This is a genomic window from Campylobacter sp. GB48 (assembly GCF_049221845.1).
In the GTDB taxonomy this organism is placed as follows: Bacteria; Campylobacterota; Campylobacteria; order Campylobacterales; family Campylobacteraceae; genus Campylobacter_D; species Campylobacter_D lari_C.
The window spans coordinates 1-57055 of the sequence record NZ_JBMJAR010000005.1; the positions used below are offsets into that span (position 1 = coordinate 1).

The window sequence follows — 57055 nt, forward strand, 5'->3', positions numbered from 1 at the left end:
TCATGTAACCCAAGAGAACTTAAAAATAGCAAAAGATAGTGCAGCTATATCTGATAATGTAAATAAAATAGCTAATGATATCTTAGAAGATGCTAGGAAGAAGAAGTTTTAAATGATAACCAAACCTTAGGGTTTGGTTTGATTACTATTCCTTTTGTTATGTTTTTAATTACTTTTTTAATTTTTATATATTTTTCATTATTACAAAAAATTTCTTATAAAAATATCTATAAACTAAAAGTATAAAAAATTAAACAAGAATATTAATTATAAATAATATAAATAAATATTTAAGACTATTAAAAATTTTAGAAAATGAATATCAACATCTTATATTATTTATATATTTTTATTGAAATTTGAAAATTTTAGAAATTTTTATGATACTTTTGTAAGAAATTGTTATATAATACGAATAAGTTTATAAATGAAACTTAAATAAAACCCACAAGGAGTACATCATGGGAACAAGAAAAGAACACGACTTTATTGGTGAGTTAGAAATTTCTGATGAAGTTTATTATGGGGTGCAAACTTTTAGAGCACTAGAAAACTTCCATATGAGCGGTAGAAGATTGCAAGATTATCCTTATTTTGTAAAAGCTTTCGCTCAAGTTAAAAAAGCAGCTGCTCTTGCTAACAAAGAAGTTGGGGTTCTTGATGCTGACAAAGCTGATGCTATTGCTAAAGCTTGCGATAGATTGATTGCTGGTGAATTTTTAGATCAATTTGTAGTAGATATGATCCAAGGTGGTGCTGGTACTAGTACAAATATGAATACTAATGAAGTTATCACTAACATTGCTCTTGAAAGCATGGGGCACAAAAAAGGTGAATACCAATACCTTCATCCAAATGATCATACAAACTTAGGTCAATCTACAAATGACACTTATCCAAGCTCAATCAAAGTAGCAACCTATACAAAACTTACTGATCTTTTAAAAGCTATGGAACTTTTAAAAACCGAATTAGAAGCTAAAGCTAAAGAATACAAAGATATCATCAAAATGGGTAGAACAGAGCTTGAAGATGCAGTTCCTACAACTTTAGGAAACACTTTCAACGCTTTTGCTAGCTATATTAAAAGCGATATTGAAAAAATCACAGCAGCTCGTGAATCAATGACTTATTTAAATCTTGGTGCAACAGCTATTGGTACAGGAATCAACTGTCATCCTGATTATAAATTTGTGGTTGAGAAAAAATTAAAAGAAATTACTGGTGTTGAATTTAAACCAGCTGAAGACTTTATCGCTGCTACTCAAGATACAGCTGATTTTGTACATGTAAGTGGTGCACTAAAAACTGCAGCTGTAAGACTATCAAAAATTGCAAACGATTTAAGATTAATGAATTCAGGTCCAAGATGTGGTTTAGCTGAAATTAGCTTGCCTGCTATGCAACCAGGTAGTTCTATTATGCCAGGTAAAGTAAATCCTGTAATTTGCGAAGCTGTAGGTGAAGCTTGCTATGAAGTTATAGGCAACGATGTTACCATTATGCTTTGCTCTGAAAGAGGAGAATTTGAACTTAATGCATTTGAACCAGGTATTGCTTATGGATTATTCAATTCTATAGTGTTGCTTGAAAATGCTATGAAAACTTTAGCTGAAAAAGCTATTAAGGGATTAAAAGCAAATCCTGAAAACTGTAAAAAACTTGTACTAAATTCAATTGGAATTGTAACTGCATTTAACCCGGTTCTAGGTTATGAAAAATCTGCAAGTATTGCTAAAGAGGCTTTAGAAACAGGTAAGGCAGTTGGCGATATTTGTCTTGAAAGAGGTTATTTACCAAAAGAAAAAATTGATGAGATTTTAACACCAGAAAATATGTTAAATCCTCATATGACAGAAAAAAGAAAAGCTTAATAACTTAGGAGTTTAATCATGGATATTATGATTATTTTACAACTTGTCGTCTTCCTTGGGGCAATATTCATAGGCATCCGCCTTGGTGGTATAGCAATAGGCTATGCTGGAGGGCTAGGTGTTGTTGTTTTAGGTCTTGTTTTGGGTATGAAACCAGGTAATATTCCTTGGGATGTTATCTTAATCATTGCTGCAGCTATTGCTGCAATTTCTGCTATGCAACAAGCAGGTGGCTTGGATTATATGGTAAAAGTTACCGAGAGAATTTTACGTAAACATCCAAGATTTATCAACTACCTTGCGCCAGCTTGCGGTTGGTTACTTACTATTTTAGCAGGTACTGGTAATGCAGTATTTTCGTTAATGCCTGTTGTTATTGATGTTGCAAAATCTCAAAATATTAAGCCATCAGCTCCGCTTTCATTAATGGTTGTTGCTTCGCAAATTGGTATTACAGCTTCTCCGGTTAGCGCTGCTGTTGTTTATATGACTGGTGTATTAGAGCCACTTGGCTGGAACTATCCCGCATTAATTGGAATTTGGATTGCAACTACTTTTGCTGCTTGTATGATTACAGCTTTTATTGTAAGTTTAATTACTCCAATGGATCTTAGCAAAGATCCTATATATCAAGAACGTTTAAAAGCTGGTCTTGTAAAAAATGCCTCTGATGTTTTACAAAGCGAAGATAAACCGGGTGCAAAACTTTCAGTTGCTATTTTCTTATTCACAGTATTAGCAGTTGTTCTTTATGCTACAGCAATTTCCAACAATATCAAATGGATTGATCCAGTGGTTATCCCAAGAGATGCTGCAATCATGAGTTTCTTGTTAACCGCTGCAACCTTAATTACATTCTTATGTAAAGTTGAACCTGCAAAAATTTTAGATACAAGTGTATTTAAATCAGGTATGACAGCTTGTGTATGTGTATTTGGTGTTGCTTGGCTTGGGAATACTTTCGTTGCAGGTCATGAAGCAGGTATTAAAGAAGTAGCAGGTGAATGGGTTAAACAAACTCCAGCTATGCTTGCAGTTGCTTTCTTCTTTGCTAGTATGCTTTTGTATTCTCAAGCAGCTACTGCAAAAGCTATTGTTCCAGTTATCATCGCTGCATTAGGAATTTCAACTACAAATCCTAGCGACTCTTATATGTTAGTTGCTTGTTTTGCTGCTGTTTCAGCACTTTTCGTTCTTCCAACCTACCCTACTTTATTAGGTGCGGTTCAAATGGATGATACAGGTACAACAAGAATTGGAAAATTCATATTTAATCATGCATTCTTTATTCCTGGTGTATTAGCTATAGCTATAGCTGTTGCTCTAGGTTTCCTAGCAGTAGGAATGCTTTAATGCTCTAACTTTCCACTTTTTAAGTGGAAAGCTCTTTTTTTTATTAACTAATTTTAAGTAGAATGTTTCTTTAATTTTAAAGAAACAAAATGACAAAATTATCCTTAGATAGAAAAAATATAAGAATTTTATTCATAGGTTATATCCTAGTTGCACTTTTTGGAACCTTTATTCTTATGCTTCCTATTATGCACACTAAACCCATATCTTTTTTAGATGCATTTTTCACCAGCGCTTCAGCTGTAAGTATGACAGGTCTTATTGTGCTAAATACCTCGCTAGATTTTAGCTTTTATGGGCAATTTGTTATCTTATTACTTATTCAAATAGGCGGCTTGGGTTATATGAGCATAGCTATGGCATTATATATTTTAGTACGTAAAAAAATGAGTTTTGGAGAGAAAAATCTTTTAAGAGAATCCCTGATTTATCCTGAAGCTGACGGCCTTGTAGGATTTTTAAAAAAGGTTTTGTTTTTTGTATTTGCTATTGAATTTATAGGTGCGATATTATTATTTTTAAGATTTAAACTTGATATGAATTTAAATGAGGCTCTATGGGCTAGTGTTTTTCATTCTATTTCTGCTTTTAATAATGCGGGATTTAGTATATTTGAAAGCGGTCTAATGTCTTATAGAGATGATTTTTGGATTAATTTTGTTATCACCTCTTTGATTATCATTGGAGGTTTGGGGTATTTTGTATTATTAGAATTATACTTTTTTTCTAAAAAACGTTTTGCAAGCCTAAGCTTACACACAAAACTTGTTTTAATCTCTACTATTATACTGATTGTTTTTGCAAGCTTAGTGGTTTTTTTATTTGAATACCATAATCCAAAAAGTATAGGAGAATTTTCACTTTTTGATAAAATTATGAGTGTATATTTTACAGCTGTAAACTACAGAACTGCAGGATTTAACACTCTTGATCTTAGCACCTTTAAAGATGCAAGTTTATTTTTTGGATCTTTATTTATGATTATAGGTGGTGCACCTGGTGGGACAGCTGGAGGCATTAAAGTAACTACTATTGCTGTATTGTTAATCTATGCTTATTGGAGTATCAAAGATAGTAATCCAAGAATTTTTAACTTTGAAATTCCTGCAGAAACTATCAATAAAGCTTTTATTATAGCAGTAAGTTCTATTGTATATATCATCACTTGCGTATTGCTTTTATCTTTAATCGAGGATGATAAAAATTTTTTACCTTTGCTTTTTGAAACAAGTTCAGCTTTTGCTACAGTAGGAGTTTCAGTGGGCGATGGTGGGACTTTATCACTTAGTGCGCTTTTTAATTCTGAAAGTAAGTTAATTATCATTTTACTTATGCTTAGTGGTAGAGTGGGTGTGCTTGCATTTTTATTTAGTATATTTTTTAAAGAAAAAGAAAAATATTTAAATTATCCAAAAGGAAAAATCATATTATGAAAAAAGAAACTTATGGTATTATAGGACTTGGAAGATTTGGCTCTGTTTTAGCAAAAGAACTTATTGATCAGGGTAAAAGAGTTATTGTTTCTGATATTAACGAAGAAGCTGTTAAGGAATTACAAGATCTTGCAGATTTTGCTTATATTTTGGATTCTACTCATACTATAGCCTTAAAAGAAGCAGGCTATGCAAATGCCGATGTTGTCATACTTAGCATAGGTGAAAATTTAGAATCAAGTATACTCACTTTCATGGCCTTAAAAGAGATAGGGGTAAAAAATATCATTGCTAAAGCAAATTCTTCTACACATGGACAAATTCTTTCAAAACTCGGGGTTAATAAAGTCATCTATCCTGAAAAAGAATCTGCAAAGCGTTTGGCCAAAATTCTTATTACTAATCCTAATTTTGAAATCATAGATCTTTCAGCTAATACCATCAAAGTAGCAAAACTTTTAGTGGATGAAAATTTAGCAGGAAAAACTTTACAATCTATCGGGCAAAATTTAAAAGTTATTGCGCATAAACAGCACGATACTTGGAGTATTATGCCAGATTTAGAAGCTACAGCCTATTTAAATGATATATTAATGCTACTTGGAACTCAAGAAGAATTAAACCGATATGAATACTGATGGTGTCAAGGGGGAGACTTGAACTCCCGACCTCCGGCTTATGAGACCAGCGCTCTAGCCAGCTGAGCTACCCTGACATAAGAAAGAAGTTAAAATTATACTTTATTTTGCTTAACATTTCATAAAATACTTATTTTGTAATTTTTTATATATTTTTTAACTTTTTTGTGCTACAAATATAAAACTATATCAAAAAAGGATTTTAATGCAAATTAACTCAAGTTATAGCAATACCTTTTACACGCAAAATCCTTATCAAAACGAAGACAAAAAACAAACTAAAGAAAACATTTCAGAAAAAGAAAATCCACAACAAGTAAAAGAAAATGATAACGATCAAGAAAAAGATGAAAAAACTCAAAAAGTCAACGGTAAAGACTTAAGCAATGAGGAAGTAAAACAAGTACGAGAACTTGAAAAAATCGATAGAGAAGTAAGAGCTCATGAGGCAGCCCATCAAGCAGCAGGTGGAGCTTTAGCAGGGGCTGCAAGTTTTGGCTATACAAGAGGCCCTGATAATAAAATGTATGCAATTGAAGGAGAAGTGCCCATAAGAATGCAAAAAAGCAATACTCCTGAAGAAACTATAGCAAATGCTATGCAAGTAATTGCTTCAGCTATGGCACCAGCTGATCCTAGTCCGCAAGATTATAAAGTAGCAGCTAATGCTATGCAAATGCAAAATGATGCGCGCACCGAACAAGCTAAAATAAAAGCAGAAGAGCTAAAAGCACAAAATGAAAAAAGCGAAAACGAGAATGAAGAAAAAACAAATTCAAAATCCAAAGCTATAAAATCATACACACAAAATACATCACAAGATTACATAGGAAGTCAGTATAACAAAAGCGCATAGTGGCAGAGAGGAAGGGATTCGAACCCTCGGTGAGTTGCCCCACACACGCGTTCCAGGCGTGCTCCTTCGACCGCTCGGACACCTCTCTAAAAACGAAAATTATAACTTATTTTTTTAAATTTACACTAAAAAAGGGAATTTATGAAGCTTTTTTACTCTTGTTTTTATCTTTTTGTTTTACTTTTTTTAAGCGCTTGTTCAAATCATGCTAATATTAATTTATCTTATAAAAAAGCCTTTATAAATAAACAATGTGATGAAAATATCCTAGCTTTAAAAAACGCAGATAAAGACACCATATACACAGGGTTAAATTTAGCCTCTTTAGCAAGAGTTTGTAAAGATTATGAAAAAAGTAATGCATTTTTTGATAAAGCAGAAGAAGCTTATAAATATGATGTAGATTTACAAAACGAGCTTCAAAAAGTCACTAAAAATTTTAGTGAGATTTTACTTAATGATACCATCAATGACTATCAAGGTTATTTTTATGAAAGGATTATGCTAAATACTTACAAAGGTTTAAATTATATGAGCTTGGGTGATTTTGAAAACGCAAGAGTGGAATTTAACCGAGCTTTATACAGACAAGATAGAATGAAAGAATATTTTTATGATTATATACAAAAAGCTCAAGAAGAATACCAAAAAGAACTTCAAAAAGATAAAAAAACATATGCGAGTTTTCAGCAAAATTTAAACCCTATCTATAAACAATATGACAATCTTCTTAGTACATTTAACGCAAATAAAAACTATACTAATGTCTATGCTAGCTATCTTAGTGCTTTATTTTTCTTTTTTGATAAAGATTATATTAAAGCCTATGAGTTTTTAAAAGAAGTAGCTTTAAGCGATGTGAAAAACAAACAACTTCAAAAACAATTTCAAGTATTTGAAAAATTCACTCATTTAAAAACATCCTTCCCTCAACAAAAATATATTTTTATTATCTATGAAGATGGTTTTAGTGCTACAAAAGAAGAATTTAATCTCACTTTACCATTTGTTTTTAATGATAATCTTGCAAATATTAGCGTGGCTTTTGCTTATTTAAAATCAAGAAATGCTTCTTATAAATTCTTGCAAAGTCAAGATGAAAAAACCCAAAATTTAATTTATTTTGATGATATTATAGCAAGTGAATTTAAAACTCTTTTACCTTCTATGGTGATGAAAACCCTAGCCTCAAGCGCACTTAAAACTTCAATTAATTTAGCCATAGCCAATAATGATTCTAGTGGTTTTTTATCATTTATTAGCACTGTTAGCACTGCTTTAATTAACAAAGCCGATCTTAGAATGTGGCAAGCTTTACCAAAAAGTGCTAGTATTTTAATGCTAAAAAATGAAGGTTTAGTTAAAATTTATGATGATAAAGAAAAAATAATCTTTGAAGATGCGTTGGAAAAAGATAAAAATTATATTGTACTTATAAGATCTTTTGTGCCAAATTCAAATATTATTTATAAAATTAAAGAACAATAAGGGGATAAAATGAAAAAAAGTTTATTTTTTATGATTTTTGCACTTTTAGTTTTCAGTGCTTGCTCTTCACAGCCAAAGTATACCGATGGTAAAGCTTCTCAAAAAGTGCAAGGCGATGCACTTACTTTGGGACTTGATAGAGAAGACTTTGAAAAAACTGCTGAAGATATGATACAAAGCTTACTTAGTGATCCTGCTTTTGCAAATTTAAATAGCTCTAATAGAAAAGTTGTTGCCATAGGAAAAATTATCAATGACACCCCACAAAGAATAGACACAGACAAACTCACTTCAAAAATTACCATAGCATTAAGAAAATCTGGAAAATTTATACTAACAACCGCTGTAGCAGCAGGCGGAGCAAAAGATAGCTTATCTCATAATGTAAGAGACTTAAGAGACAATGAAGAATTTAATCAAAACTCCATTGCCAAAAAAGGCACACTTTTAGCTCCAAATTTCTCACTTTCAGGTAAAATCAGACAAGATACTGTCAAACTTTACAATGGCAAAATTCAAACGGAATATTTTTTTCATTTAATTCTTACGGATTTAACTAGTGGCTTAGCCTTTTGGGAAGATGAAAAAACCATCAATAAAACAGGTAAAGGCAAAAGTGTAACATGGTAAAAAAACTACTAATTCTTTTTTTAACCCTAGTTTGTCTTTGTCAAGCACAAAGTGCTTTAAACAAAGAAAGTTATGGCGAGGGTTTTGGAAGCACAAGAAGCGAAGCAATAAAAAATGCTATCAATGAAGCTCTGGGAAAAATGGAAGGTTTAAAACAAGTCAAGCTTAAAAAATTTGAGTTTAATTTTAATGGAAATTTCAATATAGGCTATGATGAGGAAATAGACTTAGTTAGCAATGGGGTTTTTAATAGCTATGATATTAAATCTTTAACTCAAACAAATCAAAACGAATTTCACGCAAAAGTTGTAATTTATAAAAAACTCTATAGTGAAAAAAACCTTGAGGATAAAAGTTCGCTAATTATCATCAACAAAGTTAAAGATAAACTCTCAGCTAAATTTGAACAAGAACTTTTAAGCATTTTACTCCAAAGTAAAAAATTTAGAATTTTAGATAGAGCAAATCTTGATCTTTATAATCAAGAAAAATCTTTACTTATAAAAAATGCAAGCGATGATGAACTTATTAAGCTTTATAATGTCTTAGGGGCTGATTTTTTACTCATTTTAAATCCTAAAATAGAACAAATACAAAATGAAATTAGCACTCAAACTTATAATATTAACATTGATTATAGTTTGATAGAATTTGCTACAACTCAAATCAAAGCCTCTAATACCTTAGAGTTTAAAATGAGCTCTACAAGCAATTCAAGCAAACAAAAAGCCCTTAGAGGTATTGCCACAAAAATTACCGAAGATATTTTTAAACATTCTAAAGATAATCAAGAAGAAGAAATAGAGCAAGGTTTAGACGCAAATTACCAAATCAATAATGAAGGTGGGGTTAATTTAGGTTTTTAGTCTCCAAAAACTCACACCTTTTACAAAGCTCAGCTTTTAAAATTCCTTGTTTAAAATCTTCTTTTAGTTCTATATATAAAAAAGAATTTAAAAGCTCATTAAAATCTTTTTCAAAGCAATTTCCTAGTTTTATATCCCCTTTAGTATCCAAACAACAAGGCACTAAAGTTCCATCACTTAAAATAGCAATTTGCCCATTTAAAGCATGACAACACCCACTCTCCCTAATAACCTCATCTTTCAAAGAAGGCCATTTAAAAAGTTTAGCTTGATGTAAGATAATATGCCTTTCTAAGCGATTTTTAGCTTTTTGCTTTTGGATTTTTACTTTAAAAATTTGCTCTAAAAAATCATAAATTTTTTCATTTTCAAAAGGTGGATTGAAATTTTTATCTAAATTCCATAGCCTTAGATTGATAAAAGAATTATTTTTATTTTCTAAGTGCAAAAAAATAAGTTTTAAAATAGGTTCAAAATATTCTTTTAAACTCATTTTGCTTTGGGATAAAAAAGCACCTAAGGAAATATTGATTTGTCGGATATTTTTAGAGTCTAAAATGAGTTTTATCTTCTCATCATTAAAATAAAACCCACTTGTAGTAAGCTCTATTTGCATATCATATTTTAAAGCTATTTCTAAATACTCTTTTAAATTTAAAATTCTTAAAGGATCTCCAAGCACATGAAAAGTAAAAAGCTTGGCGTGATTATGCACGCTTTTGCAAATTTTTTCAAAGTTTTCAAGACTCATTTGTTTTCTTTGTGCTTTTTGGCTAGGACAAAAATCACATTTTAATCCACAAATATCACTTAATTCTATATAAATTTTCTCAAATCGCATAATTACTCTTTTTAAAAAGTTCAAGTACTTTTAGAGAAAGTTTTGAAAGAGCAAGATGTTCTAAGTCTTTATAAGAAAATGCTTTTGCTTTTAAATCTTCAAAATCATCGTCTTTTAAAAAATATATCTTAGCATTGATTTTGTATTTAGTGTAAGAATGTTTAAATTCTCCTATAAATTTTGCATTTTTTTGGTTTTTATATTCTAAAAAATTATACATATTAAAATACAATTTTTCTTCACTTTTAACAAGCAAGAATTGCTCATTTTTTTGTACTATAAGTATATTTAAAATGGTATTTTCGTATTGATGTTTTTTAGTTGGGTTGAATTTTTCATATTCATTTTTTCCACTACAAAAGCTTGCTAAAGGACAAATTTCACATTTTGCATTTTTAGGTAAACAAATCAAAGCCCCTATATCTAATAAAGCTTGATTATGATCAAATGCATTATCATGGTTTAAAAACTCTTTTGCTTTTTGTGTTAAAAGTTTAGAGCTTGGATTTTGCAAACTGTAAAATCTACTCAAAACTCTTTTAATATTTGAATCCACAAATGACTTAGCTTGCAAAAAGCCAAAACAAGCTATAGCTCCGGCTGTATACTCCCCAATACCAGGAAGCCTTTGAAGCTCTTTGATATCAAATGGTAATTTTGCATTAAATTTTTGCACACATATTTTTGCACATTTGTGCATATTTCTAGCTCTAGTATAATACCCAAGCCCTTGCCAAGCTTTTAAAACCTCATCTTCACTTGCCATAGAAAGTACTTTTAAAGAAGGGAATTTAGCTAAAAATTGAAAATAATAATTTTGCAAAACACTTTTTACCTGAGTTTGTTGAAGCATAATCTCACTGACATAAACCGCATAAGCAATATCAATATTTTTTAATTTTTCCAAATCATCTGCTTTAGCGTATTTTTTATATTCATCATGCAAAATACGCCAAGGAAGATTTTTTCTACCGTTTTCGTTATACCAATTTAAAATATTTTCATGAATTTTTTGCATTAAGACTTTCTTTATTTTTAAAAAAATTATACAATCTATTCTTAAAGGCTTTATGTTAAAATAAAAAAATATTTTAAAAAGGAGCAAAAATGAAAAGTTTTTTAAAAGGCTTAGGTTTAGGATTACTTTGTTTAATATTATTTGTACTAGGAGTAGTTTTTAACACTGAATTTTTAGGATTAAAAAATCACAATAAACAAAATATAGAATTTTCAAGAAATATAGAAGTATCTAATGAAATTATGCCAAATATCTTTAATGCTACTTTAAATTTTAGTGCTAGCGAGGAACTTAGTAAAAAAACCATTGTTTCTAGTGATGAAAAAGATCATATTGCCAAGACATTTAAAGAAATCTCAGATCGTATTGCCAAAGAAAATTATTGCAAAGGTGGAAGCTATACTTTAGAACCAAGTTATAATTATTATCAAGAGGCAAAAACACTAAATGGATATAAATTATATTCTAATTTCACTTGTCAAATTCCACAAAACAAAAGCAAAGACTATGAAAATCTTATAAAAGATATAGAAGGTATTAGCAATACTAATGTTTTAATTTCTTTTAATACCAAAGCCTTGCAAGCTGGTTTTGATGAGACTATTTTAGAAGCAAATAAAGAAGATTTATATGATCTTGCATTAAAAAAAGCTTTTGAAAAGGCTCAATATTATTCTAAGACTTTAGCAAAGACTTGCCTAGTAAAAAATATTCATTTTGATAATAACAATATCAAATATTATGCTCCAAACCTAACAGCGAGTGCAGATAGCGTTGTGCTACCTATTGTTAAAAGCGAAAAACAAAGCCTAAAAGCCAATGTGCTTTTTGTTTGTCAATAAATTTCATTTTGACTTTATTTTGAGTTTTTATAATTTCTCATCATTAATTTAAAGGAGAAACAATGAAAAAAATTATAAGTTTATTTATCACAAGTTCTTTAATGGCTTCATTTGCACTAGGAGCTGATTTTTCCAAAAAAAGCAATGATGAGATTTTAAATCTTGCAAAAACCGTTAACGCTCAAGATCAAGCCGATTTGATGATAGAAATGAAAAAAAGAATGAATGAAATGAAATATAAAGATGCAAAAGATTTTCATCAACAATTTAGAACCAATTTACGCGAAAATATCTCTAAGCTTTCTGCACAAGAAAGAAACCAAAGAAGAGCTATCGTTCAAGAAGATATGCAAAAACTAACTGATAATATGAGTGGCAAAGAAATAAGGGAATTAAATTTACATCAGCATGGTAAAAATCCACATAAAACGCACAAAATGGATCATCAAAATCATACAAATTGTCCGATGAGATAAAATGGCAGCAAAAATTTTACTTCTCGAAGATGACTTAAGTTTAAATGAAATTATTAGTGATGCCTTAAGTGATGAGGGCTTTAAAGTCTCTTGTGTATATGATGCACAAGAGGCTCTAGAAAAAGCTTATGAAGAAAATTTTGATCTTTGGATTTTTGACGTTAAAGTCCCAAAAGGTAATGGTTTTGAAATCTTAAAGGAATTAAGAGAAAGCGCCAAGAACACTCCTGCTATATTTTTAACTTCCTTATCTATGCTTGATGATGTAAAACAAGGTTTTTCATCAGGTTGTGATGATTATATTAAAAAACCTTTTGATGTAGATGAGTTAATCATCCGAGTAAAAAACATCATTAAAAGAAATTTTAGCCATCAAAAAGAAGATTTAATCTTGCTTAGCACCTCAAAAAATATTTCTTTTGATCCACTCAATAAAACTCTTTATCAAGATAAAGAAATTATTGCTCTTACCAACAAAGAAAAAGAGCTTTTATCTTTACTTTTAAAAAAACGCCCACATTTTGTAAGTATAGAGACAATTTTTAATGAAATTTGGAGTTTAGATGAAGAGCCTGTAATCATGAGTCTTCGAGTGTATGTTAAAAACTTAAGAAAAATTCTTGGTAAAGATCTTATCATCAATCAAAGAAACATAGGTTATGCCATTAGGCTAGAAAATGAAAAGTGAAAATTTTAATAATACTATTTTTAAAATCTTAATCCTTTATATTATCACAAGTGGTGCTTTTCTTGCGATTTTTTTTATCACTTTCTATCAAAAAGAAGCTAGCTATATACGCTTAAACCAACTAACACATGTTTATACACACCACAATTATATTCTACAAAATATTATAGAGTCAAATCACAATCAAATTGCTTTAGAAAAAATTGATTTCGCAGAAATTTCTGATAAATTTAATACCTCTTTTGCTCTTATCTTAGATCAAAAGGTAATTTTTAGTAATCTTTCTTTTGACGCCATGAGTATCTTAAGACATTTAGAGCAAAACAATTTTATTTACAGCAGAGATAAGAAATTATTTATAGATTTTTTAAGAATTCGTAATCTTGATGCTTATATAGACAGAACCGATGTAAAAAAACCTAGACATTATTTTAAATTTTTAAAACATAAAAATATCCACATCATCATGGAAACAGATGATCTTGGTTTTAAAAAAGAACAATACCGCAAGGATAATTATAATAATTTAGACATTAATGATTTTTCTCATGAACTTTGGAAATTAAAATTAAAAACCATTTTTTATACTCTTATATGTATTATACTACTTGCTATAATTGCTTATGTGCTTATCATGCTTGTTTTTAAAAACATCAAAGAACAATTTAAGACACTAAATGATTTTATTAAAGACACTACACACGAAATTAATACGCCTTTAAGTGTGATTTTAGCTAGTATTAAAAAATTTGACGATGCAAATTTAAATCCAAATAATGCAAAAAAACTAAATCACATTAAACTAGCAAGTAAAAATTTAAACCATATCTACCAAAACCTCATAGCCTTAAATTTTTTCATACAAAAAGAAAACACCAAAGAAGATATAAATTTAAAAGGACTTTTAGAGCAAAGATTAGAATACTTTGAAACTTTAATCGCCCAAAAAAATCTCATCATTGAAAAAAATCTTTTAGAGCAAAACTTTTATGCTAATAAAGAAGAAATGCAAATTTTAATTGATAACCTTTTAAGCAATGCCATAAAATACACCAATCCTCATAAAAAAATCTATATTTACTTAAAAGAGAAAACACTTAGCATTAAAGACGAAGGCCAAGGTATGAGTACTAAAGAAATAGCTCAAATTTTTACACGCTATAAACGCTTTAATCAAGATCAAGGTGGATTTGGCATAGGTTTAAACCTAGTCAAACAAATAGCCGATAAAAACAATATCAACATTAAAGTTTTAAGTAAAGAAAATGAAGGAAGTGATTTTATACTTTCTTGGTAAGGATAAAAATGAATATTTGTTTAGAAAAAATAAAAATGGAACAAACTTGGAAAGAATTTCTAAAAGATGAGTTTTTAAAACCTTATTTTTTAGAGATAAAAGCTCATTATATCAATGTCTTAAACGAAGGAAAAACCATATATCCACCAGCAAATTTAATCTTTAATGCATTTAACCTAGCTCCTTTGCAGGATTTAAAAATCATACTTTTAGGACAAGATCCCTACCACAATCCTCATCAAGCTATGGGTTTAAGCTTTAGCGTACCGATGGGAGTTAAAATTCCTCCATCTTTACTTAATATCTACAAAGAATTGCAAGATGATTTAAACATTCCTATAGCAAGACATGGGGATCTTAGCAAATGGGCCAAACAAGGAATTTTGCTTTTGAACTCTATCTTAAGCGTAGAAGCAAATAAACCTGCTTCACACGCACATTTTGGCTGGCAAAAATTTACCGATGCTGTTATATCAAAACTTAGCAACGAAAAAGAGGGTTTGGTATTTTTACTTTGGGGAAATTATGCTAAAAACAAAAAAGTTTTAATCAACACCCAAAAACATTTCATCTTAGAGGCGGCACATCCCTCGCCTTTAGCAAGAAATGCTTTTTTAGGCTGTAAGCATTTTTCAAAAAGCAACGAAATTTTATTAAAACTTGGTAAAAGTACTATTGATTGGGATTTAAACTCATAATTTACCTTAAACCTATATACTTTAATGAAATTTTTTATAAAGGATAAATATGAATTGCCCAGTTTGTGTGAATACTGATTTATTAATGAGTGAAAGAAATGGAGTTGAGATTGATTATTGTCCAAAATGCCGTGGTGTTTGGCTTGATCGTGGTGAACTTGATAAAATCATAGAAAGAAGTTCTTCTCAAAGCGCAACACAACCATCTCATCAACAAAATTACAACCAACAAGCAAACTATCATCACAATAGTGGCTATAAATATAAGAAAAAAGAAAGTTGGCTTGGAGAATTATTTGACTTTTAAGCCAAAAGGCTTAAAAGTTTTATAATTTTACTTTAATCAAGGTATTCTCTACCATTTTTGACACCCATAAATACTCACCATCAAAAAACATATCCGCAGGGCCTTTTGTAAAGTAATATTTTAACCTTTTTATAGGTTTTTTGATTATTGTATTTTATAAAAAACAACAAAAACAATTTTTTATTAATAATATATGCTACAATAAAATAATTTTTAACAAAAGGAGAGAGAATGAAAAAAATTATACTAAGTTCTTTACTAGCATCAAGTTTTTTAATTGGAGCAAATTTAGAGAATTTTGATCCAAAAGCACAAAAAGATCATTTAGTTATCAAAATGGAAATTCTTGATAAAAATGCCAACAAAAATGCAGGTGAAGTAGTAGCAGTACAAACTCCTTATGGAGTAGCATTTTACCCAAATCTTCAAGGTTTAGAAAGTGGAATTCATGGTTTTCATGTACATGCAAATGCTGATTGTGGAGCAACTGATAAGGGTTTAGGTATGAAAGCTGGTGGTCATTGGGATCCTGAAAAAACTGACGCACATTCAAGCCCATGGGATGATAAAGGCCACAGAGGTGATTTACCACCACTTTATGTAGAAAAAGACGGTAAAGCAACCAATCCTGTATTAGCACCAAAAATTAAAACTCTTGATGAGCTTAAAAACCATGCTCTAATGATACATTTTGGAGGAGATAATCATAGCGATCATCCTGCAGCACTTGGCGGTGGTGGCGCTAGAATGGCTTGTGGAGTTATTCAATAATACACATACTAAAGGCTTTTTGCCTTTAGTATTATTTAAAAAGCTTAGTAAAATCAAAATCATTCATAAAATCATGGTTTGATCCGCCAAAACTTTGGCTAGGACTATAAGTAGCAATAGCCACTGCAAGCTCACTAAGCATAGAAGCTATTTCTTCTCTTTTATCGACTATATAAGCTTTCATGCCTTCATAATCACTAGTTTCTAAAATTTTTAAAGGGTTACAAATTTCAAAAGCAAAAGCCTTGGAGCCTACATTTATATTATAATTATTATCAAATAAAGCATTGCCTAAAAACGAGCAATTATCTACTATTTTTAAACTTTCACTTGCAATTAATACCTTATCTTGCACATCTTCATAGTTTTTATCTTCTAAAAGTTTTGAAATTTTTTTCAACGAAGAATCTAAAATTTGCAAAGCACCGACAAAATCGTTTGCATCGGTAATATCTTCACTAAATTTTTGTGTTTGGTGTTTTAAATTTGCACCATCTATACTTGAACCTACTTGTCCTAAATGTTTTTGTAAGATTTCTAATTCATCTCTCATAATACACCTTCCTTGTTATTGCTATAACCAAGAAAAGCATTTTTTATTCCAAATTTTGATCTATCCAAACTCTAAAATCTTTAGCAAAAAGCAAAAAAACCTCATCGTAGTTTTGGATTAAAATTTGAGGATTATTATCATTTAATTCTTTTTCGTAGTAAAAATACTTACTTGCTATAAGTTTTTTAGTGTTTATTTGCACTAAATTTAAATTAATGCCTAATTTTATTTTAGAATACATCTCATCGCTAAAATCTTGCTCTAATACATCTACTTTACTTTCTAAAACATAATCAGCACTAGCTAGACTATCTTGGTTTAAAACTGCTTTGAATACTCCTAAATCTTGCAAATGAAATTCCAAAAAAGATTTTATCATCAAAGCAGGATTTTCTTTCCAAAAATGATAAGCATAAGCATTAACAACATGATCTTTTTTATAAAAAATTTCATTAGTATAAGCTAAGCCCTTAGGCAAAGAAACTATAATAGTTGCATTTTTTTTATTTTGACTTTGCTCTAGCTTTTCTAAATTAATACTAAAATATTTATTTGCAGGTAAAGTTTGACTTGGACTAATCAAAGAACAAGCACTAAAAAAAATAGCTACTAAACTAATATATAAAAATTTCATTTTATTCTCCTGGAGCATATTGAATGGCTTTATCTTTATAAATTACATCGGAAGGATTTTGCTTTAAATTTTTTAATAATTGCGTAAAATCTAAAAACAAAACTCTTAAAATATCTAAATTTTCATTCAAAAGCATTCTGCTTTTATTAAGCTCATTAAGTTGGCCATTAGCATTATTTAAAAAATTTGAAAAATCATCTGAACTTTTACCAAGTTTAGAGCTTGTTTTATTTAAATTTTCCAAAAATGCTGGTGCATTAGCATTTAAATGTGCGGATAATTCTGATGAATTTTGTAAAATTTGCTCGATATTTTTTAAATTTTTATCACTTAAAAGATTTTCTAGTTTAAGCTTTGAGACATTAATAAGCTCTAAAAGATTATTTGCTTGCTTATCTATGCTCGTAAAAAAACTTTCCTTTGATTTTATAATAGGATAAACATCATCATCTGTTTTTAAAACACTAGCTTCCTCACTACCCCCTGCAAGCTGAATAAACTTAAATCCTGTTATACCTTGAATTTGCAAGCTTGCATAAGTATCTGTTTTAACCGCTAAACTAGAATCAAGCTTAACTAAAATTTTCACTCTTAGTTGCTTACTTGAGCTATCTATGCTGATATTTTCAACACTGCCAACATCAACCCCTAAAAATTTAACCGGAGCTTTGACGCTAAGCCCTGCAACTGATTCTTCCATATAAATTTCATAATATTTAAAAGATTTTTCATCTTTTAAATTCCCATACCACACTATAAAAAACAAGCTGATAAAAAATAACACACAAACAAAAATTCCAATCAAAATATAATTTGCTTTATTTTCCATTATTGCATAAACCTCTCATAAAGTCTTGGATTTTGCTCTTGCAAAGCTTCAACATCTCCTAAAAAACCAACTTTTTTATTCTCTATAATCAAAAAGCGATCCAAAACATTTCTCATACTCTCTTTATCGTGAGTAATTAAAATCACGCATAATTTAAAGCTTTGTTTTAAGCTCAAAAGCAATTCATCAAATTCTCTTGAACTATAAGGATCAAGTCCTGAAGTTGGCTCATCTAAAAAAAGCAATTTAGAATCAAGTGCTAAAGCCCTAGCTATGGCTACTCTTTTTTTCATACCCCCGCTTAATTCACTCGGATAAAGTCTTGCAACGCTCTCATCAAGTCCTACCATCTTAAGTTTCATCATGGCTATTTCTTTGATATCATTTTTGCTAAGCTTTGTATATTCAACCAAAGGTATGCTGATATTTTCAAGTATATTAAAAAAGCTAAATAATGCTCCATATTGAAAAACAACACCCCATTGTGTTTGCAAAAATAAAGCATCTTCATCACTTATATTTTTTAATTTCTTACCTAAAATTTCATACTCGCCCTTATCAAAATGCTCAAGCATTAACATTTGTCTTAAAAGTACAGATTTACCACTACCACTACCACCTAAAATACCAAAAATTTCATTATCATGTACTTCAAAACTAATATCTTCATGTACACATTTACTTCCAAAATAAGTGCTAATATTTTTAGCTTTTATAATCAAAATCCAGCCTTTGTTAAAAATACAGAAAAAATTGCATCAAAAGCTATCACCCAAAAAATAGCATTTACCACACTTTTTGTCGTATAAACACCTATGCTTTCGGTAGTTTTTTGCACAAAAAATCCCCTAAAACAAGCAATAGAAGCAATCAAAAATCCAAAAATAGGTGCCTTCATAAGCCCTATGATGATATGTTTTAACTCCACTGCTTCTTTAAAGCGACTCATAAACTCACTTGCACTAATTTCTAAACTAAACCAAGCAACTACAATTCCACCTATAATACTTAAAATATCAGCTACTATTACTACTAAAGGCATGGCAAGCGTCAAGGCTAAAACTCTAGGCAAAATGATAAATTCACTTTCTTTAAAACCCATAGTTTTCATAGCATCAATCTCATCAGTAAGCTTCATTACTCCAATTTGAGCTGTATAAGAACTTGCACTTCTTCCAGCTATAACTATAGCGCTAATTAATGGTGCAAGTTCTCTAGTGGCAGAAATTCCCATTAAATCGACAATGTAAATATTAGCTCCAAATTGTGCAAGTTGATATGCAGCTTGATAAGCAAGCACCACACCCACAAGTAATGAAGTTAGTATAATGATTGGCAAAGCATTAATAGCACTATTTTCTACATGATATAAAAATGCCCTAAAGCGAAGTTTTTTAGGATTTAAAAGTGTTTTAAAACAAGTATAAATAATAAGCCCTATGAAATTTAAAAACTGCACCAAAAGCACAAAAGATTCAGCAACCTTTTTTCCTAAATTTTCAAAAAAACCTTTGAGTATTTTTTTATCTTCATAAGAATTGTGAAAGCTTTTATAGTGTTTTTGACAAAGTTCAAAAAGTTTAGCATGCTCGCTTTTGAGATTTACTCTACTAAGCTCAAAACCTTTTTGCTTAAGTTCATTTTCTAAAGCTAGAAAATACCTAATTCCTGCGGTATCTATAAAATCTAAATTCGTAAAATCAAAAATAATATTTTTTTGAGTAGGAAAATCTAATTTTTCCAATTTTCCTACACTGTTTTTATCCCATATACCAAAAACACTAAAAACACATTCTTGGTTTTTAATGTTTTTGATGATTTTACTTTTCATCGCATAAACTTAAAACATATGAGCTTAATTTTTCCTCACTAAATCCAAAATGCTCAAATACATCTTTATCTTTACCACTCTCACCAAAACTTTCTATACCATAAAGCTCATCACAAATTCTATAAAGCTCATTTGAATTTGCAGCTTCAACACCTATAACCTTACCTTGTAAAATTCTTTCTTTATAAGATTTTTCTTGAGCAATGAATAATTCATAACAAGGCATAGAAACCACATTGACAACTACACCTTTTTCTTTTAAAATCTTAGCTACTTTTAAACACAATGACACTTCACTACCACTAGCTAAAAGTGTAAATTGCGTATTTGCGTTTTCTTCTAATAAATAAGCCCCATTTTCCACATCTCCAAAAACAGGCTCACTTAAAGCATTTAATTTTTGGCGTGATAAAACAAAAACACTTGGCATATTAGTTTTAAGTGCGATCTGCCATGCTTTTACATTTTCAACCCCATCAGCTACTCTAAATGTAAATGAATTTGGCATAGCTCTAAAAGTGCTAAGTTGCTCTATAGGTTGGTGTGTTGGACCATCTTCGCCAACCCCTATACTATCATGAGTAAAGATAAAAAAGTGTTTAGTCCTCATCAAAGCTGCTATTCTTGCAGCAGGTTTTAAATACTCGCTAAATATAAAAAAGGTAGCACAATAAGGCAAAAACAAACCATATCTAGCAAAAGCATTTGATATAGCAGCCATTGCGTGCTCTCTTATGCCATAGTGGATATTTTTTCCATTTGGAAAATCACCCATATCTTTTAGTTCAGTTTTATTTGATGGACCTAAATCTGCACTACCGCCTAAAAATCCCGGTAAAGCTTTAGCAATAGCATTTAAAATCATACCATTACTATCTCTAGTAGCTAGATCTTTTCCTTTAAAATCAGGAAATTGTATTTTTGAAAAATCAGGCTCTAAAAGCTCTTTTAATAAAGCTTGTTTTTCTGCATTTAAATTTTGCACTTTTTGATTCCACTTAGCTTGTGCTAAATCTCCAAGTTCTATTGCGGTACTAAAGCGAATTTTGACTTCTTCTGGAATTTCAAAAGTTTTTTGTGGATCAAAACCTAAAGCTTCTTTTGCTTTTTTAATAAGCTCTTCACCCAAAGGTGCTCCGTGAGAATGATGACTTCCTTCAAGCTCCAAAGCCCCTTTAGCTATGGTAGTATGAGCGATGATTAAACAAGGCTTTTTGCTTTCTTTAGCAGTTTTTAATGCCAAATCAATTTGCTCAAAATCATGCCCATCTATCTCAAGTACTTCAAAATTTTGTGCTCTAAAACGTTCTTTTACATTTTCATTAAAAGCAATAGCCACATCGCCTTCGATTGAAATATTATTACTATCATAAATGATGATTAAATTATCTAGCTTATGAAACCCTGCTAAAGAACAAGCCTCATAAGAAATTCCTTCTTGCAAATCCCCATCACCACACAAACAATATACTTTGTGATTGATGATATCTTCACCCAAAAGCAAGCTTGCTTTTTTAGCAGCCATAGCAAAACCAACCGCATTTGCAATGCCCTGTCCTAAAGGTCCTGTGGCGATTTCAACACCTGGAGTGAAAATTTCAGGATGACCTGGAGTTTTAGAGTGTAATTGGCGGAAGTTTTTTAAATCCTCTAAACTTACATCATAACCACTCAAATGTAAAAAGCTATAAAGTAAAGCACTAGCATGACCACCTGAAAAAACCAATCTATCGCGGTTTAACCATGTAGGATCTTTTGGATTGTGTACTAAATGGGTACTTAAAACACTCATAATATCTGCTAAACCCATAGGTGCACCTGGATGGCCTGAATTTGCTTTTTGTATCATATCCGCACATAAAAATCTTATAGTGTTGGCTTGTTTTTGTAACATTGTTTAACCTTTTAAATATTTATCAATCAAAATTTGAAGCTCATTAGCAAGCTTAGAGTCTAAATTTTTCATTTTTTCTTCACATAATGCAATTTTATCATCTTTTGCCTTTTTAGCACATTCTAAACCTAAAAGTTTAACAAAAGAATTTTTATGCAAATCATTATGAGTTGGCTTTCCTGCTTCTTGGGTATCTAAAGTCGCATCGATAATATCATCTTTGATTTGAAAAACTAATCCTACCAAAAGCCCTATTTCATAAATTTGCTCACATTCTTTTTTATCTAACTCACAAATTTCACAGCCCATTTTTAAAGCCGCTGCAATCAATCTTGCAGTTTTATGAATGTGCAAAAACTCAACTTGTTCTAAATTTAAAGGCATATCTTCAAAATAACAATCAATCGCCTGACCAATGATCATACCATTAAGCCCTGCATTAAAAGCTAAAGTTTCTATGAGTTTTAATCTAACATTTTCTTTTAAATCAAGCTTAGAAAGTAGTAAAAAAGCTTGAGTATTTAAAGCATCACCTACTAAAATAGCTGTGGTTTCATCGTATTTTTTGTGCAAGGTTTGTTTTCCTCTGCGCAAAGAAGCATCATCCATAGCAGGTAAATCATCATGTATTAAAGAGTAAGTATGAATAAATTCCAAAGCCAAAGCCGCATTTAAAGCCTTTTCAAACAAAGCAGGATTTTTAGCATTAACTATCCCTAAAAGAAGTTGGGCTCTAAAATGCTTCCCGCCAGCTTCTAACATCCATTTTAAAGCCTCATTGAAAAATGGATGAAAGCTTTGAGTTTTAGGAAAATTTTGCTCTAAATGTTGTTTGAATTTTTCTAAAATCACTTATTTAGCCTTATAAAAAAGTCAAAATATCCTTTATTAAAATGCTCAAAATCATTATTTTTCGCTGAAGGGATATTGCTTGCTTGTCTTGAAACTAAAACATCAAAAGTATTAGCTTGAGTTAATATGGCTTGAAGCTCGTTAAAATTATTAATTTTTTGATTATTAATTCTTAAAATTTTATCCCCTTTTAAAAATCCAGCCATTTGCGCTTTAGAATTTGGAGTTACCTCTGTAACATTCATTTTTGTATCTACGCGTAATCCTAGATTACTATAAAAAGAAGTCGGTTTAGTTTGAACTACTTTTTTAGGTTTAGCAAATATACCCAAATCTTTATCAAAAACTGTCGTAGAAATATTTACATCTTTATTATCTCTTAACATATTAAAATACAAAGTCGCACCACGATCGGCAAATAAAATTTTCTCATTTAGCTTTCTTATATCATCATACACTTGCCCATCTACACTCACAAGCTCATCATTAAGCAAAAATTGTCCATTTTTGCGCACATTTTTTACATAAATTTTGCCATCACGCATATCAAAATCAACACCTATATCACCCCAATAAGCATCAGGATATTTTGCAAAGTGTTTTAAATAACGATTTCCTATAAGCTTACCATCTTCTAAAGTTATACCCAGCATTTTACAGCATGGTGAGTTAAGTTCTCCGATTTTAGAAGTAAAATCAAGCTGATCACGTTCTGTTAAACTTTGTCCAAAATACTTCAAATGCCCTATGTAGCTTTTATTATTGTCTAAAATTCCTACCCAACTATTACGCGTTAATTCTTCTTCATCTCCCATAGGCGCAGGGATTAAACTAAAATCTGTTTTTACTAAATATAAATTTAAAAAAGGATCATATTTAGTATAACTGTTTAATTTTGCATTTTTAGTTTTAACTACTGCTAAGGTATTTTCATCTAAAGCAAAAGCAGGCAAACCCTCATAAATTAACATACTAGCTTTATTTTTTTCATAACAACCCAAAAAATCATTAAAAGTCGGTCTTGGCACAGCAAAAAGCACACCAGTTATACCCAAAATACAAAGTAAAATTCTCATAGCATTCCCATTCCACTAAATAAATTACTAGCCATTGATTTTTTATTTTGTTCTACCATTTTCATCACATCATTCATCGCTGCTATTAATAAAATTTGCATAGATTCTTTATCTTCAAGCAAAGAATCATCAATATTTATATCGATGATTTCACCTTTTCCATTAGCACTAACTTTTACTAAACCACCGCCACTTTTTGCACTGAATTCCTTTTTTAAAGCTTCTTGCTCCAATTCGTTTGCTTTTTCTTGAGCCTTAGTTAAAAGCTCGCCCATTTTAGAAAAATCCATATTTTCAAACATTTATTTTCCTTCTTTTAATATCTCTAATACTACTTCTTTATCATTAAAAGGATATTTTACACCCTTAATCTCTTGATAAGTTTCATCGCCCTTACCCAAAATCACCACAAAATCATTTTTAGTTTTAAGCTCTAATGCTTTTTTTATCGCTTCTTTTCTATCACATTCTATAAAAATACTCTCATCTTTTTCTATACCACTTAAAATATCATTAATGATATCCATAGGCTCTTCTGAGCGTGGATTATCACTTGTGATGATGAGTTTTTTAGCATAGTGTTTGGCGATTTTAGCCATTAATGGACGCTTAGTTTTATCTCTATCTCCCCCTGCTCCAAAAACCACAATCAAATCACGATATTTTAAAGCATCTAAAACCTTTTCTATACCATCAGGTGTATGAGCAAAATCTACAATAACATCTTTTGCAACTACTTGCATTCTACCCTCAATACCACCAAAATTACTAATGGCCTTTTCAAGCTCTTTTAAATTTGGTTTAACAAGTTCATTCACACAAGCACTTGCAGCCAAAAGATTATAAAGATTAAAAAGCCCTACCAAAGAAGAATCAATCATAAAAGTTTCTTTGCCAAAATTTACCACAGCTTCAATGCCATTTTTTAAAGCATAAGCTTTAATGTGATAATAACTTGGATTTTCTACTCCATAAGTAAAAGCACCTTTGACATTAAAATTTATAGCTTTTGCGTCTTTATTAATAAATTTCATACACTCATCAGTAAAAAAACTTTCTTTTGCCGCTTGGTAGTTTTGAAAGTTTCCATGAAAATCTAAATGATCTTGAGTGATATTCGTAAAAATTTTAGCCTTAAACTCAAGCTCTTCAATGCGGTTTTGCACCAAAGCATGTGAGCTTACTTCCATAATTAAAAATTCACATTTTTCCTTACTTGCTAAAGATAAAAGCTCTAAGGTTTGCAAAATAGGAGCAGTAGTTAAGCCTTTTGGAGTGATATTTTTATCATTTATAAAACTACCCCTAGTTCCCATCAAGGCACATTTACAACCCAAATCAAGCAAGATAGAGTAAATAGCCCCCGCAGTAGTTGTCTTGCCGTTGGTTCCTGTTATACCTATGATTTTTATATTTTCATCTATATTTAAAAGTTTCTTGCACTCAGTTATATTTATAATTTTTGCTTGTTTTTCTAAAGCTTGATGAAGAAATTTTTCATTTTGAGCAGTTTTTAAGAAAAAACAATCTTTTTCGCATTCATTAGAATTATCACAAATGAAAGTATTTTCAATCTTTACTATCATAATTTAATTCCTTGATTTTCTCGCTAAGCTTGATAAATCTATAATTAGAATAAAAATGTACCGAAACATCTTCCATATAAGCTACAAGCATATCTTTATAACCATGCTCTAAAAGTTTTTCTAAAAAATCCACAAAATCTTCTTTATCATTAATGATAAGTTTATTTGATATTATAACATTTTCTAAAGCTTGTTTAAACCCAACTTTTGCTTCACTCAGTAAAAAATCTTGATAACTCAAACCCTCAAAGTCTTCACTATCTTCTTCAAACTGCACACTTTGACTAAGATTAATAAGTTTTTCAATATCTTTATCTACTTTAGTATTTTTATAATTTTGCATAAAAAACTCAAAAAACACAAAGGCTTCCTCAGGGCTTTTTAACGCCAAATCACAAATATTAATAAAAGTTAAAAGTCTTTTATTTTTACGCTTTTCATAAGCAAGAGAAAAATACATCTTAGCATTTTTAAAATCTTTTTTATAAAAGCATTCTATGGCTATTTTTTTATAATTTTGCAAATTCGCTTTCCCCACCTGCTAAATTTACTATAGTGATATCTGGGTGTATGTCGATTTTAAGCTGTTTTTCTAAGCCATATTTTAAAGTCGTCCCACTAGCTGGACAACCATGGCAAGCTCCAGTTAGCTTCACATAAACCACACCATTTTTAACCCCTAAAAAATCAAGCCCACCACCATCATTTTCTAAAATATGCATAGTTTTAGCTAGACTTGCTTTTACAGGCTCTATTAATTCCTCATCACTAAAAGGCATATTCATAACTTTTCCTTGGATTATTTTTATTTTAATTTTATCTTATTTGCCTTTAAAAAATGTAAATTATTGTTTATTTTAGACTTTTTGATATACAATGATAAAAAATATTTTAGGATTTTTTATGCAAAAACGCACTCAACTAAAAGGTTTTGAAAAACTCAAACTCATTTTTATACTAGGCTTTTTATCTGCTATAGCACCACTTTCAACTGATATGTATTTGCCTGCTTTAAATGAGGTAGAAAAAAGCTTTCAAACAAATTCTTTTTACACTCAACTTTCTCTTGCAAGTTTTTTCATAGCCTTTTCTTTAGGTCAGCTTTTTTATGGGCCATTAAGTGATGTATATGGCAGAAAAAAACCTTTATATATAGGACTTTTTCTTTTTATTTCTTCAAGTATTGCTTGTGTTTTAGTTGATTCCATTCATGCTTTTATAGCTTTGCGTTTTTTTGAAGCCTTAGGAGGTTGTGTGGGTGTAGTTGTAGCAAGAGCTATAGTAAATGATGTTTTTGAGCTTAAAGAAGCAGCAGGAGTTTATGCTTTGATGATGGTTTTTACTTCTTTAGCTCCTATGCTTTCCCCTACTTTTGGTGGGATTTTACTTGAGTTTTTTTCTTGGCGTAGTATATTTTTGACATTGTTTATCTTAGGTTTTATTTTATTTATGCTTGTTATTTTTGCTCTAAAAGAAAGCAACCTCAGCACCCAAGGTAAAAAATTCAATCACAAAGAAGTTGCAAAAAGTTACAAAAAAATCTTAAAAGATCGTCGTTTTGTGGTGTATTTGCTTTGTGGGAATTTAATCTTTGCAGGTTTTTTTGCTTATTTAACCGGCTCATCTTTTGTTTTTACTCGTGTTTTTGAACTCAGTCCTCAACAATACGCAGCCCTTTTTGGTACAAATGCTTTAAGTTTTGTTATATGTGCCAATATAAACGCAAGGATAGTTCTTAAACTCTCGCCTTATTATGTTTTACCAAGAGCGCTTATGATGATTACCTTTTTAACCTTTTTACTCATTTTAGGGGCAACTTTTGATCTAGGTTTTTGGGCTTTTGAAATTCCTTTATGTTTAATCATAGCAAGTTTGGGTTTTATCTTGCCAAATACCACCACTTTAGCTATGGCAAGATCAAAACAAAATGCAGGCAGTGCTTCAGCACTCTTAGGGGCAGCGCAATTTGCTATGGCAGGAGTAATGGCATTTTTAGTAAGTCTTTTAAATGCTAATACACCTATATTTTTATCGCTTATTTTAGGAACTTGTACATTTTTATCTTTGGTTTCTTATCTGAGTTTGATTAATAAAAGAAAGTTAAATAAAATCAAAAAGAAGTTAAGCGTGATTTCTCACGCTTAATTAAGCAATATTTTTGAAAAGATTCACTGACTATATCGAACCTTTTTCAAAAAACTTTATATTTATTTTCAAAACACTTATAAACAATTTATGTTAAAATTTCTCATCAATCAATAAAGGCTTTATTAATGAAAAAAATAGCTACTATTTTTGCAGGAGCCGAAGGATGTGGAAAAACTACCTTGTATTATAATGAACTTGAAAAAAACAAAGACTTTGGGTTTAGAATCAACATCGATGAAATCGTAAGTAGCTTTGGCGACTGGAAAAATCAAGAAGATCAATTTAGAGCTTCAAGGATAGTCATTAAAATGCGTGAAAACTATATCAAAAAAGCTTATGATTTTAACCAAGAAACCACACTTTGTGGCACTAGCATTTTATCTTTATTCAAAAAGCTACAAAAAAATTCTTACACTATAAATCTTTACTACATCGGACTAGACTCTCCAAGTACGGCAAAGCAAAGAGTTAAAATTCGCGTGGCTAAAGGCGGGCATGATATAAAAGAAGAACTTATAGAAAAAAGATACTACGAGTCTTTACAAAATTTTAACACCGTTGCTAAATTCTGTAACCACATTACTATTTTTGACAATACTCAAAATTATAAAAAACTCTTAGAATTTAAAAACAATAAGCTAGAAGTATTTGAAACTACCAAATGGCTAAAACCATTAATGATAAATTTTAAAAATCCAAGTTTATAAATTTTTATTTTAACTTGTCGATATGCAAATCATGCTACTCACTCCTTAAGGCAAGAAAGAAGTGAGTTAGCAATAGATTGAAGGCTTCAAGGCTATCAAGTATTACAAGGCTACCTCGATAACCTTGTAAAGCTTGATCCCAAGGTTTTTAAAACCTTGGGTTAGAATTATTGTTTTAATTGAAGCAAAGTATTTAAAAGCTGATCGCTTGTGGTAATCGTTTTTGAGTTTGCTTGATAACCCCTTTGGATTACGATAAGCTCAGTTAATGCACGACTTAAATCCACATTTGACATTTCTATAGCTGAGCCTTTTAAGCCCCCTCTACCACCTTCGCCAGCATGACCTATAGTAGGACTACCTGAGTTAGCAGTTGCTTTGAAAAGGTTATTACCCATTTCTTCAAGACCCATGTTATTTGGAAAAGTAGCTAGAGCAACCTTAGCTAGAGCTAGAGTTTTACCATTTGTAAATTCTCCATAAATATAACCATTTTCATCGGTTCTTAATGCATCTGGCTTTAAGTTACCACCTGTGTAACCATCAGTTTCTTGTTTAGTGGTAGCTGAGTCTTTATCATAGCTTGTTAAACCATCAAAACCACCTGTTGTACCAAAGTCAAGTTTTATAACTTGATCTGGTTTTGAGCCGTTATTTCCGGTGAAATTTAATACATTTGGCGTATAGCTTTGAAGCGAGCCATCATTACCAAATCTTAAATTTCCTACTACTATGTTTCCTGGAGCGCCATCACCACTAAAATTTATCTCTGCAGGCTCAGGCACTGAGATGATGATAGACCATTCAGCTCCACCATCTGCTGTTTTAGCTTGTTTGGTAAATTGCACAGTTAGCTCATGTCTAGTACCTAATGAGTCAAAAATTTCTATACTAGCAGTATGAGCTGAAAGATACATGTCTTGAGAATATTTTTCATTATTACCTGCATTGAAATTTCCATCTAGCGCACTAAACATCGCTGTGAATTTATCATTAGTGGCGATTTTATTAGTTTCATTAGAATAGCCTGTAACTTTAAAGGTCATATCTTTAGCATTTGGTTCTTTAGGATTAGTAATTTTGAATCTACCATCACTTTCTACTACTACTTCTACAGCAGCATTTGCATCAACAGCTTCTCTTTTACCATTTCCATCATAATCCACTGCATATCTAGCATCTCTTTGTAAAAGCTCTCTTAAATCTTCAGTAGTATGAAAAAGTCTTTGCCCATTCATATCAGGCCAAGTGTCAGGATCATTTGTAGGATTATTGCCAATATCTACATTATTTGAGCTATAAATGTACTCATGAGCTGTGATTACGCTAATTGGCCCATTTTCTCCTCCAAGTAAAGCATTTCCTGGTCCCGGAGGGGTAGCATCATTAATAGTATCACCAACTTGAATAGTTTCACCAGCTGTATTATTAGCTCCTATAGTGATATTTAAATTTTTAGATTTTGCTGTAGTTCCTGTGCTATTATCATTAGTAAAAGTCATTTTACCATCTACTATAGAAGCCACCACACCAGTTTCTGCTGTCTTAGCATTGATAGCATTTAAAAAAGTATCTTTACCAACACCTGTTGCAGTTATTTGCACCCCATTGATAACTATATCTAAAGTTGCAGGTTGTTGATTTCCATTTGTATCTGTAAAGCCCCAAAAAGTATAGTCTGTATTTGGTTGAAAATTATTTTGATCTACAGGTAAATCTGTATTAAATGCTTTATCGCTTGTCCATTTTGCTTCTTTGTAACTTACCCATATACCTTGTCCATCTCTTAAATTCAAACCCTCACCTTGAGCGTTAAATACTACACCCATATCTATACCTTTTTCGGTTACTTGGGCTCCACTTTTTGAAGTGGTATAAAACTCAGTATGGCCAGTATCATTTTCATCTATCGCTGTTCCTGTATCATCTCTTCTACCATGAGTAGAATCTAGTGCATAAATAGGTCTTTTTGCGGAAGCATTAGCACCTAAAGTGTTGCCACTATCTAAATTCGCTGTAAGTTTTACTGAAGAGCTTGGTCTAGCAGGCATACTCATACCAGGTGGGATCACGATATCACCTACTGAAGTTGAAGAGTCAATTTGACCTGTTTCTTGATTATAATTCCAACCTTGAACAGTATAGCCGTTATTATCTACGAAATTTCCTACTGCATCCGTTTTAAAATCCCCTGCACGGGTATAATACTGAGTAGTACCACCATCATTTGAAACGATGAAAAAACCATCTCCGTTAATAGCCATATCGGTATTTTTATCTGTAGTTTGGATATTACCTTGAGAGTGAATTCTAGTAGTAGAATTTACACCTGAACCAAGCCCAACTTGCATAGGGTTTTTACCACCTAGGTTGCCATCTGGAGCTGTAGCTATCTTAGAAGTTTGACTCATAAGCGTTGAGAAATCCGCACGAGAATACTTAAAACCAAATGTATTAACATTGGCTATATTGTTACCTTCTACATCCATTGCGTATTGGTGTGCTTGGAGTCCTGAAACCCCAGCCCAAAGAGATCTCATCATAATTAAATCCTTTAAAAAATATTGCTTTGTGAATATCTCACAATCTTCTATTGCTTAGCTAAGATAAAGCAATAAGTGTTCCAAAAATACAAATAAAATGAAATTAAAAAATAGAAAATAAATTAAAAATTAGGTTTTAATGTGTAAAGTTTTTTTAAAATTACTCGATATAGTCAGTGAATCTTTTCAAAAATATTGCTTAATTAAGCGTGAGAAATCACGCTTAACTTTTATTTCTTTCTTTTAATTTAGCAATCACATCATTTAAACTCAAATCCGCATCAGCTAATAACACTTCTAAATGATAAAGTAAATCAGCTGCTTCATTTATCAGCTCATCTTTGTCTTTAACAGTAGCAGCTAAAGCCGTTTCAACTCCTTCTTCACCTACTTTTTGCGCTATGCGTTTAGTGCCTTTTGAAAAAAGCTCAGCTGTGTAAGAAGAACTTGCGCAAGTATTTTTACGTGAATTAATCAGCTTTTCAAGACGCGATAAAAATACAAAATCAGCTTTTTTGGAAGTTTGTTCAAAACAAGAAGTATCACCCGTGTGACAAGTAGCTCCGCTAGGTTTAACTAAAATCAAAATACAATCTCTATCGCAATCAAGTCCCATATCTATAATATGTAAAAAATTCCCACTTTGCTCACCTTTCATCCACAAACGCTCTTTAGTGCGTGAATAAAACACAACTTTTTGGTGTTTGAAGCTTTCTCTTAATGCCTCTTCATTCATAAAGCCCTGCATTAAAACTTCACAAGTTTGATAATCTTGTATGATCACAGGAACAAGGTTATTAACCTTTTGCCAACTAATACTTTTTATAAATTCTTCTTCATTTATCTTCATAGCTTTTCCTTTTAAATGCGAATTTGTATACCTTGATCTTTTAAAAATAGTTTTAATTCTTTAATATCTATAAGTTTTTTATGAAACACAGAAGCTGCCAAAGCTCCATCAATACCAAGTTTAAAAGCGTCTAAAAAATGCTCTTTAGCTCCTGCACCCCCACTTGCTACTAAAGGCACAGGACAAATTTGTCTAACTTTAGCAAGCTGATCAAGATCATAACCCTTTCTCATGCCATCTTGATTCATCATGTTTAGTACGATTTCACCCGCTCCTAGCTCACATACTTGCTTTATCCATTCTAGTGTTTTTTTACCACTATGATGAGATTTACTCTCATCTCCAGTGTATTTATAGACTAAAAGCTCGTTGTTTTCATCTTTAAAAGTATCTATACCTACGACTACACATTGCACTCCAAAGCTTTTTGCAAGGCGTGAGATTAAATCAGGATCATTTAAAGCAGGGGAATTAATAGAAATTTTATCAGCACCATTTGCTAAAAGCTCTTTTGCGTCATCTTCACTTTTTATACCTCCTGCAACGCAAAATGGTATAGAGATATTTTGTGCTACCTTGCTTACCCAAGTTCTATCAATGCGCTCATTTTTAGCTGAAGCAGTTATATCATAAAATACTAGCTCATCAATGCCATTTTGTGAGTAAAATTTAGCAAGCTCGATGATATCGCCCATATCTTCATGGTTTTTAAACTGCACCCCTTTAACTACTCTACCATCTTTTACATCTAAACATGCGATTATGCGTTTTGCAAGCATTTATTTCTCCAAAATACACTTTTCTTTAAGATATTTTTGCATTTGATCATCATTCTTAACCTCATCAAATTTTGCATGAATTTTTACCTCTACCCCAACTTTTATTTGTTTATTAATATCATCAATAAAATCTTTGAAATTTTCATTTTTTTCTACAAGCATATCTATGGTTTGTATATCTAGTTCTTTTTCTTTTGCATTAAGAAGAATTTTTGAATTTAAAATATCTTCACTATCAAGCTTTATCACACCTATACCAAAACTTTGATTAAGCCTTCTAAGTTCACTTAAAACCTCGCTATCGATTTCTTTTAATACTACCAAGTAACCCTCATTTGCCCAACTAGAATTACTAACAGCTTGAAAATAATATTCTTTTAAATTTGAAAAATTAATACCTATTTTAAGTTCAAAAGAAAATATTTTATAGCTGTTTTGTTTAAGACCTTCCAAAAGTCCTAATGTTTCTTTTTGATAATCATCATAGGGAAAATATACCCCCACTACATCAGGATAGTTCCATTTATCTTTACCGCTTTCGCTTTTTTTACTTTTTTCATGGTAGATTGTTTTGCAATTTAATCTAAAATCAGAATTTTCATATAAGTATTTTACAAGTAAAGGATGCAAATCTCTTTCATAAAATTTGTTTTTTTCTTGTTTTTCTAAGTCTTTTTCAGTTTGATTTGAAAAATCAATATTCAAAAGCTCATTTTGTCTTTCTCTTAACCAAAATGTAGTAGGTTTTTTTGTTATTTTAATAAATAGAGAATTTTCTTGAAATTCTTTTATATCCACATAAATTCTAGCGCCCAATGTAGCTATAGGTGTTTGTCCTACACTAGGAAGCTTTTTATCTAAGCCTTTATCACAAGCTTCTTTCCAAATTTCATTTACTCCTAAAGGTTTTTTAGCATGTTTTAAAACTTCTAAAATCAAATCCTTATAAGTTAGTTTATTAGACATCTCATTGCCTCCTTTATACTAAATTCTTTATCAAGCAAGGCTTTACCTACGATGATACCACTTACTATGCCATTTAACTTTTTAAAATCTTCCAAGCTTGCCACACCTCCACTTGCTTGGGTTTGTAAATGTGGGAATTTCTCATGCAAAGTTTTATATAAAGTGATATTTGCTCCACTCATCGTGCCATCTTTAGAAATATCTGTGCATAAAATGTGCTTTACATTTTTGTAAAAATTTAAAAGCTCAAATAATTTTTCATCGCTTGTTTTACTCCATGCATCAACAGCCACAAAAAACTCATCTTTAACGCAAACACTATCAAGCGCTAAGACTATACTTTCTACACCAAATTCACTCAAAAGCTCTTGTGTAAAGGCTTTGTTTTTAACCGCTAAGGAGCCTATAACTACGCGTTTAACACCACTATCAAACAAAGCTTTAACCTCATCTTTAGTACGAATTCCTCCACCTACTTGAAGATTTACTTTGATTTTAGAAGCTAGGTTTTCTATGAGTTTTAGTTGTCTTTTACTAGGATCTTTTGCACCGCTTAAATCCACCAAATGAAGCCAAGCAATGCCTTGAGCCTCATACTCTTGAAATTTAGCTAAAGGATCAAAGCTGTATTCTTGCTTTTTAGTATAATCTCCTTTATAAAGCCTTACCACTTTGCCATCTATTAAGTCTAATGCCGGAATGATTTGAGTTTGCATTTTTACCTACATATTTATGAAATTTTTTAATAATACTTCACCCGCTTCGCCGCTTCTTTCAGGGTGAAACTGCACGCCATAAAAATTGCCTTTGTTTAAACTTGCACTAAATTTAGTAGAATACTCACACTCTGCGATGGTGTATTCATTTAAACTCACACAATAACTATGCACAAAATAAAAATAAGCTCCATCTAAGCCTTTAAAAAGCTCATGTGAGCTAAAGACTTGATTCCACCCCATATGCGGGAAAGTAAAATTTGCTTTTTCTTGGAATTTTTGTGTATCAAAAGGCATAATGCCAAGTGTTTTTTGGTGTAATTCTTCTGAAAAGTTACCCAGAATTTGCATACCAAGACAAATACCTAAAAGTGGTTTTGTAGTAGTTTGGATAAAATTTTCTAAATTAAGTGCTTGTAAATTAGCCATTGCTTTAGCTGCTGTGCCAACCCCAGGAAGCAAAAGCTTATCTGCTTGTGAGAGTTCTTTTAAATCATGCGTGATAATACTTTTTTGCCCTAAACGCTCGAGTGCAAAAGCAAGAGAAGCTAAATTCGCACAACCTGTATCTATAATAGCTAGTTTCATATCACTCCTTTTGAGCTTGCTAGGTTTTCATTTTCTATTTTTATAGCCATTTTTAAAGCTCTTGCAAAGGCTTTAAAAAGTCCTTCGGCCTTGTGATGATCATTTTTGCCTTTAACTTTTAAATGCAAACTCGCACCCATAGCATAGCTTAGTGAGTAGAAAAAATGCTCTATCATTTCTGTGCTTAATTCTCCAAGTTTTTCTTTTTTAAACTTAGCCTTATAAACTAAATGCGGTCTATTACAAAAGTCAATCGCACAACTTGCCAAGCACTCGTCCATAGGCAAAACAAAACCATATCTTGCAATGCCTATTTTTTGATCAAGTGCGCTTTTGATAGCCTCGCCCAAAGCAAGTGCGACATCTTCTACGCTGTGATGCTCATCAACTTCTAAATCCCCTTTGCATTTTACCTCTAAAGATATATTTGCATGTGTAGTAATTTGCTCTAACATATGATCAAAAAATGCGATATTTGTTTTTATATCAGCTTTTGCTTTTTCATTAAAAGCTATTTTAACTTGAATTTGAGTTTCTTTGGTATTACGCTCTATGCAGGCACTGCGGTAATTTTGCAAAATAAAATCAGCAATTTGTTCCCAGTTAAAGTCGTTTTTGTCATATTTTAAACCTTGAATTTCAAGATTTTGTGCCAAAAGCATATCGCTGTCTCTATCGCCTATAACAAAACTTTTATTTTTATCATAAAGTCTATTTTTGATATAGTTTTCAAGCATGGCAGTTTTTGGCTTCCTACAGGTGCAATTTTCATGCTCAAAATGTGGACATATAAAAATATCTTCAAATTCTATGCCACAACTTTGAAAAACACTTAGCATTTTTTCATGAGCCTTGTCAAAATTTTCCTTAGGAAAAGAATTTGTGCCTAAACCATCTTGATTACTCACCATAACAAATTTAAAACCAAAATTTTTTAACTTTAAAAGTGCATTGATGGCACCTTTTTCGAACTCAAGTTTTTCTAAAGAGTCAATTTGAAAATCATCTTTTGGCTCATCAATGAGTGTGCCATCTCTATCGATAAATAAAATTTTTGCACTCATTTTAGACTTTCTAATCTTAAACTCACGGCATTTTTATGCCCATCAAGCCCTTCAGCTGCTGATAAAATTTCCACAACAGGCCCAAGTTTTTTAAAGCCTTCTTTGCTAAGTTCTTGTACAGTCATTCTTTTCATAAAATCAGCAAGCCCTAATGAAGAATAAGACTTAGTAAAACCATAAGTTGGTAATACATGATTTGTCCCACTTGCATAATCTCCCATAGATTCTGGAGAATACTCACCTAAAAATACCGAACCTGCATGCATAATATCATCAAGCAAGCTAGATGGATTTTGTGTATGAATGATCAAATGCTCGGGTGCATAGTCATTTGAAATACTTATAGCATGTTTTATATCTTTTGCAAGAATGATTTTAGAGTGCGCTAAAGATTTTGAAGCAATTTCTTTACGCGAGAATTTTTCAAGCTGTAAAGCAACTTCACTATCTACTTCTTTGGCTAGTTTTTCACTTGTGCAAACTAAAATCGCTTGAGAATCTGCTCCATGCTCAGCTTGCGAGAGTAAATCTGAAGCTATAAATTTAGCATTAGCAAACTCATCTGCTAAAACTAACACTTCAGAAGGGCCTGCTTGCATATCAATAGCTACTCCATGATTATTAACTTGCTTTTTGGCTTCAGTTACAAAGGCATTTCCTGGGCCAAAAATTTTATCTACTTTTTGCACACTTTGCGTTCCATAAGCAAGCGCTGCTATGGCTCCTGCTCCACCTATTTGATACACTGCATCAACTTCGCAAAGTTTTGCCACAAAAGCAATGGCAGGGTGCAATGGTGCTGGGGAAGCTAAGGCTATGAATTTGCATTTTGCAATTTTAGCAGGGATAGCTAGCATGAGTGCAGTTGAAAAAAGCGGTGCTAAGCCTCCTGGTATATAAAGCCCTACTTTTTCAATGGCTCTTGTTAACACCTTACAAGTTACTCCTTCAAAGGTTTGAACCTCTATAGTTTGGCTTTCTTGAGCTTTGTGGAATTTATAGATATTTTCATAAGCTATTTTGATAGCTTGTTTTAACTCATCATCAATTTGCTCTGCTAAATTACTAAGCTCTTCATCACTTAGTTTGATGGAATTTAACTCTACTTTATCAAATTTTATAGCCATTTGTTTTAAAGCTGCATCGCCATTTATCTTAACATCTTCAATGATTTGTTCTACTATGGTTTTAACCTGTGCATTAGCGCTTATAGCAGGACGCTTGAGTGCTAATTCTTGTTCGCTTTGGTTTAATTTTTCAAAATCAAGTATTTGCATTTTTATCCTTTAAGAGAGCATTTTTTCAATAGGTAAAACTAAAATCGCACTTGCACCTTCTTTTTTCAAAGCTTCCATAGTTTCCCAAAATAAATTTTCTTGACTTACCATATGTAATGCCACTCTAGCTTTATCATTTTCTAAAGGTAAAATCGTAGGTTTTTCAACACCTGGTAATAAAGCTGTAATTTTTTCTAGCTTTTCAATAGGAGCATGCAACATGATGTATTTTGACTCTCTTGCTTGCATAACTCCATGAATTCTAATGAGTAATTTATCGATTAATTCTTGTTTGTGTGGAGCTAAACTTTCTTTTCTTTGGATAATACAAGCTTTTGACTTATAAATTACCATAACTTCTTTAAGTCCATTTGCTTTTAAAGTAGCACCACTTGAAACTAAATCACAAATTCCATCAGCTAAATTTGCACTTGGTGCTACTTCAACTGAGCCTGTTAGCATACAAGTTTTATAAGGAATGTTATTTTCTTCCATAAAGCGCTTTAAAAGCTGTGGATAAGAAGTTGCTATGCGTAAATTTTTAAAACTTTCTATACCTTTATACTCGCTATTTTCTGGCAATGCTAAAGACAAACGACACCCACCAAAATCAAGCTTTTTAAGCATGATAAAATCTGCATTTTCGTTTTTTGATTTTCTTTCTAACTCATTTTCTTCTAAAACATTTTCTCCAACTATACCAAGATCTACCACTCCATCAAAAATTAATCCTGGTATATCATCATCTCTTACTCTAAGTAAATCAATAGGTAGATTTGTAGAAAAAGCAATCAAGCTTTGATCGTGTATGCGAAGTTTTACACCTATAGACTCAAGCAAGGCAATAGAATCTTTGCTTAAACGACCTGATTTTTGTATAGCTATGCGTAATCTTGAATTTTCTTGCATTTTTTTCCTTTTTTGTAGTTAAAAGATTAATAGTAGCAAAAAATGGATAAAAATACAAAAAATAGTAAGTAAATAAATAAAAATAAGAAGTTTTAGCCTTTAAAAAGGCTAAAAATTAAGCTACGAATTCGATGAAAGCCATTTCTGCAGCATCGCCACGGCGAATTCTTGTTTTAATAATTCTTGTATAACCACCGTTTCTATCTGCAAATTTAGGTGCGATTTCTGTTACAAGTTTGTTTGTAGCCTCTTTATCTTGTAAGCTAGCAAAAACTGCTCTGTGAGCATTGAAATCACCTTTTCTTGCACGAGTGATCAATCTTTCAACATAACCTCTTAATTCTTTTGCTTTAGGTAATGTTGTTTCTATTTTACCTGCTTTAATAATAGCAATGGTAAGGTTTTTTAATAAGGCTGCACGATGAGTAGAAGTGCGACCTAACTTTCTATATCCATGTCTATGTCTCATTGATTATCCTTCATTTTGTGCTTTTAATTCTGTAATTTTTTTCTTTAGCGTTTCTTTTGCACTATCACTGAGTTTTGAATTTCCTATAGGGAAACCTATAGATTCCATTACGCTTTTAATCTCATCTAAAGATTTTTTACCAAGATTTTTTAAATCTGCAAGTTCACTAACACTCATTAAAGCAAGCTCACCGATATAAACCACATTTGCTTTTTCTAAGCAGTTAAAACTTCTTGCACTTAAATTTAACTCAGTTATATTTTGAAGTAATTTTACATGTTCTACTTCATTATTTGGTGTTTGACTTCTTACAACGCTTTGTGCATTAGTGATTTTATCAAACACCGATAATTGTTTATACATTGCTTCTAAAGCATTTTTAAAAGCATCACTTGGTGAAATTTGACCATCGGTTGTGATTGTAAAAACAACTTTTTCATAATCTGGATTATCTTCAAAAAGCACTTTTTCTATATCATAAACCGCATGTTTTACCGGAGTAAAGAATGCATCAAGTGCTATAAATTCAGGATCTAAGAAATTTTGAATTTCTTCAGAAGGCACATAACCTATACCTTTTTCAATGATTAAAGTAAATTCTAAATCCGCATCTTCATTAATCGTTGCAAGATAGCTATCTGCATTCACAACTTCAACAACTTCATTGTCTAAGTCTTTTCCGCAAATTTCTTTTGGTCCTTTAAAACTAAAGGTTACGATTTCTTTTTCAGAATCTGTTTTTAGTTTAAATCTTAATTTTTTTAGATTGATAATAAACAATGCTACATCTTCAAGCATACCACGCATACTATCAAATTCATGTGCTACGCCTTTGATTTTAACTCCTGTTGGAGCAAAACCTACTGTGCTTGAATAAAGCAAACGACGCAAAGGATGCGCCAAAGTAATAGCATAGCCGATTTCAAAAGGCCATGCACTTACTTTTGCTACTGTATCACTGATATTTTCAATACTAAACTCTGTTGGTGTATAAGCAGAAGTTGTAATATGTCTCATATCAAAAACCTTTATTATTTAGAGTACAACTCAACGATATATCTTTCCTCAACTGGAATGATAACTTCTTCTCTTTCAGGTTTTCTTGTAAAAATTCCAAATCTTTTATCTTTTTCTACATCAACCCAAGCAACTATACCAGTTTGAGCAGTAAGTTCGATCGCTCTTGAAATTTGAGGATTGTTTTTGCTTTTTTCAATCACTTCAATTTTCTGGCCTGCTTCTACTCTATAACTAGGAATATCCACTCTTTTACCATTTACTAAAATATGTCCATGAGTTACAAGTTGTCTAGCAAAACGACGTGTTGTAGCAAAACCCATTCTATAAACAACATTATCAAGTCTTTGTTCTAAAAGCTGAATTAAAAGTGCACCGGTGTTGCCATCTTTTCTAGCAGCTTCACTAAATAATCTTCTAAATTGTTTTTCACTAACACCATACATAAATTTAGCTTTTTGTTTTTCTCTTAATTGAAGTCCGTATTCGCTGATTTTAGCTTTTCTTTGTCCATGCTGACCTGGTGCGTAAGGGCGTTTATCTAAAGCGCTTTTACCTGCTAATCTTCTTTCGCCTTTCATTGCCAAACTTACGCCAAGTCGTCTTTCTAATTTCTCTACTGGTCCTCTATATCTTGCCATTATAATTCTCCTAAATCTTATATCTTATTCTTAGACACGACGACGTTTTGGTGGTCTACAACCATTATGAGCTAATGGGGTAATATCTTTTAAGAAAGTTACTTTAATACCTTCCATAGCACCTACACTCTTAACCGCTGTCTCACGACCACTTCCTGGTCCTTGTACTTTAATACCTACTTCTTTAATGCCATGCTCTTTTGCTTTATTTAAAGCGTCTTCTACTGCTTGTTGTGCTGCATAAGGAGTTGATTTTTTAGAACCTTTAAATCCTAAACCACCTGCACTACTCCAAGCGATAGCATTTCCCATTTCATCAGTTACAGTAACCATAGTATTATTAAATGTTGCACTGATATAAACTATACCTTTAGCTATATTTTTTTTAACTACTTTTTTCTTAACTACTTTTCTTTTTGCCATTTTCTATCCTTATGATTTTGCACCAACGGTTTTTCTCTTACCTTTTCTAGTTCTGGCATTTGTTTTTGTTTTTTGACCACGAACTGGTAAGCCTTTTCTATGTCTTAAGCCTCTAAAGCTTCCTAGATCCATCAATGCTTTGATATCCATAGCAACTTGTTTTCTAAGATCACCCTCAACCATGTAGTTTTCTTGAATTTCTTTACGGATAGCTGCTGCTTCATCTTCACTTAGCTCATGAACTCTTTTATCATAAGAAATTCCTGTTTTATCTAAGATTTTTCTTGAAGTATGCAAACCTATACCATAAATATAAGTCAAGCCATATTCAATTCTTTTTTTCTTTGGTAAATCCACACCTGCAATACGAGCCATAAATTATCCTTGTCTTTGTTTGTGTTTTGGATTTTCGCAAATAATGCGAACTACGCCTTTACGACGAACTACTTTGCATTTGTCACACATCTTTTTAACAGATGGTCTAACTTTCATGCTTTACTCCTATTATTGTAAATTCCACTTTTTTTACAACTGCACCAGGTTTTTAGAGCAACCAACTATTTTCAAAATAAGTGGTGATTTTGAAAATACTTCTTCATACAGTTTTATTGCAATTTCTGCAAAAGTGCTAATTATACTTTACTTTTGCTTTTAAACAACTTAGACTTATTTGTATCTAAATGTAATACGACCCTTATCAAGACTATAAGGCGTTAGCTCTACTTTAACTCTATCACCAGGCATAATCCTAATATAATGCATACGCATTTTACCTGCAATATGACAAAGTATCACATGTTTATTATCTAATTCAACTTTGAAAGTTGCATTAGGTAAAGCTTCAATTACATTACCATCAATTTCGATAATATCATCTTTTGCCAATGCATTCTCCTTTCTATATAAAATACAAAACTATTATTTTAACACAATTTTCTTTTTAAATTTTTAATATTTTTTACTATATACTACAAAAATCACCACAAAAAGTAAAGTATTCAAATGTCAATAAAGTTAAAAAGTGATTATAAAATATTTTCTTATATTCTTTAATATACAGGATCTTAGAATTTTTTATGACTTTATAATTTTTATCTTTTTTACTAAAAAATATTTTAAGAAATTTTTCAAGTATTTTAAAAACACATCCCTAGATAAAGAGTTTATAGGTGCTTGTATATTTGCATAAAAACACATACTCGATGAAAAAGATAGCCTTTATATCAGCACTAAACACTTCTATTGCTTTTGGAATTCTTTTAGGATGTATTTCTTGTATTAGTAATTAATGCTTTTTAATCAAGAATTAATTATGAATATGTTTATTTCGTTTGCTATAAGCAGGATTTTATTATTATTTCTATAATATCTTAAACAAATATTTCTAGAAGACACACCTATTTTCAATAAAATGATTTATAAAATTTCCTTAAAAACACTTTAAAGAAAAAATATTTATTTAGACATCATCATTTCTATGTTTTTACATAGATTTTACAGATTGTTTAACCATACTTATTTTGTCTATACCAAATTTTATATCTGAAATGTTTATCCTTTAAAACATTTCTTACTAGAATTTGGGTTAATAAATTTTGTTTAACATATTTGTAATAAAATTTAGCTTTTCATACTTCTTTATTTTTATTTCTATGATACAAAATTTTATATTTTTAAATATATACTTTACTTTAATTACATGTTTTTGGTGGTATTAATACCTTGGCTATTTTAATGTGTAAAATTTTAAATGAAATATCTATTTTACGGAATTTCTTTTTCTAAGTAATACAACATATGACTTTCCACCTTAAATTATATTCGCATTACATTCTATTAACTATAAAATCTAAAAATACTTTTTTATATGATGAAATTTCTATTTATATTTTTATCATCTAATAACACTTCTGATTATCTTGCTTACTTATATAAAGATTAAGACTTTAATGTTATAATTAAAAAAAATTTTAGAAAAAGGAAAATGATAATGAAAATTTTTATTATTTTAATATTTTCTTTACTGCCACTTTTAGCACTTGAAATGATCACACCCTTACCAGAAAGCATACCTTATAATAAAGAAAAAGCTATTTTAGGAAAAAAACTTTATATGGATACAAGTTTATCCAAAGATAAAAAAGTATCTTGCAATAGCTGTCATGATATCACAAATTTTGGAACAGACAATAAAACCTTTTCAATAGGTGTCAATGGTATAATAGATGAACCGTTTCACACACCTACAAATTTTAATGCTGTTTTCAATCTAGCACAATTTTGGAGAGGCAATGCAAAAGACTTGCAAGATCAAGCTAAACATCCTTTACTAAATCCAAAGGAAATGGGTTTAAAAGATACCGAAGAAGTTGTACAAATAGTAAAAGCTAATGAAGCTTATGAAAAAGAATTTAAAAGACTTTATGGGGAAATAACCTTTGATAACATAACACATGCCTTAGCTGAATTTCAAAAAACCTTACTCACTCCAAATTCACCTTTTGATCGCTACTTAAAGGGCGATAAAAATGCTATAAGCGAGCAAGCAAAAAGAGGCTATAACGCCTTTCTATCAAATGGTTGCATAGCATGTCATCAAGGGCAAAATATAGGTGGCAATATGTATCAAAAAATGGGGGTATTTGTGCCTTATGATAATGGAACAAACTGGAAAGGGCGCTATGAAATCACTCAAGATCCCCACGATCAATTTGTAGTAAAAGTCCCAAGTCTTAGAAATATAGCTAAAACTGCTCCTTATTTTCACGATGGCTCTATGCCAACTCTTGATGCTTGTGTACAATTTATGGCATATTATCAACTTGGTAAATTTTTAGAACAAGATGTAGTTGATGATATAGTTGCATTTTTAAATTCTTTAACAGGGGAATACCATGATCCACTCAAATAAAAAATCTTTTTCTTTTTTAAAGCAATTTATTACTTTATCTGTAGTGGTTTTGATATTGCTTTTAACTTTGACTTTGTTTATTTTTAATACCTATAACACTACAAAAAGAAATTCACTCATCATGGGTTCATTTCAAAAATTAGAAATTCTAGATACCAAAATAGATGAGATTTTTAAAAATAAACTCAACTTGCAAAACTATGATACTAGTGTTGCTTTAGTGCAAGAATTTGAAAACACTTTAGCAATCCTGCAATCTAATAAAATAGACATCAAAAAAATACAAACAATTTTTGAGAAAAAAAACACTCAATTACAACATTTTAAATCAGCTAATTCTATTGCTATAAATTCAAAACTTTATCTTTATGAAATTCAACAAGAAATCATCAAGCAAACAAATCAAATAGCACTCAATACTCAAGAAGCCAAACAAATAGATTACACAGGAGATATATTAAGCATTATAGGAACTATGGATATACTAGAGCCTTTAGCGCAAAATCGTCTCCAAAATTTAGTAGCAAATTTAAATACAAAAGGTTCGCAACTACCACAAGATTTATTTGGGCTTTTTACCACGCATTGTAAAATGATACTAAGTCAAATAAAAGTTTTAAAAGATAATTCTCAAAGTTTTCTTGACCAAGAACTACAAAAAGAAATCATTACTCATAAAAATTTAATTGCCCAAGAAATTAATCTTAACAACAAATATAATCTTTACACCGCTATAGGAATTTTCTTATTTATTTTAGCTGTATTGGTGTTTTTTATATTGCTGACATTAAAAAAAGTAATTATACCTATTTCTTTACTAGAAAAATTAAGTGCAAATTTGGCAGGTGAACATGCAAATTTAAGTGCAAGATTAGATATTGACAAAAAAAGTGAATTAGCTACAAGCGCTGGTTATATAAACTCTTTTATACAAATAGTACAAAATTCAGTTTTAGAAGCTATACAAACTGCAAATTCAAGCCACAAAAGCTCACAAAAACTTTCTCAAAATGCTGAAGTTTTACAGCAAAGCTCGCTTTTACAACATGAACAAATTTCTAATGTGTACGAGATAAGTTCTGTTTTAGAAAGCCATATAGACTTAACTCAAAACCTAGCTAAAAATACCATAAAAGATATGTATGATATGCAAGAAGTGATGGGAGAAGTTGAAACAACGCTTAAAGAATTAGTAGAGCTTATATTATTAAGTGGCGAAAAAGAACAAAGTGTCTTAAGTGCTATGGATATGCTAGTGCAAAGTGCTGATAGCATAGTAGAAGTTACTACAACCATAAAAGATATAGCTGATCAAACCAACTTACTTGCACTAAATGCAGCTATTGAAGCAGCACGTGCAGGCGAACATGGACGTGGCTTTGCTGTTGTTGCAGATGAAGTTAGAAATCTAGCAGATAAAACTACAAAATCTTTAGTTGCCATAGAAACAACCGTAAGAACTATAGTACAACAAATCAATGACAATAAAAGCTTGATGGATGGAATTCATCAGTCTATGAATGATACTTCTAATAAAGCTAATATCTTGCAAGGCGAGGTTGGAATTTCTATAGAAAAATTAAAAACAAGTATCCATTCTACTAAAATCATGGAAGAAAAAAGCGATGAATCAAAAGCTAAAATGAATGAACTAGAACAAAATATAGAAAAAGTAACTGAGCTTGCAAATTGTGTTAAAAATTATTCCCTTGATTTAACACAAATTTCACAAGATGTTTTAGAAAATGCTTCCAAACTTTCAGAAAAATTAAAAACATTCGAGTAAGAAAGATTAAACTTTCTTACTTAGATAAAATATCCGCCTTACCATTTATAATAGCAACACAATGCTCATAATGGGCTGCATTTAAACCATCTTTGCTTCCTGCTTCCCAATTACCTTTTAAATGCACCGGTGTACCATCTTTTTGACATACCATAGGCTCTATGCAAAATACCATGCCATTTTTTATTTTAGGGCCACTTTTTGCACTAGCACCTGGTTCTAAATAATTTGGAATTTCAGGCTCACAGTGTGGCTTTTTGCCTATACCATGACCACAATAACCTTTCAAAGGCACAAAACCTCTTTTGGCGATAAACTCACCAAGCTCACAAGAAAGCTCTTTAAAGCGCATACCCTCTTTGATAATATCTATAGCATAATACAAAGCATCTTTAGCACAAGCAATTAATGCTTCATCGGTAGCTGAAATTTTACCTATAGGTATAGTCCTTGCTGCATCTCCATAATATCCATCTATACAAGTACCCACGTCAAGACCTAAAATATCACCTTCTTTTAAAATACGCTCATCACCCACACCATGAATACAAGCTTGATTAAGCGAGATGCAAATACTGCCTGGAAAACCATACAAACCTTTAAAAGATGGTTTTGCACCATGATCAAGTATAAATTCTTCCGCTTTAATATCAATTTCTTTTAAACTCATACCTGGAACTATAATACCCTCTAGATAATCAAGCGTTCTAGCTACAAGCTCATTTGCTTTACGTAGTTTTTCTATCTCTGCTGGTTTTTTGATTTCTATCATTTACATTTTCCTTAAAATTTTTAAAAATTTAGCATTTATGCGCTTTTAAAAGCTTTAAGGAAAAACCTTAAGTTCTAAAACTTAAGGTTTTAACATACACTTGTAAGATTGGTAGCTAAGCCACCTAAAGAAGTTTCTTTGTATTTTGAGTTCATATCCTTGCCGGTTTCATACATAGTTTTTATGACCTCATCAAGACTTACTTTTGGAGTTGATTTTCTACTCATTGCCATTCTAGCAGCCGAAATAGCTTTGATTGCTCCAAAGGCATTTCTTTCTATGCAAGGAATTTGCACTAAACCACTTACTGGATCACAAGTTAGCCCCAAATGATGCTCCATTGCAATTTCAGCAGCATTACAAGCTATCTTTGCATCAAAACCCATCACAGTAGCCATAGCTCCTGCTGCCATAGAACTTGCACTACCAATTTCAGCTTGACAGCCAGCTTCAGCACCACTTATGCTTGCATTTTTCTTATAAAAAGAGCCTATTAACATAGCAGTAAGTAAAAAATTAATAGCCTTTTCATCATTAAAACCAACCGTATGGTTTTTAAGATAAAGCATTACAGCAGGCACAACAGCACATGCTCCATTAGTTGGAGCAGTTACCACTCTAGCTCCACTTGCATTTTCCTCTGCAATAGCAATAGCATATAAAGAAATAAAATCAATAATCCCCAAAGGATCACTTGTCATAGCCAAACGCTCATTAAGCCCTTTAGCACGGCGTTTTAAGTGTAAATTTCCTGGAAGGAAATCTGAGTTTGGGTGAATACCATTATAATAAACTTCTTGCATCACTTCCCAAATTTCTAAACAATAAGCTCTAATTTCTTCTTTAGTGTGAAATTGAAGCTCATATTCATAAGAAAGTTTTGCTAGATCCCATGATTTTTCTTCGCAAATTCTTAAAGCATCGCTTGCGTTGTTAATATCAAGTTCTAATTTAGTATGTTTTTGCTCACAAACCCCATCTTTATGTTTTTGAAGCTCAGCTTCACTCATAACAAAACCACCGCCCACTGAATAATAAATTTCTTCAGCAATGATTTCTCCGTTTTCATCATAAGCACTTACTCTTAACCCATTTTCATGCAAAGGTAAAAAGTCTTTTTCAAAAATCAAATCTTTATCATAATCAAAATTTAACTCTTTTTGAGCATTTAAAACCAAAATTTTATCTTGTAAAATTTTATTAAACACACGATCTTGCAAAGCAGCATTGAGTTCTTTTGCCCTTAAGCCACTCAAGCCCCATATAATAGCCTTATCACTTAAATGGCCTTTACCAGTAAGCGATAAAGAACCATAAAGTCTGATTTGAATTTTTGTAATTTGCGTGATTTTATCTTTGATTTTTTCACAAAACATATTACCCGCTAGCATTGGCCCTAAAGTGTGAGAAGATGAAGGACCAACACCGACTTTAAATATACTTAAATTACTACTCATTCACTAGCACCTTAAAAAGTATAAATTACAGTAATGATTGTCAAAACACCTGTGATAAATACAAATGCATCCAAAGCTTTGTTTTGGAATTTTTTCATTTTAGAAACAGTATAAATTGCAATCATAGGCATTAAAAATAAAATCGCAGCAATAATTGGACCGCCTAAGCTTTCAATAAAACCTAAAATACTTGGATTTACATAAGCAGTAATCAACATAATTATATACATTACTAAGGTTGAGTAAACTGCTATTTTTTTCAAATCAGGGTTTTCATTGCCTGCCAATTTACAACATTTTCTAACTATACCATAAGCACCCTCTCTAGCACCAAAATAATGTCCAAAGAAAGAACTAGAAATTGCTAAAAATGCGATTAATGGACCACCATAAGAAATAAATGGATTGTCAAGCTTATTAGCAAAATAAGAAAGCACAGGTATGTTTTGCGCTCTAGCTTCAGCAAGTTCTGCAGGAGTTAAAGAAAGCACGCAAGATACCACAAAAAACATAACAAAGACAAGCAACATTACAGAAGTTCTAAACAATACTTGATTTGCTTTTTGTACCGAATTTTCAGGATATTCTCTTTTTACACTTAAAGAAAAAGTAGAAATCGCTGGTGAGTGATTAAATGAAAATACTAAAACTGGTAAAGTTAGCCATACTATAGTGATAAATTCTTTTGTCCCAGGAATAGCGCTAAAACTTTCAAACGACCATTGTGGGATAAGATATAAAGAAAATAAAAATAAAATAGCACATAAAGGATACACAAGCCATTCACATACTTTAGTGATTAATTCTTCACTAAAAAGCATAATAAGCATAAAAATACTTACTAAAACAAAAGCAAAAAGCGCTCTATAAAAAGGAAGTAAATTAACTATAGTTTTTCCTTGCTCATTAACACTTGTTTGATACATAGCGCTAATTGCATTTGCAAAAGAGCCATTTGGATCTAAAAGTGGCAAGAATTGATTATAAATAAAACTCTCAAAAGTGTTAGTTATACCTACACAATATGCTAAACAAATTGGAAAAATTGCAAAGAAATAAAGCACAGAAATAAAAATACTTACTTTTCTACCAAAATACTCTTCAGCCGCATGAGTAATGTCTTTATCATTACCATTTGCTTGGCACACAAAACGACTTAAAGCCCTATGACTTAAATATACCATTGGGAAAATAATCAAAGCCATTACAACAACTGGCCAAAAACCACCAACACCTGCCTTAATAGGTAAAAATAAAATCCCCGCACCAACTGCAGTCCCAAAAAGAGAAAGCATCCAACGCGTATCAAAAGAATTCCACTTAAGATTATCCACATTTTCTCCTTGTAAAAAATAATAAAAAAAGCTTTTACCTAAAAAACTTTTTTTATTATTTTACAAATATGCTCTAGTATAATTTGGCATAATTTTTTCTCTTTCATTTAAAGCAACTGCGACTTCATTAGCAAAATTTGGATTTCTTAGTAATTTCCTACCATAACAAACCAAATCACACACCTCACCCAAAAGCAAAGCCTCACCTTCACTAGCGCTATTTATAAGACCCACACAAGATACAGGAATTTTAACAACTTCTTTTAAGGCTTTAGCATAAGGAGCTTGGTAAAGTGGTGCTATATTTGGCATTAAAGAAGGTTTATTGATATTTCCTCCTGCTGAAACATCCAGCATATCAATCCCTAATTTTTCTAAAATCAAGGCAAGTTTTTTGCTATCTTCTAAACTCCAACCACCCTCTTGCCATTCTGTGGCTGAAATTCTTACAAATAAAGCAATATCAACTTCTTTTTTTATACGCTTAATAATATTACACAAAAGACGTATTCTATTTTCAAAACCGTCACCATATTCATCATCTCTTTGATTTGATAAAGGTGATAAAAACGAACTAAGCAAATACCCATGAGCACTATGAAGCTCTACTGCATCATAACCTGCTTCCTTGGCTCTTTTGGCACTTTGAATAAATTCTTGCTCTATTTGTAAAATTTCATCTTTACTTAAAACATGAAGTTTGGAAAATTTTTCACTAAAAGCTATATTACTTGGAGCTTTTGATATGGCATCTTTACACGAGTTTTTACGGCCACTGTGATTTAACTGAATGGCAATTTTAGCACCAAAATGATGGCAAAGCTCAACAAGCTCTTTGTGTCCTTGAATTTGAAAATCTCCCCAAAGACCTATATCATTATCAGCAATTTTTGCATTTTCATTGATCGCACAAGTTTGCACTATGATAAGCCCAACACCACCCAAAGCTCTAGCTCCATAATGTATCAAGTGAAATTGATTAATCTTACCATCTAAAACTTGTGTTTCATACATATCCATAGGGGGCATTACAATGCGATTTTTTACATAAAATTTTCCAATCTTTAGCTCGCTTAAAAGTAAAGACATAATACCCCTTGAAATGTTTTTATATTACTATAATAGAAAAAAATTAATTTTTCTTAAAACATATAGCAATTTTAACTAATATTATTATTTTTAATAAATAATTATTAAAAAAATATTTTTTAAATATATTTTTTTATCTTAATAATAATATTTCAAATATTAAAACATTCTATTATTTTTAAAAGAAAGTAAAATTCAAAATAAAAAGTGTAAAAAACACACAATTTAATCAAATAAGCTTTTCTCAAAACACTTTAACATAAAGCTTTTACGGTGCAAGGGCGAATAACCAAATGCTTTAATCTTTTCTATATGAGCTTTTGTGCCATAACCTTTGTGTCTATCAAAGTCATAATTATTATATAATTTAGAAAAATAATACATTTTTTGATCACGACTTACCTTGGCTAAAATACTAGCTGCTGAAACCTCTTGCACTTTCATATCAGCTTTAATCATGGTTTTAATACCCAAAACCCCATAATTTAAATTTCCATCATATAAAATCTCATCTTCACCAAAATGTTTTTTAATGATTTTTAAAGCCAGTTGCAAACACTGACTAAGCCCTAAAGTATCAATTTGTAAAGGTGAAAAAGCAAGAATCAAAAAATTTGAATGATAAAGAATTTGCTCATATAACTTTTCTCTTTTTTTTGCACTTAATTTTTTAGAATCAGCCAAACCATCAATATTTTTTAAAAGCTTGCAAGCTCCTATATGCATATCTCCAGCTAAAGCCCCACGCCCAGCCTCATCTACTCCAACTAAAGCCATTATTTTCCTTTATAATGCTATATTTTTCTACTAAATTTTCTAAAGAATAATTCATATTAGCAGGAGAGCTTGAAGGAAGTTCAAAAAATTCTTGCTCAGGATAAAATTTGCTAAAATATTTACTTGCAACTTTACCTAATACACAAATTTTTTCTATATTTGCCTTATCTAAAATAATATTTATATCATTTGCTTTAGCATAAGAAATAGTTTTATCATCTGAATTTTTTATCTTACAACTTGCTATAACATCCCAAAGTGCTATATGATTTGCTTTTAAAAAAACTTTTTGATCTTGCACTGTTTTTAACTCACACTTAAATAATATTTCAAAAATACGCCAAAAACGATTTTTGCTATGTTGATAATAAAAATTTTCTTCTCTTGATTTAATAGATGGAAAAGAACCTAGTATCAAAACTTTTGAGTTTTCATCAAAAAAAGGTTCAAAAGGATGAATTAGAATTTGCATATTAGACCTTGATAAAAATAAAATATTTTATCATTTTTATCAAGGTTTTTAAAATTATCCTAAAAATTCGCGTTTAAAGTATTCTTTTGGAGCTTTACATAAAGGACAGGCATTTGGTGCTTTTTTACCACGGTGTATATGCCCACAAACTTCACAAACCCATAATTCTTCTACTTCTGAATTAAAGAAATCTTCTTCTTCAAGCATTTTTTTAAGCGCTAGATATTCTCTTTCATGCTCAATTTCTACTTTACCAATAGCTGTAAATAATCTTGCTATATTTCTTTTACCCTCATCTTCTGCGATTTTTGCAAAATTTGGATACATAGTAGTATGCTCATAGTTTTCACCTTCTGCTGCGCAGATTAAATTTTTAGCAGTTTCTTCTAAAGCTTTACCATCTACTAATTCATGATAAGCTTTAAACTCAGCTCTTGCGTGCCATTTTTCATTTTCTGCAGCTTCTCTAAAATGTTTTGCAATAGCATGCCAACCTTCTTCTTGAGCAATATCTGCAAATAAATCATATTTATTTCTTGCCATAGACTCACCCGCAAAAGCTTTCATTAAATTTACAGCTGTTAGATCTTTAGTAACACACTCCATTTCTTGACCACAGCAGCTAAGCTTTCCACCACCTACATTTTGTACTTCTACTTCATTGCCACATTTTTGGCATTTATAACTTTCATATTGTTTCATTTAATATCCTTGTGATTAATTAAGTAAGATTTTGATTGAAAAACTCACCCAAATGTTATTGTAGCATTTGGGTGTTAAAGGTTTTAGTATTTTAAGAAATATTCTTGAATTTTCTTAGGATCGCTTGTTTTAGTTAGAGCAAGCATTAATAATACTCTAGCTTTTTGAGGACTCATATCGCCTGTATCAATGAAACCAAGTTTTGCATCAGCATCACTTACTGCAACTCTACCAGCTACTACACGTGAGCTTACCGCTACATTAAGACCTTTTTTAAGCAATTCTTTCAACACATCTTTTTGATAATCATGAATACTACCGGCACCTGTTCCAGCTACAACTATACCTTTAGTTCCATTTTCAAACAAAGCTTTTGCTGCAACACCACTACCATCATTTGCATAACTATAAAGAATATCTACTTTTGGTAATTCTTTTAACTTGCTAACATCAAATGGAGATTTTTTGGTGTGTAATTTTGTATTAGTATTATAGAAAAATACTTTTCCATCTACTATGTAACCCATATCGCCCATATCTGGCGAGCTAAATGCATTTACATTTAAACTATGAGTTTTCATAACACCTCTAGCGCTTTGAATTCTATCATTCATAGCCACCATTACACCTTTGTTTTTTGCTTCAGGGTTAGCTGCTAAAGCCACAGCATTATAAAGATTTTTAGGACCATCTGCACTAATTGCAGTTGATGGGCGCATTGCACCAACTAAAACAACAGGTTTATCGCTTTTTACAGTTAAATTTAGGAAATATGCAGTTTCTTCCATAGTATCAGTGCCATGGGTAATTACAACCCCATCTACATCAGATTTTAAAAGTCTATTAACTTCTTTAGCAAGTTTTAACCAAATTTCATTTGACATATCTTTGCTATCAATATTAGCAATTTGATCTCCACTAATTACTGCTAAATCTTGAATTTGAGGCACTGCTTTAATTAAAGTATCAACCCCCAAAACTCCGGCTGTATAACCTGTAGTAGCCACTGAACTATCAATCGAACCAGCAATAGTTCCGCCTGTAGCTAAAATTGCAACTTTTGGTTTTGCTTCCAAAATTCCTGCTCCTAAACTTAGTGCCATAGCTGCACACATTAACATTTTTTTCATATTAGTCCTTTCATCAGAAATGATAAAGATTATAATGCAACTATGTTTAAATAAAAATAAATTATTAATATATAAATATTTTTAGTAAATAAATTCTAACTTAAAGCCATAAATTTGCAATTTTTTTTAGTTTTTCTATATCACTTGAAGCAAAAAATTTAATACATGCTTCTTCTTGGATTGATGTTAAATTAAATTCTTGCTGTAATTGCAAAGCTATAGCTTCACCCGAATGAATAAGTTTTGTATTTTTACCAAAATACTCTTCCAAAGAATGAGCGATCAAAGGAAAATGTGTGCATGCTAAAATCAGAGCATTAGGATGAAATTTGAGTTTATTAAAATAATACTCAAAAGCAGCCTTTAAAAAATCTCCTTGAAAAATCCCTTCTTCTACCATAGGCACAAAAAGCCCAGTTGCTTTTTCTTCCACTTTTAAAAAACCTTCTTTAATTAAAGCTTGCTTATAAGCGTGAGAATCCACAGTAGCTTGTGTTGCAATGACTAATATATTGGAGTTTTTATCTTCTAAAGAGTTTTTAACCGCTAAAACCCCTGCTTCTATAACCCCAAGAACCGGAAATGGTGCATTTGCTTTTAGAATTTCTAAAGCATGCGCACTAACTGTATTGCACGCAATAATAAGCATATCGACTTTTTTTTCTTTGAAAAATTCTAAAGCTTCTAGGGAAAATTTAATGATGATTTCTTTATCTTTAACCCCATAAGGCACTCTTGCAGTATCCCCATAGTAGATATATTCTTTAAAAAGTTTTGCTTGGAGTAAAGATTTTAAAACACTAAGCCCACCTACACCGCTATCAAAAACACCTAGTCTCATCAAAATCCTTAAAAGAGAAGAAAGTAGAAAATCTACTTTCTTATAAGCCTACTGCACTTAAAGTTTGGTATTTATTCATATAAATTTGAGCTTCAATTTTTCTCATCGTATCAAGCGCTACTTGAACTACAATCAAAACAGAAGTCCCACCAAAATAAAAAGGTACACCAAACAACTTCACAATAAGCCATGGTAACGTAGCTACAAGCCCTAAATAAATAGAACCTGATAATGTAAGTCTAGATGCTACTTCATTAAGATAATTTGCAGTTCCTTCACCTGGTCTAATACCTGGTATGAAACCACCTTGTCTTTTAAGATTTTCAGCTATATCTTTTGCATTAAATACAATTGATGCATAAAAATACGCAAAGAAAATAACAAGTAAGAATGTTAAAAAATGAAAGAAAAATCCGTTTGGATTTAAAAAGTCATAAATTTTTAACACATATTCATTTGTACTTGTTTGCAAAATAGTACTTGGAAACATCAAAATCGCACTTGCAAAAATAGGAGGAATAACACCACTTAAGTTGATCTTAATAGGTATATAGTTCACAATGCGTTTGTTTTGATTTTGCATGATTACTTTTCTTGAGTAAGAAATAGGAATTCTTCTTTCTCCAAGTTCTACTACTATAATAGCCCAAATAGTAAGTAAAATTACAACTAAAATGGCAATGATAGTCAAGAAATTCATCTCACCTGTATTTACCAAATTTACTGTTCCACTAATTGCACCTGGAATTGTAGAAACAATACCACCAAAAATGATTAAAGAAATACCATTTCCTATACCGCGTTGAGTGATTTGCTCACCTATCCACATCAAAAGCATGGTACCTGCAAGCATAGAAACAGCAGAAAGCGCGATAAAAGTATTCATATCAATCATAATGGCTGATTGACCTGCTTTTCCATGAAGACTTTGTAATCCTATAGAAACGCCTATACTTTGTATCAAAGTGATAGCTATAGTAGCATAACGGATAATTTGCATATATTTTTGCATACCATCGCGTTCTTTTTTCATTTTTCCTATATTAGGAAAAGTTGCCGCTAAAAGCTCCATAATAATCGAAGCAGTAATATAAGGCATAATGCCTAGAGAGATGATGCTAAGTCTTTCAGCAGCACCTCCACTAAACATATTAAACAAGCCTAATGCATTAGATGCATTAGAATCAAAAAATTCCTTGATAACACTGACATTAACCCCCGGAACTGGAACATAAGCTAGTATTCTATAAGCGAATAAAAAAGCTAATGTTATGAGAATTTTATTTGTCAATGTTTTATTCATTATTTTTGTCCGCTAAAAGTGATCTTCTCATCTTTGATTTTACTAGCAAGATCTTTAGCGCTTGCTCCAATAAGCTTAACTTTGTTTACATTTTTTGAAAGCTTATGAATGCTATTGATTGTTTCAAATGTAATTTCGCTAAGCTCTTTGATCGCTGTGATTTTTTCAACATTAATCACATAAGGTTTTTCAAATTTAGAAGTAAAACCTACTTTTGGTAAGCGTCTTTGAAGTGGTTGTTGACCCCCTTCAAAACCTCTTTTTTCGTTATAACCTTTTCTAGCAGTTTGGCCTTTTCCACCTTTAGTAGAAGTTTTACCCATACCACTACCTTGACCACGGCCTATTCTTTTGGTTTTATGTGTTGAACCTGGTGCTTTTGTTAAATTCATTGATTATCCTTTAAGCATTGTAAGTGCTTTGATAGTAGCACGCACAACATTTGCTGAATTGTTTGAACCTAAAGACTTTGTTAGAATGTCTTTAATACCTGCAAGTTCCACGATAGGACGTGTTGAACCACCTGCAATAACTCCTGTACCTTCGCTTGCTGGTTTAAGTAAAATTCTACTTGCGTTGTATTTTACCTCTACATCATGAGGGATAGTTGAACCTTTTGTTTTAACTTCAACAATGTTTTTAAAAGCATCATCAACTGCTTTTCTTATAGCATCTGGAACTTCTTTAGCTTTTCCATAACCTACACCAACTAAACCTTTTCTATTTCCAACGATAACTAAAGCAGTAAATCTAAATCTTCTACCACCTTTAACAACCTTAGTAACCCTGCCGATATCGACGATTACTTCTTCAAATTCTTCTCTATTATATTTTTCCATCGATCTTCCTTTTGGGTTATAGTTTGATTCCGTTTTCTCTTAGTGCTTCAGCTAATGCTGCAATCACACCATGGTATAAATAACCATTTCTATCAAACACTGCTTCTTCTATGTTTTTAGCTTTTAAAACTTTTGCAAATTCAGCTGCTATTTTTTTAGCACCTTCTTTGTTTGCTTTAACGCCAAGTTTTCTTCCATCAACTGCTGCTAAAGTTACTGCTTTAACATCATCGATAGCTTGGATATATAAAGTTCTGTTTGATTTAAAAACAGAAACTCTTGGAAGAGCTTGTGTTCCTGAAATTTTTGCTCTAATTCTTTTTTTTCTTTTTATTCTTAAAGATATTTTTCTTTTTAATACATTTGCTCTCATATTCTATCCTTACTTCTTAGATGTTTTACCAGCTTTGCGGATAATACGCTCATCTGAATATTTAACACCTTTTCCTTTGTAAGGCTCAGGTGGTCTAAATTCACGAATTTGAGCAGCAACTTGACCTACCACTTGTTTATCACTACCTTTGATAATAACATTGTTTTTATCAACAGTAATTTCTATGCCTTCTGGAATAGCATAGTTGATAGGATGAGAAAAACCTAAAGCAAGTTCAAGAACTTTACCTTTTAACGCAGCTTTATAACCAACACCGTTGATTTCTAAAGTTTTGCTAAAACCATCAGTTAAACCGATGATGATGTTTTGAGCTAAAGCTCTATAAGTTCCCCAATAAGCTCTACTTTGTCTATCTTCACCTTTAGGAGAGAAAAGAATTTGTCCTTCTTTAATCTCAACATTAACATTTGCTTTTGTATCAAGCTCTTTTGCTAAATTTCCTTTTTTGAATTTTAGCAAGTTACCTTCTAATTTTACTTCTACTCCACTTGGAATAGCAACTGGTTGTTTACCTATACGAGACATTCATTTTTCCTTTTTACTTGTCTACGATATGACTACTTTATAAGAATGGATACCGAATACCATAAAAAGTAGAAACTCTTACCAAATAGTACATAAAACTTCGCCACCAACGCCTGCTTTGTAAGCTTCGTCGTTAGCTAAAACACCTTTTGAAGTGCTTACTACGATAGTACCATAACCGTTTTTAAATCTTTTGATCTCATCTTTACCTTTATAAACACGACGACCAGGTTTAGAAATACGCTTAACTTCGTTAATTACACTTTTACCTTTTTCATCGTATTTTAAAACTACA

General features: G+C 31.2%; 64 protein-coding genes, 2 tRNA genes and 1 pseudogene (1 of these 67 cut by a window edge). 20 read left to right on the forward strand and 47 right to left on the reverse strand.

Annotated elements, in window-relative coordinates:
• The first annotated feature begins 461 nt into the window (after positions 1 to 461).
• The 4 genes from ACOTVC_RS03865 (at position 462) to ACOTVC_RS03880 (ending at position 5298) form a co-directional block, all read left to right on the forward strand.
• Entirely contained in the window at positions 462 to 1874 is a 1413-nt protein-coding gene (locus tag ACOTVC_RS03865) for an aspartate ammonia-lyase (RefSeq protein WP_214115255.1), read from the forward strand.
• An 18-nt stretch (positions 1875 to 1892) separates the two neighbouring features.
• The gene (locus tag ACOTVC_RS03870) at positions 1893 to 3227 is read left to right on the forward strand and encodes an anaerobic C4-dicarboxylate transporter (RefSeq protein ID WP_087684828.1); all 1335 of its coding nucleotides are present in this window, start codon (positions 1893 to 1895) and stop codon (positions 3225 to 3227) included.
• 89 nt (positions 3228 to 3316) lie between these two features.
• On the forward strand, positions 3317 to 4660 hold the full coding sequence (locus ACOTVC_RS03875; protein WP_214099329.1) for a TrkH family potassium uptake protein: 1344 nt from the start codon (positions 3317 to 3319) through the stop codon (positions 4658 to 4660).
• Positions 4657 to 5298, forward strand: coding sequence for a potassium channel family protein (locus tag ACOTVC_RS03880; RefSeq protein ID WP_214099328.1), 642 nt, complete (start codon positions 4657 to 4659; stop codon positions 5296 to 5298). Before ACOTVC_RS03875 ends, ACOTVC_RS03880 begins: the two co-directional genes overlap by 4 nt.
• Here the strand turns inward: ACOTVC_RS03880 and ACOTVC_RS03885 are convergent.
• Positions 5299 to 5375, reverse strand: a tRNA-Met gene (locus ACOTVC_RS03885).
• A gap of 128 nt (positions 5376 to 5503) precedes the next feature.
• On the opposite strand from ACOTVC_RS03885, the gene ACOTVC_RS03890 reads away from it, so the two are divergent.
• Entirely contained in the window at positions 5504 to 6154 is a 651-nt protein-coding gene (locus ACOTVC_RS03890) for a putative metalloprotease CJM1_0395 family protein (RefSeq protein WP_214097781.1), read from the forward strand.
• Here ACOTVC_RS03890 and ACOTVC_RS03895 read toward each other — a convergent pair.
• Positions 6155 to 6242, reverse strand: a tRNA-Ser gene (locus ACOTVC_RS03895).
• Positions 6243 to 6295: 53 nt separating this feature from the next.
• On the opposite strand from ACOTVC_RS03895, the gene ACOTVC_RS03900 reads away from it, so the two are divergent.
• From ACOTVC_RS03900 to ACOTVC_RS03910, 3 genes are read left to right on the forward strand one after another with little or no spacing between them, the layout of a single operon-like run.
• A complete protein-coding gene (locus ACOTVC_RS03900) occupies positions 6296 to 7642 on the forward strand; it encodes a hypothetical protein (RefSeq protein WP_214097782.1) in 1347 nt (448 codons plus the stop codon).
• 9 nt (positions 7643 to 7651) lie between these two features.
• Entirely contained in the window at positions 7652 to 8272 is a 621-nt protein-coding gene (lpoB, locus tag ACOTVC_RS03905; RefSeq protein WP_214099325.1) for a penicillin-binding protein activator LpoB, read from the forward strand.
• Complete coding sequence (locus tag ACOTVC_RS03910) at positions 8266 to 9138, forward strand: hypothetical protein (RefSeq protein ID WP_214099324.1); 873 nt, start codon at positions 8266 to 8268, stop codon at positions 9136 to 9138. Before lpoB ends, ACOTVC_RS03910 begins: the two co-directional genes overlap by 7 nt.
• Here the strand turns inward: ACOTVC_RS03910 and ACOTVC_RS03915 are convergent.
• Both ACOTVC_RS03915 and mutY read right to left on the reverse strand, forming a co-directional pair.
• Positions 9122 to 9979 carry a radical SAM/SPASM domain-containing protein gene (locus tag ACOTVC_RS03915; protein ID WP_214097785.1) on the reverse strand — a complete coding sequence of 286 codons (858 nt, stop codon included), beginning with the start codon at positions 9977 to 9979 and terminating at the stop codon, positions 9122 to 9124. The genes ACOTVC_RS03910 and ACOTVC_RS03915 overlap by 17 nt on opposite strands.
• Complete coding sequence (gene mutY / locus ACOTVC_RS03920; protein WP_348636263.1) at positions 9969 to 11012, reverse strand: A/G-specific adenine glycosylase; 1044 nt, start codon at positions 11010 to 11012, stop codon at positions 9969 to 9971. Before mutY ends, ACOTVC_RS03915 begins: the two co-directional genes overlap by 11 nt.
• 74 nt (positions 11013 to 11086) lie before the next feature.
• Between mutY and ACOTVC_RS03925 the strand changes: the two genes are divergently transcribed.
• The 7 genes from ACOTVC_RS03925 to ACOTVC_RS03955 all read left to right on the forward strand — a co-directional run bounded on the left by ACOTVC_RS03925 (position 11087) and on the right by ACOTVC_RS03955 (position 16076).
• Positions 11087 to 11839: an SIMPL domain-containing protein gene (locus ACOTVC_RS03925; RefSeq protein ID WP_214097787.1), complete on the forward strand. Its 753-nt coding sequence runs from the start codon at positions 11087 to 11089 to the stop codon at positions 11837 to 11839.
• A gap of 62 nt (positions 11840 to 11901) precedes the next feature.
• Positions 11902 to 12315: a DUF1104 domain-containing protein gene (locus ACOTVC_RS03930; RefSeq protein WP_039640559.1), complete on the forward strand. Its 414-nt coding sequence runs from the start codon at positions 11902 to 11904 to the stop codon at positions 12313 to 12315.
• A gap of 1 nt (position 12316) precedes the next feature.
• Entirely contained in the window at positions 12317 to 13003 is a 687-nt protein-coding gene (locus tag ACOTVC_RS03935) for a response regulator transcription factor (protein WP_214097789.1), read from the forward strand.
• Positions 12993 to 14300, forward strand: coding sequence for a sensor histidine kinase (locus ACOTVC_RS03940; protein WP_214097790.1), 1308 nt, complete (start codon positions 12993 to 12995; stop codon positions 14298 to 14300). The genes ACOTVC_RS03935 and ACOTVC_RS03940 overlap by 11 nt, the downstream gene beginning before the upstream one ends.
• An 8-nt stretch (positions 14301 to 14308) precedes the next feature.
• Positions 14309 to 14998 carry a uracil-DNA glycosylase gene (gene ung, locus ACOTVC_RS03945; RefSeq protein WP_214097791.1) on the forward strand — a complete coding sequence of 230 codons (690 nt, stop codon included), beginning with the start codon at positions 14309 to 14311 and terminating at the stop codon, positions 14996 to 14998.
• A 49-nt stretch (positions 14999 to 15047) separates the two neighbouring features.
• Complete coding sequence (locus ACOTVC_RS03950) at positions 15048 to 15305, forward strand: zf-TFIIB domain-containing protein (protein ID WP_039640553.1); 258 nt, start codon at positions 15048 to 15050, stop codon at positions 15303 to 15305.
• 231 nt (positions 15306 to 15536) lie between these two features.
• Positions 15537 to 16076 (forward strand): superoxide dismutase (Cu/Zn), encoded by a 540-nt coding sequence (locus ACOTVC_RS03955; RefSeq protein ID WP_039640551.1) that lies wholly within the window; start codon positions 15537 to 15539, stop codon positions 16074 to 16076.
• 31 nt (positions 16077 to 16107) lie between these two features.
• Here ACOTVC_RS03955 and ACOTVC_RS03960 read toward each other — a convergent pair whose 3' ends face one another.
• The 12 genes from ACOTVC_RS03960 to ACOTVC_RS04015 are packed head-to-tail and all read right to left on the reverse strand — an operon-like array spanning position 16108 to position 26110.
• Positions 16108 to 16629: a flagellar FLiS export co-chaperone gene (locus tag ACOTVC_RS03960; protein WP_421627765.1), complete on the reverse strand. Its 522-nt coding sequence runs from the start codon at positions 16627 to 16629 to the stop codon at positions 16108 to 16110.
• Positions 16630 to 16672: 43 nt separating this feature from the next.
• A complete protein-coding gene (locus tag ACOTVC_RS03965) occupies positions 16673 to 17263 on the reverse strand; it encodes an ABC-type transport auxiliary lipoprotein family protein (protein WP_039627736.1) in 591 nt (196 codons plus the stop codon).
• 1 nt (position 17264) lies between these two features.
• Positions 17265 to 18092 (reverse strand): MlaD family protein, encoded by an 828-nt coding sequence (locus ACOTVC_RS03970; protein ID WP_421627766.1) that lies wholly within the window; start codon positions 18090 to 18092, stop codon positions 17265 to 17267.
• The gene (locus ACOTVC_RS03975) at positions 18092 to 18814 is read right to left on the reverse strand and encodes an ABC transporter ATP-binding protein (protein WP_039640545.1); all 723 of its coding nucleotides are present in this window, start codon (positions 18812 to 18814) and stop codon (positions 18092 to 18094) included. The genes ACOTVC_RS03970 and ACOTVC_RS03975 overlap by 1 nt, the downstream gene beginning before the upstream one ends.
• Positions 18811 to 19911, reverse strand: a complete 1101-nt coding sequence (locus tag ACOTVC_RS03980) for an MlaE family lipid ABC transporter permease subunit (protein ID WP_373274690.1) — start codon at positions 19909 to 19911, stop codon at positions 18811 to 18813. The genes ACOTVC_RS03975 and ACOTVC_RS03980 overlap by 4 nt, the downstream gene beginning before the upstream one ends.
• A gap of 1 nt (position 19912) precedes the next feature.
• Positions 19913 to 21817 carry a transketolase gene (tkt, locus tag ACOTVC_RS03985; protein ID WP_257906640.1) on the reverse strand — a complete coding sequence of 635 codons (1905 nt, stop codon included), beginning with the start codon at positions 21815 to 21817 and terminating at the stop codon, positions 19913 to 19915.
• A gap of 3 nt (positions 21818 to 21820) precedes the next feature.
• The gene (locus ACOTVC_RS03990) at positions 21821 to 22666 is read right to left on the reverse strand and encodes a polyprenyl synthetase family protein (protein WP_257906648.1); all 846 of its coding nucleotides are present in this window, start codon (positions 22664 to 22666) and stop codon (positions 21821 to 21823) included.
• Entirely contained in the window at positions 22666 to 23745 is a 1080-nt protein-coding gene (locus tag ACOTVC_RS03995; RefSeq protein ID WP_214097796.1) for a DUF7488 domain-containing protein, read from the reverse strand. Before ACOTVC_RS03995 ends, ACOTVC_RS03990 begins: the two co-directional genes overlap by 1 nt.
• On the reverse strand, positions 23742 to 24047 hold the full coding sequence (locus ACOTVC_RS04000) for a YbaB/EbfC family nucleoid-associated protein (protein WP_039617208.1): 306 nt from the start codon (positions 24045 to 24047) through the stop codon (positions 23742 to 23744). The genes ACOTVC_RS03995 and ACOTVC_RS04000 overlap by 4 nt, the downstream gene beginning before the upstream one ends.
• Complete coding sequence (locus ACOTVC_RS04005; RefSeq protein WP_421627769.1) at positions 24048 to 25331, reverse strand: UDP-N-acetylmuramoyl-L-alanyl-D-glutamate--2,6-diaminopimelate ligase; 1284 nt, start codon at positions 25329 to 25331, stop codon at positions 24048 to 24050. It abuts the gene before it with no gap.
• Complete coding sequence (locus ACOTVC_RS04010) at positions 25315 to 25854, reverse strand: hypothetical protein (RefSeq protein WP_039617205.1); 540 nt, start codon at positions 25852 to 25854, stop codon at positions 25315 to 25317. The genes ACOTVC_RS04005 and ACOTVC_RS04010 overlap by 17 nt, the downstream gene beginning before the upstream one ends.
• Positions 25841 to 26110, reverse strand: coding sequence for an iron-sulfur cluster biogenesis protein NfuA (locus ACOTVC_RS04015; RefSeq protein ID WP_039619526.1), 270 nt, complete (start codon positions 26108 to 26110; stop codon positions 25841 to 25843). Before ACOTVC_RS04015 ends, ACOTVC_RS04010 begins: the two co-directional genes overlap by 14 nt.
• Before the next feature lie 124 nt (positions 26111 to 26234).
• On the opposite strand from ACOTVC_RS04015, the gene ACOTVC_RS04020 reads away from it, so the two are divergent.
• Together ACOTVC_RS04020 and ACOTVC_RS04025 are read left to right on the forward strand one after the other, a co-directional pair.
• A complete protein-coding gene (locus ACOTVC_RS04020; protein ID WP_421627771.1) occupies positions 26235 to 27476 on the forward strand; it encodes a multidrug effflux MFS transporter in 1242 nt (413 codons plus the stop codon).
• Positions 27477 to 27604: 128 nt separating this feature from the next.
• Positions 27605 to 28186: a zeta toxin family protein gene (locus tag ACOTVC_RS04025; protein ID WP_421627772.1), complete on the forward strand. Its 582-nt coding sequence runs from the start codon at positions 27605 to 27607 to the stop codon at positions 28184 to 28186.
• Between the two features lie 167 nt (positions 28187 to 28353).
• Here the strand turns inward: ACOTVC_RS04025 and flgE are convergent, their stop codons facing one another.
• The 16 genes from flgE to infA all read right to left on the reverse strand — a co-directional run bounded on the left by flgE (position 28354) and on the right by infA (position 41313).
• Positions 28354 to 30729, reverse strand: a complete 2376-nt coding sequence (gene flgE, locus ACOTVC_RS04030; RefSeq protein ID WP_214116011.1) for a flagellar hook protein FlgE — start codon at positions 30727 to 30729, stop codon at positions 28354 to 28356.
• Positions 30730 to 30952: 223 nt separating this feature from the next.
• Positions 30953 to 31579 (reverse strand): bifunctional phosphoribosyl-AMP cyclohydrolase/phosphoribosyl-ATP diphosphatase HisIE, encoded by a 627-nt coding sequence (gene hisIE, locus ACOTVC_RS04035; protein WP_421627774.1) that lies wholly within the window; start codon positions 31577 to 31579, stop codon positions 30953 to 30955.
• Between the two features lie 11 nt (positions 31580 to 31590).
• Entirely contained in the window at positions 31591 to 32358 is a 768-nt protein-coding gene (gene hisF, locus ACOTVC_RS04040; protein ID WP_214116016.1) for an imidazole glycerol phosphate synthase subunit HisF, read from the reverse strand.
• Entirely contained in the window at positions 32359 to 33324 is a 966-nt protein-coding gene (locus ACOTVC_RS04045; protein WP_047207868.1) for an HTH domain-containing protein, read from the reverse strand.
• On the reverse strand, positions 33309 to 34040 hold the full coding sequence (gene hisA, locus ACOTVC_RS04050) for a 1-(5-phosphoribosyl)-5-[(5-phosphoribosylamino)methylideneamino]imidazole-4-carboxamide isomerase (RefSeq protein WP_214116017.1): 732 nt from the start codon (positions 34038 to 34040) through the stop codon (positions 33309 to 33311). Before hisA ends, ACOTVC_RS04045 begins: the two co-directional genes overlap by 16 nt.
• Positions 34041 to 34046: 6 nt before the next feature.
• Positions 34047 to 34628 carry an imidazole glycerol phosphate synthase subunit HisH gene (hisH, locus tag ACOTVC_RS04055; RefSeq protein WP_214116018.1) on the reverse strand — a complete coding sequence of 194 codons (582 nt, stop codon included), beginning with the start codon at positions 34626 to 34628 and terminating at the stop codon, positions 34047 to 34049.
• The gene (gene hisB / locus ACOTVC_RS04060) at positions 34625 to 35692 is read right to left on the reverse strand and encodes a bifunctional histidinol-phosphatase/imidazoleglycerol-phosphate dehydratase HisB (RefSeq protein WP_421627776.1); all 1068 of its coding nucleotides are present in this window, start codon (positions 35690 to 35692) and stop codon (positions 34625 to 34627) included. The genes hisH and hisB overlap by 4 nt, the downstream gene beginning before the upstream one ends.
• A complete protein-coding gene (hisD, locus tag ACOTVC_RS04065; RefSeq protein ID WP_421627777.1) occupies positions 35689 to 36969 on the reverse strand; it encodes a histidinol dehydrogenase in 1281 nt (426 codons plus the stop codon). The genes hisB and hisD overlap by 4 nt, the downstream gene beginning before the upstream one ends.
• A 9-nt stretch (positions 36970 to 36978) precedes the next feature.
• On the reverse strand, positions 36979 to 37878 hold the full coding sequence (hisG, locus tag ACOTVC_RS04070; RefSeq protein ID WP_039617188.1) for an ATP phosphoribosyltransferase: 900 nt from the start codon (positions 37876 to 37878) through the stop codon (positions 36979 to 36981).
• Positions 37879 to 37993: 115 nt separating this feature from the next.
• Entirely contained in the window at positions 37994 to 38347 is a 354-nt protein-coding gene (gene rplQ / locus ACOTVC_RS04075; protein ID WP_012660847.1) for a 50S ribosomal protein L17, read from the reverse strand.
• A gap of 3 nt (positions 38348 to 38350) precedes the next feature.
• Entirely contained in the window at positions 38351 to 39364 is a 1014-nt protein-coding gene (locus ACOTVC_RS04080) for a DNA-directed RNA polymerase subunit alpha (RefSeq protein ID WP_039627711.1), read from the reverse strand.
• A 14-nt stretch (positions 39365 to 39378) separates the two neighbouring features.
• Positions 39379 to 40005: a 30S ribosomal protein S4 gene (gene rpsD / locus ACOTVC_RS04085; protein WP_039617184.1), complete on the reverse strand. Its 627-nt coding sequence runs from the start codon at positions 40003 to 40005 to the stop codon at positions 39379 to 39381.
• Between the two features lie 30 nt (positions 40006 to 40035).
• Entirely contained in the window at positions 40036 to 40428 is a 393-nt protein-coding gene (rpsK, locus tag ACOTVC_RS04090; RefSeq protein ID WP_012660844.1) for a 30S ribosomal protein S11, read from the reverse strand.
• Between the two features lie 9 nt (positions 40429 to 40437).
• The gene (gene rpsM, locus ACOTVC_RS04095; RefSeq protein ID WP_012660843.1) at positions 40438 to 40803 is read right to left on the reverse strand and encodes a 30S ribosomal protein S13; all 366 of its coding nucleotides are present in this window, start codon (positions 40801 to 40803) and stop codon (positions 40438 to 40440) included.
• Between the two features lie 3 nt (positions 40804 to 40806).
• Positions 40807 to 40920, reverse strand: coding sequence for a 50S ribosomal protein L36 (rpmJ, locus tag ACOTVC_RS04100; protein WP_002781429.1), 114 nt, complete (start codon positions 40918 to 40920; stop codon positions 40807 to 40809).
• Between the two features lie 174 nt (positions 40921 to 41094).
• Positions 41095 to 41313: a translation initiation factor IF-1 gene (infA, locus tag ACOTVC_RS04105; RefSeq protein ID WP_012660842.1), complete on the reverse strand. Its 219-nt coding sequence runs from the start codon at positions 41311 to 41313 to the stop codon at positions 41095 to 41097.
• Positions 41314 to 42415: 1102 nt separating this feature from the next.
• On the opposite strand from infA, the gene ACOTVC_RS04110 reads away from it, so the two are divergent.
• The 3 genes and pseudogenes from ACOTVC_RS04110 to ACOTVC_RS04120 all read left to right on the forward strand — a co-directional run bounded on the left by ACOTVC_RS04110 (position 42416) and on the right by ACOTVC_RS04120 (position 45125).
• Entirely contained in the window at positions 42416 to 43339 is a 924-nt protein-coding gene (locus ACOTVC_RS04110) for a cytochrome-c peroxidase (RefSeq protein WP_080749668.1), read from the forward strand.
• Positions 43323 to 43997 (forward strand): annotated as a pseudogene (locus ACOTVC_RS04115) (DAHL domain-containing protein); the annotation flags it as partial. The gene ACOTVC_RS04110 and the pseudogene ACOTVC_RS04115, both read left to right, overlap by 17 nt.
• Before the next feature lie 501 nt (positions 43998 to 44498).
• The gene (locus ACOTVC_RS04120) at positions 44499 to 45125 is read left to right on the forward strand and encodes a methyl-accepting chemotaxis protein (RefSeq protein WP_373274182.1); all 627 of its coding nucleotides are present in this window, start codon (positions 44499 to 44501) and stop codon (positions 45123 to 45125) included.
• 16 nt (positions 45126 to 45141) lie between these two features.
• Here ACOTVC_RS04120 and map read toward each other — a convergent pair whose 3' ends face one another.
• The 15 genes from map to rpsH form a co-directional block, all read right to left on the reverse strand.
• A complete protein-coding gene (gene map, locus ACOTVC_RS04125; RefSeq protein WP_214099309.1) occupies positions 45142 to 45897 on the reverse strand; it encodes a type I methionyl aminopeptidase in 756 nt (251 codons plus the stop codon).
• Between the two features lie 89 nt (positions 45898 to 45986).
• Complete coding sequence (locus tag ACOTVC_RS04130) at positions 45987 to 47354, reverse strand: L-serine ammonia-lyase (RefSeq protein ID WP_214099308.1); 1368 nt, start codon at positions 47352 to 47354, stop codon at positions 45987 to 45989.
• Positions 47355 to 47365: 11 nt separating this feature from the next.
• Positions 47366 to 48649 (reverse strand): aromatic amino acid transport family protein, encoded by a 1284-nt coding sequence (locus ACOTVC_RS04135; protein WP_250323634.1) that lies wholly within the window; start codon positions 48647 to 48649, stop codon positions 47366 to 47368.
• A 99-nt stretch (positions 48650 to 48748) separates the two neighbouring features.
• Positions 48749 to 49777: a tRNA-dihydrouridine synthase gene (locus tag ACOTVC_RS04140; RefSeq protein ID WP_257929687.1), complete on the reverse strand. Its 1029-nt coding sequence runs from the start codon at positions 49775 to 49777 to the stop codon at positions 48749 to 48751.
• 225 nt (positions 49778 to 50002) lie between these two features.
• Entirely contained in the window at positions 50003 to 50554 is a 552-nt protein-coding gene (locus tag ACOTVC_RS04145; RefSeq protein ID WP_214099305.1) for a ribonuclease HII, read from the reverse strand.
• Positions 50532 to 51026, reverse strand: coding sequence for a DNA-deoxyinosine glycosylase (locus tag ACOTVC_RS04150; protein WP_087690916.1), 495 nt, complete (start codon positions 51024 to 51026; stop codon positions 50532 to 50534). The genes ACOTVC_RS04145 and ACOTVC_RS04150 overlap by 23 nt, the downstream gene beginning before the upstream one ends.
• A gap of 54 nt (positions 51027 to 51080) precedes the next feature.
• Positions 51081 to 51728, reverse strand: coding sequence for a ferritin family protein (locus ACOTVC_RS04155; RefSeq protein ID WP_214116239.1), 648 nt, complete (start codon positions 51726 to 51728; stop codon positions 51081 to 51083).
• An 83-nt stretch (positions 51729 to 51811) separates the two neighbouring features.
• Positions 51812 to 52843, reverse strand: a complete 1032-nt coding sequence (locus ACOTVC_RS04160) for a type II asparaginase (protein ID WP_257905909.1) — start codon at positions 52841 to 52843, stop codon at positions 51812 to 51814.
• A gap of 115 nt (positions 52844 to 52958) precedes the next feature.
• Complete coding sequence (gene murI, locus ACOTVC_RS04165; protein WP_421627781.1) at positions 52959 to 53699, reverse strand: glutamate racemase; 741 nt, start codon at positions 53697 to 53699, stop codon at positions 52959 to 52961.
• Between the two features lie 40 nt (positions 53700 to 53739).
• The gene (gene secY / locus ACOTVC_RS04170; RefSeq protein WP_039640506.1) at positions 53740 to 55002 is read right to left on the reverse strand and encodes a preprotein translocase subunit SecY; all 1263 of its coding nucleotides are present in this window, start codon (positions 55000 to 55002) and stop codon (positions 53740 to 53742) included.
• Positions 55002 to 55394, reverse strand: coding sequence for a 50S ribosomal protein L15 (gene rplO, locus ACOTVC_RS04175; protein WP_039617163.1), 393 nt, complete (start codon positions 55392 to 55394; stop codon positions 55002 to 55004). The genes secY and rplO overlap by 1 nt, the downstream gene beginning before the upstream one ends.
• A gap of 3 nt (positions 55395 to 55397) precedes the next feature.
• On the reverse strand, positions 55398 to 55841 hold the full coding sequence (gene rpsE, locus ACOTVC_RS04180) for a 30S ribosomal protein S5 (RefSeq protein ID WP_039617161.1): 444 nt from the start codon (positions 55839 to 55841) through the stop codon (positions 55398 to 55400).
• A 16-nt stretch (positions 55842 to 55857) separates the two neighbouring features.
• Entirely contained in the window at positions 55858 to 56214 is a 357-nt protein-coding gene (gene rplR, locus ACOTVC_RS04185) for a 50S ribosomal protein L18 (protein WP_039640503.1), read from the reverse strand.
• 9 nt (positions 56215 to 56223) lie between these two features.
• The gene (gene rplF, locus ACOTVC_RS04190; RefSeq protein ID WP_039617154.1) at positions 56224 to 56760 is read right to left on the reverse strand and encodes a 50S ribosomal protein L6; all 537 of its coding nucleotides are present in this window, start codon (positions 56758 to 56760) and stop codon (positions 56224 to 56226) included.
• A gap of 78 nt (positions 56761 to 56838) precedes the next feature.
• A protein-coding gene (gene rpsH / locus ACOTVC_RS04195; RefSeq protein ID WP_039617152.1) for a 30S ribosomal protein S8 crosses the window boundary here: on the reverse strand, positions 56839 to 57055 show its 3' portion. The gene runs 179 nt beyond the window's last position; 217 of the gene's 396 nt are visible here — the last part of the coding sequence; the start codon falls outside the window, past its right edge; its stop codon occupies positions 56839 to 56841.

Coding starts and splice junctions, on each gene's coding strand:
- ACOTVC_RS03930 (WP_039640559.1), top strand. CDS start 11,902: ATGAAAAAAATTATAAGTTTATTTATCACAAGTTCTTTAATGGCTTCA.
- ACOTVC_RS03960 (WP_421627765.1), bottom strand. CDS start 16,629: ATGAGAGATGAATTAGAAATCTTACAAAAACATTTAGGACAAGTAGGT.
- rplR (WP_039640503.1), bottom strand. CDS start 56,214: ATGAGAGCAAATGTATTAAAAAGAAAAATATCTTTAAGAATAAAAAGA.
- hisF (WP_214116016.1), bottom strand. CDS start 32,358: ATGCTTGCAAAACGCATAATCGCATGTTTAGATGTAAAAGATGGTAGA.
- rplO (WP_039617163.1), bottom strand. CDS start 55,394: ATGAATTTAACAAAAGCACCAGGTTCAACACATAAAACCAAAAGAATA.
- ACOTVC_RS03900 (WP_214097782.1), top strand. CDS start 6,296: ATGAAGCTTTTTTACTCTTGTTTTTATCTTTTTGTTTTACTTTTTTTA.
- murI (WP_421627781.1), bottom strand. CDS start 53,699: ATGAGACTAGGTGTTTTTGATAGCGGTGTAGGTGGGCTTAGTGTTTTA.
- ACOTVC_RS03890 (WP_214097781.1), top strand. CDS start 5,504: ATGCAAATTAACTCAAGTTATAGCAATACCTTTTACACGCAAAATCCT.
- ACOTVC_RS03910 (WP_214099324.1), top strand. CDS start 8,266: ATGGTAAAAAAACTACTAATTCTTTTTTTAACCCTAGTTTGTCTTTGT.
- rplQ (WP_012660847.1), bottom strand. CDS start 38,347: ATGAGACATAGACATGGATATAGAAAGTTAGGTCGCACTTCTACTCAT.
- ACOTVC_RS04025 (WP_421627772.1), top strand. CDS start 27,605: ATGAAAAAAATAGCTACTATTTTTGCAGGAGCCGAAGGATGTGGAAAA.
- rplF (WP_039617154.1), bottom strand. CDS start 56,760: ATGTCTCGTATAGGTAAACAACCAGTTGCTATTCCAAGTGGAGTAGAA.
- ACOTVC_RS04015 (WP_039619526.1), bottom strand. CDS start 26,110: ATGCCTTTTAGTGATGAGGAATTAATAGAGCCTGTAAAAGCAAGTCTA.
- ACOTVC_RS03970 (WP_421627766.1), bottom strand. CDS start 18,092: ATGGAAAATAAAGCAAATTATATTTTGATTGGAATTTTTGTTTGTGTG.
- lpoB (WP_214099325.1), top strand. CDS start 7,652: ATGAAAAAAAGTTTATTTTTTATGATTTTTGCACTTTTAGTTTTCAGT.
- hisG (WP_039617188.1), bottom strand. CDS start 37,878: ATGCAAGAAAATTCAAGATTACGCATAGCTATACAAAAATCAGGTCGT.
- ACOTVC_RS04080 (WP_039627711.1), bottom strand. CDS start 39,364: ATGAGACATATTACAACTTCTGCTTATACACCAACAGAGTTTAGTATT.
- ACOTVC_RS03935 (WP_214097789.1), top strand. CDS start 12,317: ATGGCAGCAAAAATTTTACTTCTCGAAGATGACTTAAGTTTAAATGAA.
- ACOTVC_RS04045 (WP_047207868.1), bottom strand. CDS start 33,324: ATGTCTAATAAACTAACTTATAAGGATTTGATTTTAGAAGTTTTAAAA.
- hisIE (WP_421627774.1), bottom strand. CDS start 31,579: ATGAAGATAAATGAAGAAGAATTTATAAAAAGTATTAGTTGGCAAAAG.
- ACOTVC_RS04130 (WP_214099308.1), bottom strand. CDS start 47,354: ATGAGTAGTAATTTAAGTATATTTAAAGTCGGTGTTGGTCCTTCATCT.
- rpsE (WP_039617161.1), bottom strand. CDS start 55,841: ATGGAAAAATATAATAGAGAAGAATTTGAAGAAGTAATCGTCGATATC.
- ACOTVC_RS04135 (WP_250323634.1), bottom strand. CDS start 48,649: ATGCTTTCTCTTTTTGGGACTGCAGTTGGTGCGGGGATTTTATTTTTA.
- hisA (WP_214116017.1), bottom strand. CDS start 34,040: ATGCAAACTCAAATCATTCCGGCATTAGACTTAATAGATGGCAAAGTG.
- hisD (WP_421627777.1), bottom strand. CDS start 36,969: ATGCAAATACTTGATTTTGAAAAATTAAACCAAAGCGAACAAGAATTA.
- ACOTVC_RS04020 (WP_421627771.1), top strand. CDS start 26,235: ATGCAAAAACGCACTCAACTAAAAGGTTTTGAAAAACTCAAACTCATT.
- hisB (WP_421627776.1), bottom strand. CDS start 35,692: ATGAGTGCAAAAATTTTATTTATCGATAGAGATGGCACACTCATTGAT.
- ACOTVC_RS03955 (WP_039640551.1), top strand. CDS start 15,537: ATGAAAAAAATTATACTAAGTTCTTTACTAGCATCAAGTTTTTTAATT.
- ACOTVC_RS03865 (WP_214115255.1), top strand. CDS start 462: ATGGGAACAAGAAAAGAACACGACTTTATTGGTGAGTTAGAAATTTCT.
- ACOTVC_RS04155 (WP_214116239.1), bottom strand. CDS start 51,728: ATGAAACAATATGAAAGTTATAAATGCCAAAAATGTGGCAATGAAGTA.
- ACOTVC_RS04005 (WP_421627769.1), bottom strand. CDS start 25,331: ATGATAGTAAAGATTGAAAATACTTTCATTTGTGATAATTCTAATGAA.
- ACOTVC_RS03995 (WP_214097796.1), bottom strand. CDS start 23,745: ATGAGAATTTTACTTTGTATTTTGGGTATAACTGGTGTGCTTTTTGCT.
- ACOTVC_RS03870 (WP_087684828.1), top strand. CDS start 1,893: ATGGATATTATGATTATTTTACAACTTGTCGTCTTCCTTGGGGCAATA.
- ung (WP_214097791.1), top strand. CDS start 14,309: ATGAATATTTGTTTAGAAAAAATAAAAATGGAACAAACTTGGAAAGAA.
- tkt (WP_257906640.1), bottom strand. CDS start 21,817: ATGTTACAAAAACAAGCCAACACTATAAGATTTTTATGTGCGGATATG.
- flgE (WP_214116011.1), bottom strand. CDS start 30,729: ATGATGAGATCTCTTTGGGCTGGGGTTTCAGGACTCCAAGCACACCAA.
- ACOTVC_RS03950 (WP_039640553.1), top strand. CDS start 15,048: ATGAATTGCCCAGTTTGTGTGAATACTGATTTATTAATGAGTGAAAGA.
- ACOTVC_RS03880 (WP_214099328.1), top strand. CDS start 4,657: ATGAAAAAAGAAACTTATGGTATTATAGGACTTGGAAGATTTGGCTCT.
- ACOTVC_RS03940 (WP_214097790.1), top strand. CDS start 12,993: ATGAAAAGTGAAAATTTTAATAATACTATTTTTAAAATCTTAATCCTT.
- ACOTVC_RS03915 (WP_214097785.1), bottom strand. CDS start 9,979: ATGCGATTTGAGAAAATTTATATAGAATTAAGTGATATTTGTGGATTA.
- ACOTVC_RS03875 (WP_214099329.1), top strand. CDS start 3,317: ATGACAAAATTATCCTTAGATAGAAAAAATATAAGAATTTTATTCATA.
- hisH (WP_214116018.1), bottom strand. CDS start 34,628: ATGAAACTAGCTATTATAGATACAGGTTGTGCGAATTTAGCTTCTCTT.
- rpsD (WP_039617184.1), bottom strand. CDS start 40,005: ATGGCAAGATATAGAGGACCAGTAGAGAAATTAGAAAGACGACTTGGC.
- secY (WP_039640506.1), bottom strand. CDS start 55,002: ATGAATAAAACATTGACAAATAAAATTCTCATAACATTAGCTTTTTTA.
- ACOTVC_RS03925 (WP_214097787.1), top strand. CDS start 11,087: ATGAAAAGTTTTTTAAAAGGCTTAGGTTTAGGATTACTTTGTTTAATA.
- ACOTVC_RS04140 (WP_257929687.1), bottom strand. CDS start 49,777: ATGTCTTTACTTTTAAGCGAGCTAAAGATTGGAAAATTTTATGTAAAA.
- rpmJ (WP_002781429.1), bottom strand. CDS start 40,920: ATGAAAGTTAGACCATCTGTTAAAAAGATGTGTGACAAATGCAAAGTA.
- ACOTVC_RS04120 (WP_373274182.1), top strand. CDS start 44,499: ATGGGAGAAGTTGAAACAACGCTTAAAGAATTAGTAGAGCTTATATTA.
- ACOTVC_RS04150 (WP_087690916.1), bottom strand. CDS start 51,026: ATGCAAATTCTAATTCATCCTTTTGAACCTTTTTTTGATGAAAACTCA.
- map (WP_214099309.1), bottom strand. CDS start 45,897: ATGATAGAAATCAAAAAACCAGCAGAGATAGAAAAACTACGTAAAGCA.
- rpsK (WP_012660844.1), bottom strand. CDS start 40,428: ATGGCAAAAAGAAAAGTAGTTAAGAAAAAAGTAGTTAAAAAAAATATA.
- ACOTVC_RS04145 (WP_214099305.1), bottom strand. CDS start 50,554: ATGGCTTTAGTTGGAGTAGATGAGGCTGGGCGTGGGGCTTTAGCTGGA.
- ACOTVC_RS04160 (WP_257905909.1), bottom strand. CDS start 52,843: ATGTGTGCAGCTATGGCACTAAGTTTAGGAGCAGGAATTTTGGAAGCA.
- ACOTVC_RS03965 (WP_039627736.1), bottom strand. CDS start 17,263: ATGAAATTTTTATATATTAGTTTAGTAGCTATTTTTTTTAGTGCTTGT.
- rpsM (WP_012660843.1), bottom strand. CDS start 40,803: ATGGCTCGTATTGCAGGTGTGGATTTACCAAAGAAAAAAAGAATTGAA.
- ACOTVC_RS04000 (WP_039617208.1), bottom strand. CDS start 24,047: ATGTTTGAAAATATGGATTTTTCTAAAATGGGCGAGCTTTTAACTAAG.